The sequence below is a fragment of the Mycobacterium sp. E2699 genome (assembly GCF_001666745.1).
In the GTDB taxonomy this organism is placed as follows: Bacteria; Actinomycetota; Actinomycetes; order Mycobacteriales; family Mycobacteriaceae; genus Mycobacterium.
In genome coordinates this window covers 1-56053 of record NZ_LZJH01000025.1, presented here as the reverse complement: position 1 = coordinate 56053, position 56053 = coordinate 1, and the positions used below count along the sequence as shown (strand labels likewise).

Below are 56053 nucleotides of genomic sequence, written 5' to 3'. Positions count from 1 at the left end.
CGCCGTCGCCGTGGCCTTGGCTTCTCCCTCCTGAGTGAGCTCGACGTTCCAGTGCTGATTGGTTCGGTTGGTGCGCACGGCCCGCAGTGCGAGGTCGAAGTCGCCGTCGGCGACGGGTGCCGCGTAGTTGACCGTCAACGCCAACGGCTCACCGATGCGGTCGGGATGCGTTTCGATGGCCCGCACCATGGCGGCCGCGGTAATGCCGCCGAACGGGCCCACCATGTTCGCCCACTCCGGATGGGTCCTGCCGCGCCTGACGCCGGCGTCGGTCAGGTCGAGATGGACCGCGTGGTCAAACGGGTGCGTGCCGGTCATGCCGATTCCTTGATCGCCATAGCATCGGGCGGTAATCGCACAGCGATGCGGGTCGACGGCAGATTACTTGCCGGCAAGCGTGGCCGCTAGATTGGGGGCCTCGGCCGAGCCGCGCGTAGGTGAGGAGGCGGGTCTCGCATGAGCGTTCCGGATCGCCAGCGAGCGATGGTGATGAACACTCCCGGCGAGCCCTTGGAGGTCGTCGACAGGCCGGTCGGTGAACCCGGTCCGGGGCAGGCGCTGGTCAGGGTGCGGGCCTCGAGCCTGAACTTTCACGACAACATCAACCTGATGGGGTTGCTCCCCGGCCCGTGGCCCCGCGTGCCGATGAGCGACGGCGCCGGGGAAGTGGTGGCGCTCGGACCCGGGGTCGACTGGCCGCAGGTGGGGGACCGGGTGATGGGGACGTTTCACCCCGAGTGGCTCGATGGGCCGCCGACACCGGAGTCCAAACGGGTGCTGCCCGGCGACACCGAGGACGGGTGGCTGCAGCAGTACCGCGTCGCCGACGCGTCGGGACTGGTGCGCACGCCCACACATCTCAGCGACCTCGAAGCCGCGACTGTGCCCTGCGCGGGCGTGACGGCGTGGAGTGCGCTGAGAGAAGCCCACATCGGCGAAGGCGACGTCGTGGTCACCCAGGGCACCGGTGGGGTCTCGCTGTTCACGGTCCAGCTCGCCAAGGAGCTGGGCGCCACCGTGATTCTGACGTCGTCGTCCGACGAGAAGCTGAAGGTCGGAAAGGAGCTGGGCGCAACGCATCTCGTCAACTATCGCGCTACCCCGAGCTGGGAGACCGAGGTCAAGCGGCTGACCGGTGGGAGAGGCGCCGACCTGATCGTCGAGCTCGGCGGGCCCGCCACCCTGGCGCAGTCGGTGCATTCGGCGAGGGTGGGTGGCACGGTCGCCGTGATCGGCGTGCTGACCGGATTCGACACCGCGCCCGTCTCGGTCGCGGAAGTGATGCTCAACAATCTGCGGATCGTCGGGATCACGGTGGGCAGCGTGCGCGGGCACCGGGAGTTGTGCGAGTTCATGTCGGATGCGGGCATCAAGCCGCATATCAGCCATGTCTTCGACTGGGAGAAGCTCGAAGACGCGCTGGCGGTGATGCGGGCCGGCCAGCACGTCGGCAAGATCGCGCTCACCATCCCCTGACCACCTGAGCGAAAGGAAAGGCGCTGACGGCGCTCATCCGCGCCGCGGTGCAGCCGAACGCGTCCTAGGGGAGACCTGTACAGTCATCAGGCGGTGCTGTACAGTCGCCCAGCACGAGCTCGAGGAGGCCATTGGCGATGACGCGCAGGCGAATTCGGGGCCGCCGGTGAGTGGCGAGTCGGTCCGGGAGTTCCGCGGCCGGGCCAGAGCCTGGTTGTCCGAGAACCTGCCGAGGCTGGACTCGGGGGACGCGATGATCCTCGAGCGCGACGAGCTGTCGTCCTGGCGGCGCGCCCGCGAACTGCAACGGAAGTTGTACGACGGGGGATTCGCCGGCATCTGCTTTCCGCGGGAGTACGGGGGGCTGGGGCTGGGCTACGAGTACAAGAAGGCGTTCGACGCGGAGGCCGTCGCCTATGAGACGCCGCTGTTGCTCAACGTCCCGTCCTTCGCCATCTGCTGCGCGACGATCCTCGACATGGGCAGCGAGGAGCAGAAGCGGGCCCACATCCGGGCGGCGCTGCGCGGCGACGAAGTGCTCGTCCAGCTGTTGTCGGAACCCAGCGGCGGCTCGGACCTCGCGGGTGTGATCACCCGCGCCGACCGCCGGGGCGGACGCTGGATCATCAACGGCGCCAAGACGTGGAGCACCTGGGCGTTCGCCGCTGACTATGGCCTGTGCCTGGCCCGAACCGATTGGGAGGCGCCCAAACACAACGGCCTGACGATGTTCCTGGTACCGCTCCGGCACGCCGGGGTGACGATCAACCGCATCCGCCAGGTCAACGGTTCGGTCGAATTCTGCGAAGAGTTCTTCGACGACGTCGACGTGGGCGACGACGCCGTGGTCGGGGAGCCGGGCAAGGGGTGGGACGTCGCCTCCCGACAGCTCTACCACGAGCGGCGCACCATGGGCGACGGATCGGAGTACACCAGCGGCCCCGGAATCGCTGAGGCCGAGGACATTTCGATCGACCTGATGTCGTTGGTCGAAGGGACGAACCAGGCCGACAGCGCACGGGCCCGGGAGATGGTCGGCCGGGCCCTGGTGCACCGGGCGGTGCAGAAGCAACTCAGCGAGCACGTCTTCCACGCCGTCGTCGCCGGGTCCCTGCCGCCCGCCGCGGGTTCGATCATCAGGCTGGGCATGGCCGCGGCCCACGACGTCGAGAACGACATCGCCCACGCCATCGCCGGCCCGGCGGCCGTGGTCGAGGACGACGCGGGGCTGCTCGACATCGGCACGCGTTACCTGGGCCGTCAGATCGCCAGCATCGGGGGCGGAACGACGGAGATGGCGCGCAACGTGATCGGCGAGCGGGTGTTGAACTTCCCCCGCGAGTACGCCGCCGATCGCGGTGTGCCGTTCAACCAGGTGCGCCGGGGCAAAACCGCAGAGGGAGGCCACAAGTGAGCGATCAACCGCGCGACATCCGCGAGCTGGCCGACGACACCGACGCCTATCGCGACGAATTGTTCCGGCGCTGGACCGGTCTGCTCAGCTACCGCTACATCGGCCGCAACCACTCGTCCATGAACGAGGGCGAAACCGACGACACCGTCACCATTCGCCGCGACATGCGCAACGAGGCCGGCGGTCTCATGGTGGCGCCGCTGGCGATCTCCTCGCCGGAGGGATGTCAGACCGACATGGTCGCGGTGCCCAACCCGGTCATCGCGTCGGTCCAGATCGTCGACCCCGGCTACGACGTCACCAGAATCGAGATCGTCGGGTCCGGCATAGTGCACCAGGGCCGGACCATGGGCTACGGGCGGTGCACGATCGTGGACGCCGACAATCGCGACCGCGTGATCGCCTTCAACGAGGGCCAGGGAGCGGTGATCGGTGTCCCCCCGGAAGGCCTTGGCAAGATGGATGTTTCGGGCACGGAGCTGGTGATCGAGGACTCTCCCGACCTGCCGCCGCTGTGGCAGGCTTTCGGCGCCGGCAAGCGCGGCGACGGACATTGGGTGCTGCCCGCCCTGAGCGCCGAGCTCGCGTCGCCGGACGCCGCGCTGCACATCGGGCCCCAGCACGTCGTGCTCGAAGCCGCGGCGACCGACCTCGCCGCCGAGGTCGCCGGAACCCGGAAGGTGCAGGTCATCAGCTGGCACGTCATGTTCATGTCCCGCGGCAAGGTGGGTCCCTTCCGCGTGGAAGGCACGGCGCACGGCGGGCACGGGCGCGTCGGCGTGCGCATGCTGCTGCACGATGAGGGGAACGCGGACAGGGCCATCACCTCCGCAGCGGCGATCTTCGACGTCGTCGGCTGACTTCCGTCAATCGCCTCCGCGACGCTGGCTGAAGTTCACCGAAATACAAAGCGAACGGTTAGTAAAAACTCGGGCGCGGTCAGGCCCAATGATCATTGCCATTAGATACCATTGATGCCTGAAACGATCGACAGTAAAAACTATGCGGGGTTTGAATTGCGCCTCGCTTGTCGACCCGAGTTGATGTGAAGCCTCGAAAGTGATGGGGGATAACGGATGAAGCACCGCGAGATGACGAAGAAAATTTCCGCGTGCACGTTCGGCGCGCTGCTGGCTGTCGTGCTGGTGCCGGCGGGTGCCGCACACGCCGACCAGACCGACCAGGATTTCACCAACTTCCTGCAGTCGCACGGCATCAACCTCGGTAGCCCGTCCCAGACCGTGAATATGGCGCACGTGATGTGCAAAGATCTCGACGCCGGCTACACCGAGAAGGACGAGGTGGACCAGTTCACCGGGGCGCATCGGCTGAACCAGGACCAAGCCCAGATGTTCGTGGGTGCGGCCACCGCGGACTACTGCCCGTCGCACCACCCCGCCAGTAATCCGGCCAAAAAGTAGCCGCAGCCGCACTCGGCCGCGCCCTGGCCATACGCCTGCATGCATATGTATGGTGCAATCCGACGCACCGACATGACAGGAGAAGACCAGTGGCAGAACGCTTGGCGGGAAAGGTCGCCCTGATCAGCGGCGGTGCGCGGGGGATGGGCGCCTCGCACGTGCGGACGCTGGTCGCCGAGGGCGCCAAGGTGGTATTCGGCGACATCCTCGACGACGAGGGCAAGGCCGTCGCGGCCGAGCTCGGTGACGCGGTTCGCTACGTACACCTGGACGTCACGAAACCCGAGCAATGGGACTCCGCCGTGGCCACCGCCTTGAGCGAGTTCGGCGGGATCGACGTGCTGGTGAACAACGCCGGCATCCTGAACATCGGCACCATCGAGGACTACGAACTCTCCGAGTGGCACAAGATTCTCGACGTCAACCTGACCGGCGTGTTCCTCGGGATCCGCGCCGTCGCGAAACCGATGAAGGACGCCGGCCGCGGGTCGATCATCAACATCTCCTCGATCGAGGGCATGGCAGGCACCATCGCCTGCCATGGTTACACCGCAACCAAATTCGCGGTCCGGGGGCTGACCAAATCGGTGGCACTCGAACTCGGGCCGAGCGGGATCAGGGTGAACTCGATTCACCCCGGGCTCATCAAGACGCCGATGACCGAGTGGGTCCCCGAGGACATCTTCCACACCGCGCTGGGCCGAATCGCCCAGCCCAGGGAGGTCTCCAACCTCGTGGTGTACCTGGCCAGCGACGAATCGAGTTATTCGACCGGCTCCGAGTTCGTCGTCGACGGCGGCACCACCGCCGGGCTGGCGCACAAGGACTTCTCCGCGGTCGATGCCAGCCAGCAGCCCGAGTGGGTCACGTAGGCCGGACCCACATCGAAACTGCGTCCAGCGCTACAAAATTGGGGTCAAGCACGCGCTGTGCGCAGGCTCGGCGCGTCGTCACCTAGGTCAGGGCGCCACCGCGAAAGATTCGCGCTCCTTGACCGGCGCGGGCCAGGGCGACGGCACCGGCCGCTGCCGCACCCGTTGTGGCCACCAGAACCACTTGCCCAGCAGCGCCGCGATCGACGGCGTCATCAGCGACCGGACGATCAGCGTGTCGAACAGCAGTCCCAGGCCGATGGTGGTGCCGACCTGGCCGATGACGGTGAGCTCGCTGACCGCCATCGTCATCATGGTGAACGCGAACACCAGTCCGGCCGAGGTGACCACGGATCCCGTCCCACCCATCGCCCGGATGATTCCGGTGTTCAGCCCCGCGTGGATCTCTTCCTTGAACCGCGACACCAGCAACAGGTTGTAGTCGGCACCGACGGCCAGCAGGATGATGACGGACATCGCCAGGACCATCCAGTGCAATTCGATGCCGATCAGGTGCTGCCAGATGAGCACCGACAGCCCGAAGGACGCCCCGAGGGAAAGCAGCACGGTGCCCACGATGACCGCCGAGGCCACGACGCTTCGCGTGATGATCAGCATGATGATGAAAATCAGGCACAGCGAGGCGATTCCGGCGATCAGCAGGTCATAGTTGCTGCCGTCCTGCATGTCCTTGTAGGTCGCCGCGGTTCCCCCGAGATAGATCGTGGAGCCCTCCAGCGGCGTGCCCTTGAGCGCTTCGTAGGTCGCCTTCTTGATCGCATCGATGTGCGAAATGCCCTCCGGCGTCATCGGATCGCCGTCATGGCTGATGATGAACCGCACCGCGTGGCCGTCGGGCGGCAGGAAGTTCTTCATGCCCTTCTTGAACTCGGCGTTGTTGAAGGTCTCCGGGGGCAGGTAGAAGGAGTCGTCGTTCTTCGACGCGTCGAACGCCTTGCCCATGGCGTTGGAGTTCTTCTGCGCCTCGTTTTGCTGATCCTGCAGACCCTTTTGGGTCGAATACATGGTCAGCATCGTCGTTTTCATGGCCCGCATGTTCTCGATCATGGCGGGCATCAGGGCCACCATCTGGGGCATCAGTGTGTCGAGATGGTCCATGACGGGCAGCAGGCTCTGGATGTCGTCGGTCATCGTGTCGATGCCGTCGAGGGCATCGAAGACCGAGCGCAGCGAAAAGCACACGGGGATGTCGTAGCAATGCTTTTCCCAGTAGAAGTAGCTGCGGATGGGCCGGAAGAAGTCCTCGAAATCTGCCATGTGCTGGCGTAATTCGTTGATATCAATGGTCATCTCGTGCATCTTGCGGACCATGATGTGCATGCTGTCGGCCATCTGCGCCGTGATGCTCTGCATCTTCTCCATGCTGTCGATGGTGGTTTGCATCATGTCGGCCTGGTGCAGCATGTCGGCCATCTGATCCGCTTGGTACTTCTGATTCATCTGCTGGGAGACACCCTGCATGCTGATCTGGAACGGGATCGAGGTGTGCTCGATCGGCGTGCCCTGCGGTCGGGTGATCGCCTGCACGCGTGAGATTCCGGGCACCCGGAAGATCGCCTTGGCGACCTTGTCGATCACCAGGAAGTCGGCGGAATTGCGCAGGTCGTGGTCACTTTCGATCATCAGCAGCTCGGGATTCATCCGCGCATTCGAGAAATGCCGGTCGGCTGCCGCGTAGCCGGCGTTCGCCGGTAGATCGGCGGGCAGGTATTTGCGGTCGTTGTAGTTGGTCCGGTACCCGGGCAGCGTCAGCAGGCCGACGAGCGCGATCGCGATGGTCACGATCAGAACCGGGCCCGGCCACCGGACGACGACGGCGCCGATCTTGCGCCAGCCGCGGATGCGCTGCGCCCGCCTGGGCTCGAGCGTCTGGCGGAAGCGCGAAGCCACCGAGATCACCGCGGGGCCCAGCGTCAGGGCCGCCGCGACCACCACGACCATGCCGATGGCCAACGGGATGCCCAGCGTCTGGAAGTAGGGCAGGTTGGTGAAGTGCAGGCAGAACGTCGCGCCCGCGATGGTCAGTCCCGATCCGGCCACCACGTGAGCGGTGCCGCCAAACATCGTGTAATACGCGTCTTCTCGCGATTCGCCGATTGACCTGGCTTCCTGATATCGCCCGATCAGGAAGATCGCATAGTCCGTTGCGGCCGCGATCGCCAGCGTTACCAACAGGTTCGTGGCGAAGGTGGAGAGCCCGATGATGTTGTAGTAGCCGAGGAAGGCCACCATTCCACGGGCGGCGGCGAGTTCGAGTACGACCATCACCAACGTGAGCAACACCGTCACGATGGACCGGTAGACCATCAGCAGCATCGCGATGATCACGACGAACGTGACGGTGGTGATCACCTGCAGGCTACGGTCGCCGGCGATGTGCTGATCCGCCTGCACGGCCGCGGGCCCGGTGACGTAGGCCTTGACCCCGTTGGGCGCGCGCACGCTCTTGACGATGTCCTGCACCGACTCGACCGACTCGTTGGCCAGGGCCTCGCCCTGGTTGCCGGCGAGATAGACCTGGACGTAGGCGGCCTTGCCGTCGTTGCTCTGGACGCCCGCACCACTGAGTGGATCGCTCCACATGTCCTGGACGTGTTCCACGTGTTTGGTGTCGGCGTCGAGCTTTTTGACCAGCTGGTCGTAGTAGGCATGAGCGTCCGCGCCCAACGGATTCTGGCCTTCGAGGACGATCATGACCGAGCTGTTGGACTTGTATTCGTGAAACACCTCGCCCATGTGCTTCGTCGCGATGACCGATTGCGCGTCGTCCGGGCTCATCGAGACCGAGCGCATCTTCCCGACCTCGTCCAGCTGCGGGACGACCGTGTTGAGCACCGCGATGACGGCGATCCAGCCCAGAACGATGGGTACGGCGAATCGTCGGATGATCCGCGGAATCGCCGGGCGCCCGGCGTGCCTGGCGATGGGCAAGGTGTCGGTCGGGTGTTCAGCGTTCGCGCTCATGCGGATTTCACCAAGCAAAAGGTCAGGGCGTGCACGCCGTCGGTTATGTTCTCGTCCTTGACTTCGTCGTCGATGGTGATGCGGCAGCCGAGGCGGTCACCATCGCTTTGTGCCGAGAGGTTGGGGAAGACCGAGGGGGCGGTCGTGCTGAGGACCAGCGTCCAGGGGAGCGGCGCATCGTCGACGCGCTTGGGGTCGGCCGACAGGTCCAGGTAGTTCACGTTGGCGTGACTGGCCGAGCCGAAGATCTCGTATTTGACGACCTTGGGCTTGAAGGGCTTGGAATCATCTTGCCGCGGGCTCGTCAACGGTCCTGCGTTCTCGGCCACGAAGAACGACTTGACCCGCATCACGGCGAAGCCGCCGATCACCACCACCGCCACGATCAACAGCGGCAGCCACGCGTTGCGCATCACCTTCGATAGCTGCACCTACGTGGATTCCTTTCCTCGTCGCCCAACCGTGCGGTCGCCGTCGAGCGGACACCGGATCCAATGCCCCGGCTGGGGTCCCCGCAATCTCCTTGCGCCCCAATGCGTTCGGAGATTGTCGTGATCCACGCGGGTGCAGACGTCGGGCGCTGGGATGCCTGCCGGCGCGTCGCCGAGCCCCCGTCCCGTCCCACCAGAGCATGATACACCGGCTGCACAGATTGCAGTCAATGCAAAAAGGTGATCTAGCTAACTGTTTAGGCTGTCTAGTTGCTAAAGATGCTGTTGACCAGCGCGGCGGCGCTGTCGACGTACGGCATCGGCGTGTCTTCGGCATCCTTCGGCTCGCCACCCGCCCAGCGCTCGATGCCGGAGCGCACCGCCGTCAACGCCAGTGCCGCGATCAACGCGGGGATCTCGTCGTCGGGGCGCATGGCCTGGCGGCGCGCGACGATGTCGGTCAGCTGGTTCTGGAACCGTTCCAGCTCGGCAAGGAACGCCGCCAGGACCGCGGGGCTGCTTTTGGCGAGCTCCAGGCAGCCGGCCGCCTGTTCGCGCCGCGGGGGCGTGTCGCGCAGGTGGTGCGCCGCGAGGGTGATCAGCTCCGACAGCACCACGCGATACGGGGCGGGGCCGGCGGCGACGAAATCCTCGGCCAGCTCGGCCGGTAGGTCCGAGGGACCGTAGGCGATAGCGGACTCCTTGGTGGGGAAGTAGTTGAAGAACGTGCGCGTCGAAATCCCCGCCTCGACGCAGATGGCATCGATGGTCACCTTGTCGAAGCCGCGTTCCAGCGCCAGGCGCACCGCGGCGTCACGGATGTCCGCGCTGGTCTGGCGGTGACGCCGCTCGCGGAGACCCATCTGTTTCATCATGACACCCATAGTTGCACAAAACGCAAACTTTGCAGTCGACATCCTACGGCTCCGCTCGCCGACGCGGGATGCGCCGTGGTCGCGGCGCCCTACCGGTCGGCCCGAAAAGCGTTACCTGCCAAAGTATCTCACCGACCCGGTGGGGCCAGGGCGTCGCGCAGGTGATCGCATTGACTGGCGAAGAATTTCACCGAAACCGGTGCCTTGTCCGCGATTTGGTCGAAGGCGTGAAACGCGCCCGGGACGATCTCCTGGTGCACGGGAACGCCCGCCTCCCGTAGCCGTCGCGCGTAGTCGAGGCACTCCCGGTAGAACAGGTCCAACGTCCCGACCCCGATCCAGGCCGGTGCGAGGCCGGAGAGATCTTCGCGCCGCGCCGGCGCCGCCTCGGCGGGGTCCGCGCCGTTCAGGTACCACCGCCACGCCTGCTGGTTGTCGGTTTCGGTCCACATGAGCCGCTTGTGTCCGCCGCTATCTGCGCCGGTGCGGTCGTCGAGCATCGGGTACACCAGCATCTGAAAGGCAAGGTTGACGTCGTCGCGATCGTGAGCGCGCTGCGCCACGGCCGCCGCGAAATGTCCGCCGGCGCTGGCCCCGCCGACCGCGCCGCGGTCGGCGTCGACCCAGGATTGCCGCGCCAGCCACCGCAGCGCCGCGTAGCAATCCTCGACCGGGATCGGGTAGGGGTGCTCGGGGGCCAGCCGATGCTCCACCGCGGCCACCGCCACGCCGGTGACATGCGACAGCTTCCGCAGGAACTTGTCGTCCTGTGCGGCGTGGCCCATGACCGTGCCGCCGCCGTGGATCCACAGCATCGCCGGCGCCCTCGCGGGAAGGCCGGCCGGACGATGCAGCCGGACCGTGACGTGCTCGTCGACCGCGGCCACCGGGACGTTACGGATCCGGCCCGCGTTGCCCATCAGGTTCATGAGCCTGCGCTGGACTTTGTAGCCGCGATGCAGGGCATAACCGCGGGGCAGGAACCGGGCCGCCTTGCGCAGACCGGGATCCAACGCCTGCCGTGACGTGAACTCGTTCCCGGCGAATGTGCTTGCCATTGCGTGCTTCCTGGTCCCGTGGCCGGCCCCCGCTGACCATACATGACGCGGAAACTGTCGATGGGTATTCGCCGGATTGCCTTCGACGCGCAGAGGGTAAACCGAAACGTGGCTTCGACCCTGACCAAGATCATCAGCGTCCTGGACCCGCGCACCGGCGACACCGTGACGCAGGTCCCCATCGCGGAGCCGGCCGACTGCGATGACGCGATCCGGCGCGCCGCGGAGGCCGCCCCCGCCTGGGCGCGCAGCCCTGCGGCCGAACGGGCCGCCGCGATCGCCGCGGCGGCGGCCGACGTCCGCGCCGCCGCCCGCGAACTCGCGGAACTCAACGAGCGTGAGACCGGCAAACTGCGCGACGACGCCCTCGGCGGCGTGGACGCCGGGGTCGGCGCTCTCATGCAGTACGCCCAGCTCGGGCCGTTGCACCGCGGGCGCAGCCTGCAGGGCGGGTGGTCGGCGACCGATCTGATGGTTCCCCAGCCGCGCGGCGTGGTCGCGGTGCTGACGCCGTGGAACGATCCGGTGGCCGTGGCCGCCGGGCTGCTCGGGGCGGCGCTGGTGACCGGGAACACCGTCGTCCACAAGCCCAGCGAGCGCTGCCCGCAGACGGGTCGGCGATTCGCCGAGCTGCTGGCCGCCCAGCTGCCCGACGGGGTGCTGCAGATCGTGGACGGCGACGGAACGGTCGGTGCCCGACTGGCGGAGTCGGAGCGCGTCGACGTGGTAGCGCACGTGGGTAGCAGCGCGACCGGCCGAGCGATCGCCCGCGCCTGCGCCGAACGCGGCGCCAAGGCGCTGCTGGAGAACGGCGGCAACGACGCCTTGATCGTCGATGCCGGCGTCGACCCCGGCTGGGCGGCCGGCCAGGCCGCACTGGGCGCCTTCGCCAACGCCGGTCAGATCTGCGTGTCGGTGGAACGCATCTATGCCGTCGAATCGATCGCCGACGCGTTCGTCGGCGCATTGGCCGACGAGGCGGCGTCGTGGGCCGAGCGGATCGGGCCGCTGGTCGACGAGCGTCATCGCGACCAGGTGCACGCGCACGTCGAGGAGGCGGTCCGGCGCGGCGCCCACGTCTTGGCCGGCGGCGAACCGCGGCCGGGGCCGGGCGCCTTCTATCCGCCCACCGTGCTGACCGACTGCACGCCCGACATGCTGGTGATGAGCGAGGAGACGTTCGGTCCGGTCGCACCGGTGCGAATGGTGTCCGATTTCGCCGCCGCCCTGGCCGAGGCGGCCGACGATCGCTACGGGCTGGCCGCGACCGTGCTGACCGGCGATATGGCGCACGCGAAGGAGGCGTGGCACAGCCTGCCGGTGGGCACCGTCAAGATCAACAACGTGTTCGGTGGCGCCCCCGGGGGCGCGTCCCAGCCGCGCCGGGCCAGCGGCACCGGGTTCGGCTTCGGTCCCGAGCTGCTGGACGAGATGACCACGATGAAGGTGGTGCACTGGTCGCCTGCGGCCGGCGCACCTACGTGAGAAACACTTTGCCGGTTGCCCTTTCGGCGCGCTCGTCGATCTGGACCGGGTAGCCGGCACGCAGGATCTCCACCGTGGAGGGCGGGGTGAGCGCCGTCGCGGCGCCGGCTCTAGGGCGTGCCGGGATATCCGCATAGATGTTCGCGCGCCGGTCCCAGATCGCGAGGTGGTCGCCGACGACGACCGCCGGTCCCCGCTCGGTCATGACGAAGACTCCGTCGGGCAGGCTGCCCCAGGCGGCGCGATGATGGGTCACGCCGATCCGCTCGCGATGCAGCTGCGTATCCATGTCCTTGGCGTAAGGGATTGCGCCGCCGTGGGTTTCGGCCCAGAGCGTCCGGTACTGGCTGTATGAACTATGTCGGCATTCTGCGCACGGGCGGTGACCGGCGGCCAGCGCGACGGCCTCGTCCAGGAAGAACAGCGGCGTATACCGATTCGGCTCCCACTGCGCGACGCGACGGCCTCGGAAGGACAGGGCGCAGGTGATCCAGGTCTTGTGCTGATGATTGCGCAGGATTTCGCGGGCGCCGCGACCCTCGTGCAAGCGACCGCGGTTGCCCATCCACGCGCCACGGCCCGGCGCGGAAATGATGTCACCCATGGGCGAGACCCGGTTGCGAGCCGGCCCGCCCGTCGTCATCGGCTCCGCTCGAGATCCAGCAGGACACGCTTGGCGGCGGTACCCCCGCGATAGGCGCCGATCGTTCCGTCGGAACGGACCACCCGGTGGCACGGCACGAAAATGGGAATCGGGTTGGTCGCGCACGCCGTGCCGACCGCGCGCACGGCCCTGGGGGAGCCCGACAGTCCGGCCAGGGTGCCATAGCTGGCGGTCTGCCCGTAGCCGACGTCGACGCTGAGGTGTTCGAGAACCGTGCGCCGGAAACCTTGGGACAGCGACCAGTCCAGCGCGATGTCGAAGCGGCGGCGACGCCCGCTGAGGTATTCGTCGAGTTGTCGCGCAACGGGATCCAGCCGGGTGGGCGACTCGAGCACCCGCGGGCTGATGCGCTGCGCTAGGTCCTGCAGCACGCCGGCGCGGTCCTCGTTGGCGAACGCCACCCGCAGCAGCCCTCGGGGGGTTGCCGCCAACAGCAGCGGCCCCACGGCGGAATCCACTGTACGGTAAGCGATGTCGAGGAGGTCGCCAGCCTGGGCGTCGCATTCCAGCCGCGCGTGCAGGCGCCGAAGGTGGTCGCGGTCGACGGGGTAGTGCTTGGTCAGATCGGGTGTGCTCATTCGCGGTTCCTTGTGGTGTCGAGGCGGGGATAGGTGCGTCGGAGAGTGGCGATCCCGTCGGCTGCGGCCCGCCGGGCGGCGGCGACACTGCCGCCGAGAATGGCGGCGATGTCGGAATAGGGGAGACCGGCCAGGTAGTGGTAGGCCACCGCCTGCCGCTGCTTGGGGGGCAGCGCACCCACCGCGGCGTCAAGGTCGAGATCGTGGGTGTCGGCCGGTTCGCGGGCGGGGGACTCGGGGGGATCGGCGAGCGGGACGGCCCGCCGCGACGTCGCACGGGCCACGTCGATGGCTTTGCGGTGCGCGATCGTCACAAGCCACGCCTCGATGTTGGCGTCGCCCGGCAGCTGCGGATAGGCCTTCAAGGCGGCCAGGAACGTGTCCGACCAGGCGTCGTCGGCGTCGGCGTGACCGACCACCGCCCGAACGACCCGCAACACCGTGGCACCGTGGCGGACCACCACGGCCTCGAACGGCGGTTTGACGTGCCGAGGGACATTCACCGTTCGTGGTTCCTCCCTGACATTCGGCGACTCTTACTGGGAAGACGCCGGCGCGTTGTCGAATGTGAGAAGCGGATGCAACGAATCTAGAGCTCACGTTTCACGGGTGCTCATCGTTTACCGTGAAAGGAGGTTGGACGATGCGAACACGACACACGAAGATCGATAGCCCAGTCGGCGAGCTGACTTTGGTCGCCGGCGATGGCGCTCTGACGGGTGTGTATTTCCGGCACCACTGGCATCCGCCTACGGCGGAGGCGCTGGGGCGGTACGTCGGGCCCGGCGCCGACACCCTGGTCGATGAGACGGCCGAGCAGCTGCGCGAGTACCTGAGCGGCAAGCGCATTCGGTTCGATCTGCCCGTCGACCTGGCCGGGGACCCGCGTCAACGGCGAATCTGGGCACTGCTGCTCGACATTGGATACGGCGAGACGAGCACCTATGGCGCGCTGGCCGCGAAACTGTCCGACGGCACCACCGCCTACGAAGTCGGCCAAGCGGTGGGCCGCAACCCGCTGAGCATCGTGGTCCCGTGCCATCGGGTGGTCGGAAAGAACGGCGCACTCACCGGTTATGCGGGCGGTCTGAAGCGCAAGCGATTCCTGCTCGACCTGGAGGCACCGATACCCGCGGCGGCGGGCAGATTGTTCTGATGCCGTCGAAGTGGGACCGGCGAGTGGACGCCGCGGACTGGGCGGCGGTCGCCGCCGATATGAATGACGTTGGCGGCGCGCTGCTTCCGCAGCTGATGACCCCTAACGAGTGCGCGGCGATGCTTGCTCTCTACCGCGACGACGGGCTGTTTCGCGCCACCGTCGACATGACGCGCCACCGCTACGGGCAGGGTGAATACCGCTATTTCAAGCGGCCCTACCCGCGCCCCGTCGAAGAGCTCAAGCAGGCGCTCTACCCCCGGCTCTTGCCCATCGCCCGCGACTGGTGGACCAAGCTGCGCCGCGAGCCACCCTGGCCCGACACCCTCGACGAGTGGCTGGACATATGCCATCGCGCCGGCCAAACCAAACCCACGGCCCTGCTGCTCAAGTACGGGCCGGGTGACTGGAACGCGCTGCATCGAGACCTCTACGGGGACCTCATCTTTCCGCTGCAGGTCGTCATCAATCTGAACGAGCCGGGTGTGGCGCACACCGGCGGTGAGTTCCTGCTCGTCGAGCAGCGGCCGCGCGCGCAGTCCCGCGGCACCGCGGTCACGTTGCCGCAGGGGCACGGCTACGTCTTCACGACCAGGGAGCGGCCGGTCCGCTCGACCCGTGGATGGTCGGCCGCCCCGGTGCGCCATGGGGTTTCGGTGGTCCGTTCCGGTGAGCGCTGCACGCTCGGCTTGATCTTCCACGACGCCGCCTGAGGGTCTGCGGCACGATGGTGCTCATGGAGCTCTACGACGTCATGCGATCCACGCCCGCCGTACGCGAATTCACCGACGACCCGCTTCCCGATGACGTGCTCGCGCGCATACTCGACAACGCCCGGTTTGCGCCAACCGGCGGCAATCGGCAGGGCGTGCGCGTCATCGTGCTTCGCGACGAAAGGATCCGGGCGGCCCTGGCCGACCTCGGGCTGCCCGCCGCCCGCCGCTACACCGCGCAGCTCGCGCACGGTGAGTCGCCGTGGAATCCGTTGCAGCCGAGCCGCGTCGACGCGTCGACGATCGATGCGACGGAGCCGCCCGCGCAGATGTCGACCCCGATTCGCAAGGCGCCGGTGGTGCTGGTGATCTGCCTGGACCTTGCCGTCGTCGCCGCCACCGATCAGGACCTCGATCGCGTCGGCGTGGTGGGCGGGGCCTCGGTGTATCCGTTCGTGTGGAACGTGTTGCTGGCAGCGCGCAATGAGGGCTACGGCGGGGTGTTGACCACGATGGCCGTGGCCGAGGAGCCACGCGTCAAGGAGCTGCTCGGAGTGCCCGAACCGTACGCCATCGCCGCGGTCGTGCCGCTGGGCAAGCCGGTGCGGCAGGTGACGAAGCTGCGGCGGCGGCCGGTTGGGGAACTCGCGACGCGCGAGCGCTTCGACGGGGCACCGTTCAGCGGCTGAATCGGTCCTGGGTCACGAGAAGGGGCAGCCAGGATTTGCGGCATCCTCGGCCAGGGGTTTTCCCGACGGGAGGACGTAGATGATCTCCAAGATCACCGGCGTTGCGCCGAGATTGCGGCCAAGATGCACGTGTTCGGGCCCCGCGGGTTCGTTGATCGTGTCCCCCGGGTTGTAGACCCCGTCGACCGAGCAGTTGGCCGCGTAGTGGGTGAGTGTCCCCTGCTTGATCGCGCCGACCAAGCTGCCGTCGTGGAAATGCCAGCCTGTGCTACCGCCCGGGGCGATGGTGGTTTCGCGGATGACGAAATCTCTGCCATCCTCCGAGGACTGGTTCAGCGTGAGCGAACTCACTCCACTATCGGGTGTCGCGACGCATTCGCCGGGCGGTGTGATGACCGAAAGTGCGACGACAAGTGGGAAAACACCTACGGTGCGTGCGCGCATCACCACGGTCTCTTCTCTTCGGACACCGCCGCCTGCGGGTTTCGTCCCATCAGAGCAATGAACCGTCGTGGTGTCCAGTGCTGGCCTGCACCCGGAAACGGCTGGATAAACCCCTGACCACCTGCGATATCAGCGTTGACCCTCCTGATCTGTCGGGCGCGCGCGAACGGCTCGTCGCGGTACTGCTATGCTGAGCAGAACGTTGGCTGTCTCATTCGATGGCCAGCACGTCGTGAAACGCTTCTTCATCCTTCCGGCGCCCGCCCCGATCCAGTGGCTGACGCACTGAATCCGGCGCAGTTCGTATCGCGGCGATCGATTTTGCCCACCGGCAATCTCGCCACCCTGTGCTGACAGTCGCGCGCATCTCCCTGCCGACGCGGCACACCCGATGCTGAAAGACATCCAATTGACTACTGGCAATACGTTTGCCGATCTCGGCGTGGCCGAAGCACTCATCGAAGTGCTCACCGCGCGGGGGATCACCCATCCGTTCCCCATCCAAACCGAAACGCTTCCCGACACACTCGCCGGCCGTGACGTCCTCGGCCGCGGCAAGACGGGCAGCGGCAAGACGCTCGCCTTCTCGCTCCCCATGGTCAGCAGGCTGGTCGGTCATCCGCGCCGCCCGTCCCGGCCATCGGGTCTGGTGCTGGCCCCGACGCGGGAGCTTGCCAGCCAGATAACCGCCACGCTGGAACCGTTGGCCGCCGCCAACAACCTCCGGGTGACAACCATCTTCGGTGGCGTACCGCAAGGCAGGCAGGTAGCGGCGCTGAAATCCGGCGTCGACATCGTCGTTGCGTGCCCCGGTCGGCTCGAGGACCTGATGAAGCAACGCTTGATCAGCCTCGACTCGATCGAGGTCACGGTGATCGACGAAGCCGATCACATGGCCGATCTCGGCTTCCTTCCCGGCGTCACTCGGATCCTGGCGGCCACACCCAGCGGTGGTCAGCGGCTGCTGTTTTCCGCCACCCTCGACAACGGCGTCGACAAGCTCGTCAACCGGTTCCTGCACGACGCCGTGCTGCACTCCGTGGACGGCTCCAATTCGCCGGTGTCCGAGATGACCCATCACGTGTTCCACGTCTCGGGCGTTCAGGCCAAGAAGGAACTGGTACACCGGCTCGCCTCCGGCAATGGCCGCCGAATCCTGTTCATGCGCACCAAACATCAGGCGCGCAAGCTCGCCAAGCAGCTCACCGAATCGGGTGTCCCGGCAGTCGACCTGCACGGCAACCTGTCTCAACCGGCACGCGACCGCAACCTCGCCGCCTTCAGCACGGGTAGGGCTCGGGTGTTGGTCGCCACCGACATCGCCGCGCGCGGCGTGCACGTCGACGGAATCGAATTGGTGGTGCACATCGATCCGCCCGCCGAGCACAAGGCTTACCTGCACCGCTCAGGACGGACTGCGCGCGCCGGAAACGCCGGCGACGTCGTCACCGTGGTGCTGCCCGAGCAGCGCAAGGAGACCCACGCGCTGATGCGGCGCGCCGGCATCCGGGTCACTCCGCAGGAGGTCACCGTCGACTCGGCCGCCGTGCACGCGGTGGCCGGCGAAATAGCGCCCTACCGGGCGCCGGCACCGCCGAGGCCGGTAGCGTCACATCCGTCGCAGCCTCGCCGTCCGGGTACCGGCGGTCGCCGACGTGGTCGGCGTTCCACCCGCGCGCAGGGCTGATTTTGTTAGCAGCACAACGGGTTTCGCTAATGAGCCGGGTCGTGCTAATTTGATCGTGTGGATGTTTTTGGTACATCCCGCATTTAGATGAGAGAAGAAAGTAAATGGCACAGGGAACTGTGAAGTGGTTCAACGGTGATAAGGGCTTCGGCTTCATCACCCCTGACGACGGCGCGAAGGACCTCTTCGTGCACTACTCCGAGATTCAGGGCTCCGGCTACCGCTCGCTCGAGGAGAACCAGCGTGTTCAATTCGAGGTTGGGCAAGGGGCCAAGGGGCCTCAGGCAACTGGAGTCTCTGCCGTCTAGGAACCTCACACTCGTGACAGTGGGCTGGTGCGTTGCTTCGCACCAGCCCACTGGCGTTTCTTGATTACGCTGCGTCGGGGATGGGAGAGCGGCACAGCGCGAAGGAAGATGCGGCCCGCTTCTTCACCCGACATCTGAAGTGAGGCCGTTCGGACACGTTGCACGGCGTGGCGGTTGGATTCCAAGACCCTGCCGCGGCAACCTATTTCGTCACAGTCATGAATTAGGGCACTGCGGCGCCCCGCGGCTGTCTTCGCCGGCGGGAGCGTGTCGGTGCCATTAGAACGCTTGCGTCGACGCGACGCGCGTACTCGGGGAGGGGGCGGCGTCGGAAACGACGGACAACGCCAAGTCGTGCCGTGATCTAACCCTAGCGATCGCAATGGCGCCTTGGCGCGTGGTACCGATGAGCGAGGTCGTCGGCTCGGATTGCAGGCGAGCGGCAAGCGTTCAATGACCGTGCGCGGCAGCGCAATTCGTCACAGTGACGTATTGTGCGGTATGGGGGTGCGGTGGAAGAAGGGCCCGCCAAGCGCGCGCGGTCGCCATTGCCGACGGACGCATCTCCGCTCCGTCGGCGGCCGCGAGTGTTCGATCGAACGGGGCAGACTGTGCGTATACACGACCCTGGGCGTTCGGTCGCCGGGGAAGCCAAGAGCCAATCGTTGTCTGAGGTCAGCCGCCTGCGGCGAAGTCGCTTTACCAGGCTTTACCGATAAGCGACATTATGTCAAGTAAACTACTGCACGTGCGTTTGATGAATCATCGTCAGTTCCCGTGCCGACCACCGCTCCTCCCCGCGGTTTTCAGTTGCCGCGCAGAGCCTTCGTCAACCACTCGTGGGTGCGGATCAAGACCGATGTTCCCGGGGCGTCGGGTATGGTGGGTGGCGTAAATCGGGGCCGCCGTGCGGCGAATATCCGCTGGTGAGTCGGTTGTGCTGTCCGGGAGTGAGCTTGCGCGCGCCGGGTTGCCTTACGGGGAGGTGGCGTGCGCGGGAGCGGCTGTACCTGTTGGACGGAGTTCGTCCAGATCCGCGAGTACTTCGGCGATGTGTGAGCGTGCCGGCGCAGGTGCGGCCTGGGATAGATCACCCTCACCGATCGGTGACAAATTGCTGCCTGATTTCTTCACAGATCGCCGCGAGCTTTGGGACGCACTGCGCAAGCGCGGGCCGGTCGTGTTTATCGAGGACAGCGCGTTTATGAATGGCTATTGCCTCACACGGGCCGATGACGTGCTCGCAGCGCTGCATAACCCGGAAGTGTTTTCGCTCAACCCCGTTTTGGATCGGCCGGAGCATGCGCGCTGGCGCGCAATCTTGCAGCCGCTATTGAATTCCCGCGCGGTGAAACAGATGCAACCCGCGTTGCAAGATCAGGCCGCGGCGGTGGTCGAAGCGGTGGCCGCGCAGGGTAGTTGTGAGGTGATCGCCGATGTTGCGGAGCCATTCGCGGCCCGGGTTCTTCTCACAGTGTTGGGGTTGCCGCCGCAAGACTGGGATAGGTTGCTGCGCTGGGAGAAAGCGCTTTGGGCGATCCAGCGGGCGCCTCTGGCCGCGGTCACAGGTGTCCGTTTCCAGGATTTGGTGCAAAAATTCGAGATGCTCGCCTATTTGGCGGAGGCTTTCGCGCAGCGCCGCGCCAGCCCTGATATTGCGGGTGTTATGTCGCGGTTGGTTGCCGGTGACGATGGGTTCGACGAAGCTGACGCGTGCGCGGTAGTTGAGATGCTGATCGCTGCAAGCATCACGCCGTTTAGGAGCGCGGTGGGTTTCGTGTTTCTTGACCTTGCCCGCGACCCGCGGCTATGCGCTTCGCTCCGCGAAAACCCCCCAGGGATTGAGGGGTTCGTCGAAGACGTGCTGCGCCGCGAGCCGCCGGCCCCGGTGATTATCCGCAGGGCCGCTCAGAACGTCACCGTGGCGGGTGTCGAGATACCGGCAGGGGCCCGGGTCGGGCTGTGCGTAGGGGCGGCCATCCAAGAAGACATGGCGGACGGCCACGGGTCGCGGGCGGACTACTGGGCGTTCGGCGGGGGCCCGCACCGCTGTGTGGCCGTCAGTCTGGCGAAAACGGCGTTGACTGTGTTGGTCAGCGAATGGTTACGCACTATCCCCGCGTTCCGGTTAGACGCTGAGTCCGTGCCGCCGGTTATCCTCGAGGACGCGGTCCGGCTATCGAGTTTGCCGCTGCGCTGGCATTAAGTCAGACCGCGCGGGTAATTGCCGTAGATGCCGCGCTCGTCGCCAGTTTCAGCTCAGCACCGCGCGACACACAGTCCGGTTACGGCCGCCGCGCCCGCGGCCGTGAGCGCGGCACCAGCGGACCGTAGTGAAGCCTTCCGTTTCGCCGCGCCGCTTGAGCGCGAGGAACATCGCTTCGTCCTTGGGAACCCTGCCAGGTTCAGGGGGACCTGTTGCGATCAGGAGCCCGGTCGTGCGCCTCGTCGACCTCCGTTGGTCGGACAGAACTTAACGCGGTAGGCGATGCGCTGGGCCGAATTGTCCACTCTCCGGACATCGGTTTGTCGCCCCCGCCGCAACGGTCCTAGCGTTCCATCGTGATGAACGGCAATGAAATGGTGGAGCTCTGGGAGCGGCATACCCGCTACGAATTCGACGTCAGGAACGCAGATCTCGCGGTGTCGACGATGGTCCCCGAGGCGCGGGTCATGCACCTGCCGACGATGAGCGGCGCATCCGGACGCGACGCTCTGCGCGCCTATTACGCCGACGTCTTCATCCCAGGGCAGCCGCCGGACACGGAGCTTGACCTCATTGACCGCTCGATTGGTGAAGACGTCTTGGTCGATGAGTGCATCATCCGGCTCACCCACGACCGCGTGGTGCCGCATCTTCTTCCCGGCGTGGCCCCGACGGGTGTGCTGCTCGAGATCGCCTTCGTCGTGATCGTCAAGTTCCGGGACGGCTTGATGCTGAGCGAGACGCTCTACTGGGATCATGCTCAAGTGCTGCGCCAAGCCGGTCTGCTGTCTGCGGCCGGACTCCCGCTGCCCGACACGTCCGACATCACCGGCTACTTGCGCGACTCGAGGATCCGTTGATGCAGCGCGTGGCGCGAGTGGGACCACGGGCCAGTGTCACCGGAGCCAGAAGGTACGCTGTCGCATGGCCTTTACTGCTGGAAAGCCCGAACCAGTCGGCCCAGCCCGAGGCGTCATCCAGAGTGCGTTCGCACTTCTTGAGTTGGTCTCCGAGTTGCAGCCGGTGCGGCTGGTGGATCTCAGCGCAGCAGCACGGCTCCCCCATCCGACGGTGCATCGACTCCTTCGCCAGCTGGTAGATGTGGGAGCAGTTCGGCGGGACGGGACGCGTTACTGCTTGGGCGCAACTGTGCTCCGTCTCGGTGCGACGGTCACGCCGGTGGCCCGACTGCGCGTCGCGTCGCGGCGGCCCATGGCCGAACTCGCGGCGCTTACCGGGGCAGCCGTATGCCTGTCGGTCGACTTGGGCGACGGCCCCGTATACCTCGACACGCTCGACGCCCGAACACCCGTCCGCTACATCGCGAAGACGGGTGACGCCGTCCCGCCGGAAACGGCGCAAGCCCGCGCGCACCATAGCTGCGCAACTAGGGTTCCGCTTGTTGACGCCGGGCAGGTGGCAGCCGACTACAGCTGCGCCGCGATGGCGATTCCGCTTGGATCATCGGGCGTCGCTGTCGTGTCCACGTTGCTACCGACGGGCCGTCCCCCGGCCGGGATGATCGAAGCCACTCGCCGGACAGCAGAACGCATCACCACTTCACTGCGGCCGTCCGTCCCAGATCGATCGACCAGCCCGACATGATCGCCTGACCGCACACGAACAAGCGGTCCCCTAAGCCCTTGAGGGCCCGGTGTTGAGCCGTCGCCGTCGCGATAGCAGCCGGTCTAGGGAGTATCTGTTATCAGCGCGGAACGCAATGACCGCGGCGAGAAAGATCGTGTGAACGAGCTGATCGCCGATCAGGTCGAAACGTTCAATCGACGTCGCGCCGAAGATCAGGATCATCATGACGCAGCTGGCCGCCACCGCGGCCGTGCGTGTCATGGCGCCGGCCACCAACAGCAGTCCGCTCAGCAACTCCACAAACGGCAAGACATAGCCGCACCCGGAGACCAGCGCCGGAGGCAGAAGCGATGTGTGAAACTCGCTCATCAAGCCAGCGTGAAAGACACCCAGCTTCGGCAGCCGAACCACACCATGCCCAACCAGACTGACCCCAATGGCGAGGCGCACGACGAGATAGGCCAGAGTGCGATCTTCTGCGGCTGGCATCCTGTTCTCCCCCACAACATCCGAGTGCGCACATAAGTGGACCGTCTATCGTCGCGAAGAAGGTTGTAGCCGCTGTTCATCGTGTTCCACTGCGGCCCAGTCCTTTCCGCTTGCTGAGGCTGCGGCACGGCCTCAACGAACTCTGCCACCTCCGCAACCGGGACCGCCTCGGCGCCGACGATGCGGCGCAGTACCGGATCAACACTCGTCGGTGACCCGGACGCGGTTTACCTCGGCGTAGTCGACCGGCTCCCCACAGGCATCGCAAGTGTGACCGACCGACAACTCGTGGTCGCGATGACGCATCGAGATCGGCGGCTGCTCGACCGCCCACCGGTTACCCCATTGGCGCAGCACCTGCAGCACCGGAATCAGGCCACGACCTGCCTCGCTGAGGTAATAGCCCCAGCGCGGCGGCGCCTCTTGGTACGTCGCGCGCTCGAGGACGCCAGCGGCGACGAGTTCCTTGAGCCGGGCGGTCAGGCGGTCGCGTGGGGCGCCGGTGTTCCGCGCGATCTCGCCGAAGCGGTGGTGCCCGAGATGGACCTCGCGAATGATCAGCAGGGACCACCGGTCCCCCACGATCTCCAAGGCGGCGGCGATCGCGCAGGGCCTCCCCCGGACCGTCGGGGTCTGCAACGGTCCCGGCGGTTGGGCGGCGCTTACGGACATAAGCTCTAGGTTTGCATATCAAACCGTGGTATCGCTAGTCTGCTGCCTGTGACGGTCTGGAAATCAAACCGCGCTACGGCGCGGTGGATCATGTCCACCGTGGTCGTGGCGGCGGTGTTCATGTCGAACCTGGACCTCTGGATTGTCAATGTCGCCCTTGTAGACATCGGGCGCGGCTTCGGCAGCTCACTGTCCGCCGCCTCCTGGGTGCTCAACGCGTACGCCATCGCGCTGGCCGCGCTGCTGATACCGGCGGGGCGCCTCGGTGACCGGTTCGGCCAGCGAAGGGTTTTTCTCCTTGGCATCGCGGTGTTCACTGTCGCCTCGCTGGCCTGCGCCGTTGCTCCCAATCTCGCCGTCCTGGTGGCCGCGCGGGTCCTGCAATCGGTCGGCGCCGCCGCGCAACTGCCGACATCCCTGGCCTTGCTGATGGCCTCGGTGGAACCGCATCGCCGTACCAACGTGGCCCGCGGCTGGGCCGCCGTTGGCGGGCTTGCCGCGGTCTGCGGGCCAGTGCTCGGAGGGGTCCTGGTCACCTTCAGCTGGCGGTGGGTATTCATGGTGAACCTGCCTGTCGGCCTCGCGGCGTGGCTCCTCGGCCGCCGTGTCCTGCCGTTCGAACCGGCCCGCCGCGACGACCGATTGCCCGACCTCGTCGGCAGTGCCTTGTTGATCGTCGCGGTGGCCGCTCTGACCGGTGCGCTGGTGCAGGCGCCCATCTGGGGATGGGTCTCGGCGGGCACGGTCGCGTTGGCGGCGCTCGCCATGCTGGGTACCGCTGGGTTCCTGTGGCGGACGGCGCGGCACCCGCACCCGCTGCTCGAACTGCCGCTGCTGAAGATCCGTAACTTCGCCATTGCCAACGTTGCGTTCTTCTGCTTCGGCGCCGCCTTCGCCATCATGCTTCTGTCGAACTCGCTTTGGTGTCAGGATATTTGGCACTACAGCGTGTTGCGCACCGGTCTCGCGATGGCGCCCAGCCCGGCCCTGGTGCCGGTCGTCACCATCGGGTCCGCCCGGCTCGTTCACCGCATCGGTCCCGGCCGCGTGGCCGCGATCGGAAGCACGCTGTTCGCCGCCTCGCTAGTTTGGCGAATCGTCTTCGCCAGGGCCGCGCCACATTACGTGACCGATCTGCTCCCCAGCATGCTGCTCAGCGGAATCGGGGTCGGACTGACGCTGAGCACTCTCATGGCCGCCGGCGCCACCGCCCTGCCGCCGGCACGCGCCGCCACGGGTTCGGCGCTGGTCAACTCCGGTCGCCAGGTGGCCTCGGCGCTTGGCGTGGCCATCCTGGTGACCGCCCTGGGGCCCACCGCCTCGGTGCGCGACTTCGACGTCGGCTGGTGGCTAGCGCTCGCCTTCATCGCCGCGACCGTGGTTATCAGTCTCACCCTGCCGCACGTCCGCTCCGAGGTGTCTGCCTCCGTGGCGGTTCCGAGGCGCTCGCTGACCGGTCCAGTCGTCGAAATGTCCTGACGAACAGGCGAGACACCGCCTCCCCCGGTGACACCTAAACGCGAACGCTCATGTTTTTAATCGCTAGACTGACCGCATGCCGAAGGTGTCCGACGAGTACCGCGCCAGTCGGCGCGCCCACATATTGGCGGCGGCGCGCCGCTGCTTCGTGCGCGACGGATTCCACGGCACCTCAATGCAGGACCTGGTGAACGAGGCCGGGATCTCCTCTGGCGCGGTCTACCGCTACTTCCCCAGCAAGGACGCGGTCATCGAGGCGATCGCCGCCGAAAACCTCGAGCAGGTGGTCTCGGTGATCCGTCAATCCGTCGAGGACGGCCTGCCCGCCGAGGCGGCCATCGCGGCCGTCCTCGAGTTCGTCACCGAACGCCACGCCCAGGACGGCTTCGCGGCGATCGCCTTGCTCGTATGGACGGAGGCGTTGCGGAACCCGGCCCTGGCCGAACTCCTGCGCAACGCCAATGCCGCTGCGGGGCAACTGTTGAGCTCGGGACGGGCGAAGAGCCGCAGCCGTGGCCCCGCGGTGAACGATGTGCTGCTGTGTGTGCTGCCGGGCTACCTGATGCAGTTGGCCCTCGGCGGTCAGGCGTCGGTGGATCGCGTGCCGCACACCGTGAAGGGAATCTCTGCCGACCCGCCCGTCGGCGCGCGTCGCAGGCCGTAGCGGCAAGTCGTCTAAAAAAACATGAACGTTCGCGTTTGACATCGCTGCGCGACCGGTGTCATGCTTGGAACGTGAGTACTCATTCACCTTAGGGGCCGCGTCGCCCCACGCACGAGCACATCGCCGTCGCCAGCGGAGGAGTTGAAAACGTGAGTGACGCAACACCATTCGGTACTTTTGGTCGTTTCGCGGAGACACCGGTAGCCGCGATGCCACCTGACATGAAGGACGCGTACGACTACACCCGGAAGCTGCGCGGGCTGGTGCCGGGTCCGCACAGAATCTGGCTGGCCAACCCGACATTGTCCCGGACGATCGTCCCCACGGGCGCCTACTACCAGAGCGACTCGACGCTGACCAAAGCGGAGATCGAGATCGCGACCAATCTGGTCTGCGGCCATTGGGGCAGCGCGTACGCCAGCTACGAACACGAGATCATCGGCGAGCGGGACGGCCGGCTGCAGCCGGACCGCGTCGAGGCCCTGATCGCCGGCGCGCCGACGTCCTTCGACGACCCGCGCGAACAGGTCGTCTACGAGTTGTCCTCGGCGTTGCTCGCCGCGCGTGTGGTCCCCGTGGGCCTGTATCGGCGGGCAAAGGCGCTGCTGGGGGATGCCGGCATCGTCGACGTCACGGTGTTGCTGGGCTGGTTCACGATGGTCTGCATGACCCTCGGTGCGTACGACGTGCCGGCGAACGCGACGGGTCTGGACCAGTGAGTGCCACTTACGGTTTGGGCGGCCGCCTGGCGCTGGCTGATCCCGAAGCGCTGACCGGCTCCCAGCGGGAATTGTTGGAGCGCATCGCTTCCACCGCGGTGCCCTGGGCCCAAGCGAGCGGCTTCGCGGCGACCACCATCGACGGCCGGCTCATCGGCCCGTTCAACCCGAGCCTGCTGAACCCCGCCCTCGCCACCGCGTTCTTGACATTGCAGGCCGCAGAACAGGAACACACGTCACTCGACGAGCAAGTCCGGCAAGTGGTCATTCTCACCGTCGGTGCAGTCCGGCAAGCACCCTACGAGCTCTACGCCCATACCGCGGTCGCCCGGGACGCGGGGCTCTCCGGCACCGTCGTCGCCGAGCTGGCCGACGGCGGTGAGCCTGGCGCACTCACCGACGCGCAGCGGGCCGCCCACCGTCTCGCCCGGGCACTGTCGACCGGCGGCCCCGTCAGCGACGACGTGTATGACGATGCGGAGCAGATCCTGGGCAGCACTGGCGTTTTCGACATCGCCATGCTCTCCGGCATCTACCAGACGGTCTGCAACGTTCTGACGGCCTTCGCCATCCCCGCCCCCGAGGACCCGCACCAGCGCTGAAAGGATCATTATGCCCCTTCCGCCGCTCCCCGCCGTCACGTTGACGCCCGTGGCCCTATTTCCGGAGAAGTACTTCCTGGAAAACCTCGCCGTTCGCGCCGACGGCTCTGTCCTGATCACCGCCGTCCTGCAGAAGGAACTCTGGTACGTCGCACCCGCCGCGCCCGGCGCGATGGTCGAACCCGTACTGGTGCACACCTTCGACCAGCTGGTGACCGGCATCGTCGAGGTCCTCCCCGAGGTCTTCGTCGTCAACCTCACCCTCGCCTACACCACCGGCGAATCATCCTTGGTACGAATAGATCTCACCCGGTGGCGACCCGGCGACCCGGTGGTGCCGGAGACCATCTACCGCTTCGACGACCGCGCCCGCGGACTCAACGGCAGCTGCCTGCTTGGACCGGGAGTGCTGGCCGTTGCGGACTGCTTTGCCGGTCTGATCTGGCGGGTGGACCTCACCGACGATGCGCACACGGCCACCGCGCGGGTGTGGTCGATGCATGACACCATGGCGTTCGACCCGGACAGCGACCTGCCGCCGCCCCCGCAACCGGGAGTCAACGGCGTCCGCTACTGTCCGCAGACCGGCTACCTGTACTACACCTCGACCGCGCAGAAAGTGTTCATGCGTGTCGCCGTCGACCCCGAAACACGTGATCCAGCAGCGTCACCCGAGTTCGTGGCCGCGATCGACAACGCCGACGACTTCTGTGTCGACCCCGACGCCGGGTTCGCCTACGTGACCCGCCACCGGGCCAATACCCTCGACCGGGTGCCCCTGGCGCCGCGCCACGGCAGCGAAGTGCGCCACATCGCCGGCGACCCCTTCGACGAAACCCTCGTCGGGCCGTCCAGTGCCGCGTGGGGCCGCGGTCCAGGGGACCCGGGCCGGGTGCTCTACGTCACCACCGACGGCGGCACCACCGCTCCCCCGCACGGAATTCTGCGCAACGCCGCGCTGCTGCGCGTCGAGCTCGACTACTCCGCTACGGAGCGGTCATGACGCGTCGCAGCGAAATGGTCGCGGCCGGCTCGGCTTTGATCGAGACATACGTCGACGGAGACGGCCCGTCCATCGTGATTATCCCGTCCTACGGACGCGACGGAGGTGCGGACTTCGATCCCCTCACGGCTGCGCTCGTCGGAGCCGGCTACCGCGTGCTGCGGCCGCAGCCGCGCGGCATCGCCCGCTCGGTGGGTGCGATGAACGCCGTGACGTTCGAGGACATGGCGGACGACATCGCCGCCGTGATCGACAATCTCGCCGAGGGGCCCGCGGTCGTGCTCGGACACGCCTTCGGAAACTTCGTCGCCCGGGCCACCGCAGCGCATCACCCCGACAAGGTCGCGGCAGTCGTCCTGGCCGCTGCATCCGGTAAAACCGTTGCCGCGGAGGTAAATTCGGCACCCATGCGCGCCGGTGACCCGTCGCTGCCGGAAACCGAGCGACTGGCCGCGCTGCGTCTGGCTTTCTTCGCCCCCGGCCATGACGCGTCGATCTGGTTGACCGGCTGGTACCCGCATACCCTGGCCATGCAGGTCGACTGCGCCCGCCGCGCCGACGTAACCCGCTACTGGGGCGCAGGCAGCGCGCCGGTGTTCGAGCTCGTCGCCGCACTCGACCCATTCCACCACCGGGACGAATGGGGCGACCTTCACGCATGCTACGGCGACCGCATCACCACTGTTGTCATCGACGATGCCAGCCACGCACTTTTCCCCGAGCAACCTGACCTGGTCGCCGATGCGATCTTGGGTTATTTGCGGTCCAATTTTTCGCCATGGCCAAAGATGGAGGCGAAGCGGCCGCGGTCGCCGAGCCCGTGACACACGGGGTTTGCGCGGCATTCCGCATCCAGGCTAGTCAGCGACGGTGAGGTGTTGCGCTGCCTCGAAATAACGGTCGCTAGAAGCGGGTTGGGGGACAATATGAGAGCGATCGGATACGACGAGTTCGGCGGTCGCGAGGCCTTGCATCTCATGGAGTTGACGGAGCCCCACGCGGGCCCCGGACAGGTTCGAGTCCGGGTGCGGGCCACCGCGGTCAACCCCTCCGACGCTGCCGCGCGGTCGGGATGGATGATCTTCGTAGCGAGAGAGGACCAATGATGCCAGCGGACAGATTTCGGCAGCGCGTAGCGACGGCATGGACTGCGGATGATTGAATTCACCCTTACCCGGAGTTCGACGGCGCCGATCGAGAACGTGTTCGACGCTATGACCGACCATCGCGGGATCGCGAACTACGTGTGGGCATGTCGGCGCAGCACGCTCGACCGCGAGGGAGTCCCCGCACCGAACGGCGTCGGCGCGATCAGACGTCTGGTGGTCGTGGGGCCGCCGTTCGTCGAAGAGATCATCGAGTACGAGCGACCCACCCGCTATGCCTACCGAATGCTTTCCGGCGCACCGACCCGAAATCACGTCGGCACGATCCAGCTGAGAGAGGGGAATACAGGGACCGAGGTCAGCTGGCACCTGCGGTCAACGCTCAAGATTCCCGGTGTTGACCGGCTGATGCTGCCGGTGTTCAAGAAGGTCATCGACGAATTCCTCAAAGGCGGCATCGTCGCCGCCGAACGCCGCGCCTGAGCAGTTGTGGTGGTTGAACGGAAAGGGTTTGCCTGCACGCCCGGACTGGGCACTCCACCGGCGGCCCTGAGGTGGCCCGCTACGTGGTAGGTCCGGCCCTGGTTGCCGCCTGCGGCGCCAACCGTGGTGGCGAGTTTCGCGGGGTAGCCCCGGTCCTCGGGGCGCGCTCCCAGCTGCAAGTGCCAACGGGCCCAGGCATCAAACGTCTGTGGCACGAATCCCGAGTCCCTGGCCCCGCGAAAGGTGAACAGGTAGTTAGTCATTGACTCCCCTTTCCGGTCGGCGCGTGCGTTTACGTCCATTGCCCCGGCTGGTAATCGCCGGCGGGCTGGCGGGTGAGGGTATTGATTCGGTTGTAGGCGTTGATCAACGCGATCAGCGACACCAACGCCGCGAGTTGGTCGTCGTCGTGGTACTTGCGCGCGTTGTCCCATACCTCATCGCTCACACCGCGGGCGGCGTCGGCCAGTCGAGTGCCGGTTCGGCGAGCTCCAGCGCCGCGCGCTCGGCGTCGGTAAAGATCTTGGCCTCTCGCCAGGCGGCAACAAGGTTGAGGCGCAATGGCGTTTCGACCGCGTGTGCCGCGTCTTTGGTATGCATCTCGGTGCACAGGCTGCAGCCATTGATCTGGCTTGCGCGGATCTTCACCAAGTCCTGTGTCGCGCGCGGCAGCGTCGAGTCGGATATGACCTTGCCGGCCGAGTTGATGGGCTTGGCGAACTTGGAGCCGATGGTGCTGTCGTAGAAACTCAGACGTGCGTCCACGGACGTCTCCTCTGTCGTTGTTCGGGTGATCGCTCTACCGGGTCGACACATGTGCGCCGCGGAATGTGACCGCACCCGGTCGTCGGAGCCGAAGGCGACGAGTGGACCCGCATTTGAACCGTTCTTCGGGCAGGCTTCTTCGACTCCTCACTTAGACACGCCTATGGGCGTGCCGCACACTTGTGCAATGGAGTTATGTGATCTCAGCGCCATCGCCCTGACCGCGGCGCCCGTTTCCCCGCCGTCCGCCTCCCGGTCGTCCCAGGCGCCGACGTATGAGTGGGTGGCATGAGCGCGCCCGCCGGCGGCCCTCAGCCGCGCGTACTGAACGGACTGTCGGACATCCGCGCGTTCTTCCATACGAACAAGACGCCGCTGTACTTCATCTCGCCTACCCCGTTCAACCTGCTCGGCGTCGACCGCTGGATACGAAACTTCTTCTACCTGACCTACTTCGACTCGTTCGAGGGCACGCATTCGCGCGTGTTCGTGCCCCGGCGACGCGACCGCCGTGATTTCGACTCCATGGACGAGGTGTGCAGCCACCTGCTGTCCGACCCCGAGACGCTCGAGTTCATCGCCGGTAAGGGTCCCGGCGGCAAGTGCTGCTTTGTGATGATGAACGAAGAAATCCAGGCCCTGGCCCGTTCGGCAGGTCTCGAGGTCATGCATCCGCCGATCGAGCTGCGCAATCGCCTGGGTTCCAAGATCGTGATGACGCGCCTGGCCGACGAGGCGGGCGTGCCCAGCGTGCCCAACACGATCGGACGGGCCGGCTCCTACGACGAATTGCTGGCGCTCGCACAAGACGCCGGCCTGGGAGATGACCTCGTCATCTCGATCGCCTACGGCAACGCCGGCAGCGGGACGTTCTTTGTGCACGGTCAACGCGACTGGGACCAGCACGCCGGTGACCTGCTAGGGCAGGACCTCAAGGTGATGAAGCGGATCCGCAACGTCGAGGTTTGCCTCGAGGGCGCCGTGACCCGCCACGGCACCGTCGTCGGCCCGGCGATGACGAGTCTCGTCGGTTATTCGGAGCTGACGCCGAGCCGGGGCAGCTGGTGTGGCAATGACATCTGGCACGAGGTGCTGCCGCCCGCCCAGACGCACGCCGCGCGAGAAATGGTGACAAAGCTGGGCGACGTCATGCGCCGCGAGGGCTACCTCGGCTACTTCGAGGTGGACCTGCTGCACGACCTCGACTCCGACGAGCTCTACCTCGGCGAGGTGAATCCGCGGCTGTCCGGCGCCAGCCCGATGACGAACCTGACCACCGAGGCCTACGCCGACATGCCGCTGTTCCTCTTTCACCTGCTCGAGTACATGGACGTGGAGTACGAGCTCGACATCGACGAGATCAATGAGCGCTGGGAGCGCGGCTACGGCGAGGACGAGGTCTGGGGCCAGGTGATACTCACTGAGACGTCGCCGAATATCGAGATCTTCACCGCGACGCCACGCACCGGGGTATGGCGCATCGACGACGACGGTCGGGTCTCCTTTTCGCGGACCGCCAACGACTGGGCCACGCTGCTCGACGGGTCCGAGGCCTTTTACATGCGGGTCGCCGCGCCCGGCGACTTACGCTCCGAGGGCGCCCAACTCGGCGTGCTCGTCACCCGTTCACACCTGCAGACCGACGACTATCAGCTCAGCGAGCGCTGCCAGCGCTGGATCAAGGGCATGAAGGCGAAATTCACCTCAACCCCCCTGACGCCGGCCGCGCCGATCGTCTCGCGACTCGTCGCGCGCGCGTGAGCGTCCCGGCCGGCATCTCCCTGGCCAACTGGCTGTCTTCGCCCTACGCGCGCTGGTCATTCCAGCACGTCGACGACATGGTGCCGACCGCGGTGATCTCGCGCGGAGGCGGGCCGCGCGCGGCGTTGCCCGCGGCCAGTGCTCCGATCGCCGGGATCCCGGTGACCAATACCAACGGGACGGCGACCACGGTCGGCGCGGTGATGGCCGCGACGGCCACCGACGGGTGGGCCGTCGCCCACCGCGGGTCGTTGGTCGCCGAGGAGTACCTCCACGGCATGGGACCCAACACCCGGCACCTGCTGTTCTCCGTGAGCAAGTCGCTGGTGGGCACCGTCGCCGGCGCGCTGCACGAATCGGGTGCGATCGAGCTGGACGCGCCGGTCACGAAATACGTTCCCGCCCTGGCGAACTGCGGCTACGCCGGCGCGACGGTGCGCCACCTGCTGGACATGAGGTCGGGCATCGCCTTCACGGAAAACTACGATGACCCGGCCGCACAGATACACCTCCTCGACCAGGCGATGGGCTGGGCTCCCCGGAGCCGTCCGGACGCACCTGCCACGCTGCGCGAGTTCTTGCTGACATTGCGGCAGGAGTCGCCACACGGCGGCCCCTTCGCATATCGCTCGTGTGAAACCGACGTGCTCGGCTGGATCTGCGAAGTCGCCGGCGCCCAGCGGATGCCCGAGCTGATGTCGGAATTGCTGTGGAGCCGCATCGGCGCCCAGAGCGACGCCACCATCGGCGTCGACAGCGAAGGCACGGGGATGTTCAACGGCGGCATCAGCGCCTGCCTCACCGACATGATCCGGTTCGGGTCGCTGTTCTTGCGCGACGGCGCATCGCTGACCGGCCGGCAGGTGGTACCGACGGCTTGGATCGCCGACACCCTCGACGGCGGTCCCGATTCGCGTCAGGCCTTCGCCGCAAGCCCCGACGACACCGAATTGCCCGGCGGGATGTACCGCAACCAGATGTGGTTTCCCTACCCCGGCAGCAACGTTGTGTTGTGCCTGGGCATGTGCGGCCAGATGATCTACCTCAACCGTGCCGCGGAGATGGTCGCCGCCAAGGTGTCCACCCAGCCGCACTCTCAGGAGCCGCACATGCTGGACACGCTGCGCGCATTCGAGGCGGTGGCACACGAATTGGCCGGAATCGCCAGTTAGTGGGAGTCGGGCCGCCTTGTGACGCTGCGGTAGCGTGACGGCCGTGAAGTCTCCCCGGGTGTTCTCCTCCGCCGCTTTCGTCGCCTGCGTCGCGGGCGGCATTCTGCCGCTCGCCGTATCCGGCACGGCGACCGCGGCAGGCTCCTGCCCCACCGCGGCACCACAGAACGGGGCGACGCCCGACTGGACGCTCGCCGGAACCACGGGCAGCGTCGCGGTCACCGGGTCCACGGATACGACGGCTCCACGCGTGAACGTCACGGCACCCTTCAGCGTGACCCAGACCCAGGTGCACACCCTGCGCCCCGGCGACGGACCGGTGGTTCCCGCGACCGCAAAGGTTTCCGTCTGCTACATGGGAGTCAACGGACGGGACGGCTCCGTGTTCGACAGCAGCTACGACAGGGGCGCCCCGGTGGACTTCCCCCTCACCGGAGTCGTGCCCGGGTTCCAAAAGGCCATCACGGGACAGAAGGTCGGGTCCACGGTCGCCGTCGCGATGACGTCCGCGGATGGCTACCCCGACGGTCAGCCCAGCGCCGGCATCCGGCCGGGCGACTCGCTCGTCTTCGCGATCAAGATCCTGAGCGCGTCGGGCTGACGCCCGTTCCGGTCGTCCGATGACTTTGGTGCCTGGCGCAGGTCTACACCGATGTCATCTCGGCCGTGCAATGGAGGCTCACATGTTCCAAGGCGCCAACCGCGACACTCTCTGGTCGGCGGTCCATGCCGAGCGCGCCGCGCTCGCAGAGGATCTCGCCGGCCTCGACGCCGCGCAGTGGACGCAGGAATCATTGTGCGCGCGGTGGGTTGTCGAGGAGGTGGTCGCCCACCTGACGGCGGCCGCGAGCACCGGTCCCCTGCGCTGGCTCACCAGTGCCCTGGGCGCGCGGTTCGACTTCGACTTGCATAACGACCGGCGCCTGGCCGAACACCGAGGCGATAACCCTGCCGAGACGCTCGAGCGATTCCGGCGGGTCATCACCAGCACCACCGCGCCACTGGGACCGACCACCGCCTGGCTGGGTGAGGTGATAGTGCACGCCCAAGACATCCGGCGGCCACTCGGGGTCCTCCGCACACCTCCGGTGGACGTCGTCACACCGGTAGCGGAATTCTTTGCTCGTCGGGACTTCACGGTTGCCGGCCGCAGTGCGATCGATGGTCTGCGCTTGGAGGCGACGGACAGTTCCTTCGCGACCGGCACCGGGCCGCTCGTCAGCGGTACCACTCTGGCGCTCACGATGGCGATGGCCGGGCGCGGCGCCTACTGCGACGATCTCGCGGGCCCCGGCGTCCCCACGCTGCGCGCCCGATGCTGCGCCCACTGAGCGGCGGTGCTGGCGCCGTCACAATCTTTGTCGGATGAACGCGGCGCGCTCCGGCTTGCCTCGCTGCATCCCTTGCGCTTCATGTCGCTGCCGCGCCCACCAGGCTCGCAACGCTTGGGCGTCAATCGGCGTGGTCGGGTCGTCAAAAGGCGATGGTGCGGTGTACATGGCGCCTTCGTTCTGCGGATTATAGACGAGTACGTTCACTATTGGCTATGAGCTTACTATGCATGGCGAAGGTACGCCAGCGTCTACTAAGCGATCTTGTGAAGGCCACCGCCGGGTTAGCTCGCCGGCGGTACCAGCGGCGGACGGCACACGTTGGCGCCCGGATCCCACCACCAGCCGTTGTCGCATGCCAGCGGTTGCGGCCCGACACCCAGCGGCCGGCATACATTGGCCGTCGGGTCCCACCACTGCCCCGGGTCGCATGCCAGGGGTTGCGGCCCGACACCGAGCGGTCGGCAGACCTTGCCCGTCGGGTCCCACCACTCGCCGTCCGCGCAGTCGGCCCTGCTCACCGCCGGCGTCGCAACGGTCACGGCGGCCATCGACGCCAGCGCGGCCAAGACAGCGGGAACGAGACGGCGGACGAACGTCCTCATTGCAAGCCTCCCCCCTCGTGGCATATGGATCATCGAACCGAGCCCGGCCGGACAGGTCAAGAGGCCCGGCGCGGCTACCGTCGGATCTGTGACGACTGAAACGGACCCCGCGGCCGACGAAGCCGAGATTCGACGGCGAATCGACGAGCTGGCGAGCGCGCTTCGGGCCCACGACCTTGACATGGTGATGTCGATCTACACGCCGGGCCCTGACCAGGCATTGGCAGTGCATGGCAGTCTCCGGGCTGGCCGTGGCAGCGGCCGCTGAGCTTCGATTCGGGTAGGGGTCGGTACGAAGCTCAAGGAGGGACAACCGTCATGGCACAGCTCGCGCTACGGCAGGCCACCATCGAATACCAGGAATTCGGGCCGAAGGATTCGCCGCACGCGCCGGTGCTGTTCGTCCACGGCATCCTGGTCGACGGACGACTGTGGCGCGACGTCGCCGAACGCCTGGCGCGGCGCGGGTTCCGCTGCATCGTGCCGACCCTGCCGCTGGGCTCACACACCACCCCGGTCGACGACGCCGCCGTGCTGTCCCTGCCCGGGGTCGCCGAGCTGATCAACGACGCGATCGTCGCCCTCGACCTTTCCGATGTGACGCTGGTCGGTAGCGACACCGGGGGCGGGCTGTGCCAACTGGTGGTCGACGCCCACCCGGACCGGATCGGCCGCCTGCTGCTCACCAATTGCGACGCCTTCGACAAGTGCCCGCCCTTCCCCTTCGACGTCGTGTTCGGGCTGGCTCGCGGGCCCGCCTCGATCAAGGCGCTGATCCGACCACTGCGGTGGCGGACGCTGCGGCACTCGGTGCTGGGCTACGGCCTGCTCATCAAGCGGCCCGATCCGGAGCTCACCGCCGCCTGGCTGCAGCCCTGCCTCCACGACTCCCGCATCTGCCGCGACCTGGCGGCGTTGCTGCGACAGGTCGCCACTTTCGACCTCACCGACGTGGCCACCCGCCTTCCCCGTTTCACCAAGCCGGTCACGCTGGTGTGGGGCCAAGCGGACCGCTGCTTCACCCCCGGTCTGGGCCGGCGCCTGGCCAAGTTGTTCAGCAACGGGAAACTGATCGAGGTGCCCGACGCGAAAACCTTTGTCTCCCTTGATCACCCCGAGGCGGTGATCGACGCGATCGCGGCATTTAACGCCGTGAGGGCGTAGCACGCTCAACGGCTCACCCGGAACCGCTTGAGCCGCGACGTCGTTCCCGATACCAATTCGACGCTGCTTCTCGGCAAGCGCAGGTGTTCAGCCAGCACGCGGGTGACCGCGTCGTTGGCCTTGCCGTCGACCGCTCGCTCCCTGACGTAGATCGTCAGCTCGCCGTCGGGACCGACCTCGACGAGGGGTCCCTTGCGGCTGCCGGGCTTGACCCTGACGACGACGGAGTCAGTCATGGCGCGTAAGGCTACCGCCGGCTGGACGGTCGCACCGGTGAATTTCGCGCGCGCCGGGAGTCAGACCTGCTACGAAGAAATCGATCGCAAAGGTGGATCCCGTGAACGTGGAAAAAGCAGCGCTGCCCCCCATTACCGACCACGCGACCTGGCGCGCCGCGCTCGACGAACTACGCAAGCGTGAGAAGGCCGCCACCCGCGAGCTGGACGCGATCGCCGCGCAGCGCCGGCGCCTGCCGATGGTCGAGCTGCCCGACTACACGCTGATCGGCCCCGACGGGCCGGTAGCTCTGGCGGAGGTGTTCGCCGGCCGTTCGCAGCTCATCGTCTACCACCACATGTGGTCGGACGGCGCGGGGTGGCAGTGCGGTGGCTGCACGGGCTTCACGTCGCAATTCACCCGGTTGGAGTTCCTTGACAATTACGACGCCCGGTTCGTCATCGTCACCAACGGACCGATCGAGGAAGCCCTCGCCTACAAGCGCAAGGTCGGCAACCGGATGGAGTGGTACTCGTCCTCGGAGAGCACGTTCGGCGCGGATATGGACGCGCCGCCCGGTGGGGGCTTCGGGGTCAATGTGTTCCTGCGCGACGGCGACACCGTGTACCGCACGTGGCACACGAACGGGCGAGGCACCGAGCAGCTCAGCCACTCGTTCGGGCTGATCGACATCCTGCCGTGGGGCCGGCAGGAGGAATGGCTCGATTCCCCCGAAGGCTGGCCGTCACGCCCGACATACTCGGGGTGGCTCGACTCCCCCGCCATCGCCCGCGCCTACGGACCCCGGGACCAGACATGACCGCCACCGTCGAACGTTACGTCGCCACCCGCGCCATCGCCGCGACGCCGGCGGACATCTTCGCCGTCCTCGCCGACCCGGCCCGCCACTGCAACACCGAACCCACCGACTGGGTCCGCGGCGCCGTGGACATCGCACCGATCACGGGTGCCGGGCAAATGTTCGCGATGAACATGTTCCTCACCCAGGCCGGTGGTGACTACGTTGTGTACAACCTGGTGAACGTGTACGAGCAGGACCGCGCGATCGGCTGGATGCCGGGCCAGCTCGATGACGCGGGCAACCACCGTCCCGGCGGCTGGTTCTGGCGCTACGACCTGGCCGCGGGCCGCGACCACACCAACGTGACTCTCACCTACGACTGGAGCGCCACGCCACAAGATATTCGCGAGCGGGTGGGCGCGATCCCTCCTTTCGGTCCGGATTACCTGGCCGAATCGCTGGCAAGCCTGGAGCGGTCGGTCACGCGCTGAATCCACTAGACAGTGAATGCGGCCCGTCAATTATTGGCTCCACCGTAAATACATCCGCGGCATCAGACTTGCATTCCAATTTGTCCATCCGAAGCATCCTTTGGGTCGAATAAATGCGTTCGTCTGAATCGTCGTGCGATCCGGATTAGTTTGGTAAATCTCGACGGCCCGGACGAGTTCGGAAGGCAAGCAATGCGGTGGTTGGCGGCGTGGTGGCGGCAACCCGACCACTTCGACTGGCTGACCGGTTACCTGCAAGCCCACGGGCTGAGCGCCAACACCCGCCGGGTCTTGGCAGGGGTCTCCGCGTCGCTGGCGCTGTGGCCGATCAACGTGCTGTGGGGGCAAACACCGTTCTACCCGCGTCTTGCCCTGACCGTCTCCGTGGTGGCCGGCGTGGCCGGGCTGGGCATGGCGGTGTTGTGGTTGTCCCGGTGGCCCACCCGGCGGCAATCGATTGCTTTCGCCATGATCGGCAGCGCGAGCGTGGCCGCCGGCTGCCTCTGGCAGACCCAGCCGATCGTCGCCCTGATGGCATGTTCGGCTTTAGCCGTTTCGGGTGGCTATGTCGCGTTCTTTCACACCGCGCGATATGTGGCTCTGAACTTGTCCCTTGCCGGCGCGGTCGCGGCGGTCGAAGTGGTGCGCCTGGTCGCCGCCGGCGAGGCGACACTGGCCCTCACCGGTTATTTTCTGGTGCTCGAACTCAACGTGATCGTGCCATTCGCCATCCACATTGTTGTCCGGGCGCTGGGCGTGGATTTATTGCGCGCCAATCGCGACCCACTGACCGGCCTGTTGAATCGGCGGGCCTGCGACCGCGCCATCATCGGGCGGATGCTTGCCGGCGGCGAGCACATGTTTTTGGCGGTGGCCATGATCGACCTCGACCGCTTCAAGGCGGTCAACGACAGCCAGGGGCACGCGGCCGGCGACAAGGCGCTCGCCGCGGTGGCCCGGGCGATGACGACGGTCTGCGGGGACACGTCGGTTATCGGCCGCGTCGGCGGGGAGGAGTTCCTCGTCGCAGATGTCGTGTCGACCCAACCGCCGCACGGGTGGGGTAACGCATTGTGCAAGGCAGTCGCGGCGCTCCCCGCTCCGGTGACGGCCAGCGTGGGAACCGCCACCCTGCCGTTGCGCAGCGTGGGTTGCGACGACGCCGAACGGGCGTATCGCGAGCTGGTTGCCGAAGCCGACGCCGCGATGTACGAAGCCAAGAGATGCGGCGGAAACCAGGCGCGGCATCACCGGTCTCGTACGACGGCATCAACGTCCTGAAGGTCAGTCAGCTGCTGCCGCGATCGGCGCGCCGTGTCGCTCGCCACGTTGACGATCTCCTTGAGCGTCGCGATCAGCCGGTCGGGCCTGTCCCGCACCGCTCCCGCCGCGGCCCGCGCGATCATGGGAATGGTGAACAGCCGCGAAGGGCGAAATTCGTGGTTGAGCACGAGCAACAGCTTCATTGCCGCTGAGGGATCGGCGGCGACTTCCCGCATGAGGCGTGTGTTGAACGGCGTCGTCGGGCCGGGAGCACCGAAATCCTTTGCAAACCAGTACATTTCGTAAGCATCTTCGTCGCGCCACTGCCACCACCGCCGCATGGCGTCGTCGGGACCGGCTTTGCCCAGCCCGTCCTCGATGGAATCGGCCAAGCGCTCGGCCTGGCGGAGCGCATCGCTGATGCCTTGCCCCGGTGCCGGATCCTTGAAGTGTCCCGCGTCGCCGACGAGGACCCATCCGGGACCGGCGGCCTCTCGGAAATACCCGTGCCAGTTCGACACGACCCGGATCGGGCCGACGCGTCGCCCGTCGCCGATGACGTCGGCGAGTTCGGGCCAGCTCCGCAGGCCGGCAACGAAGTTGACGTCGCGATTGGCGTGGAACTCGGCCTGTTTGGCCATGTCGATGGCGATCGCGGCCATGTAGAGCTCACCGTCGGTGGGACCGGCGAGAAAGCCCACATCTCCGCGGCGGCCCAGTCGCGCGTGCCCCTCCCGGTCGCGCACATGCTCGAAATACGCCCAGGCGAACATCTTCCCCGGCGACGCGACATGGTATTCGCGGGCCCCGACGGCCGCGGCGACTGTCGAGTGGCGCCCGTCGGCGCCGACCACCAGCCGCCCCTCGATGGGACCGGCGGCCGTGTCGACTCCGGTAACGCGTCCGTCCTCGGTGTGAAGGCCTGTGACGCGCACGCCCGTGCGAACATCCGCACCCGCCGAGGCCGCGGCGTCGACCAGCAACGCGTCGAGCGTCACCCGCCGAACGCACAGGGACGGGTGGGTAAAACGTCCGGGATCGACGGTCGCGTGGATCCGAACCGCGTCATCGATCACCATCGTCATGCGATCCAGCGGCACCGCGCCGGCGGCCGACACCCCCTCGAGCACTCCGAGCCGATCGAGCAACTCGACGCCGGACGGCTGGATGATGTGCGTCGACGGGGTCTCCGACGGAAACCGGGCTCGGTCGACGAGGCAAACGCTCATGCCCCGCCGCGCCAGCGTCGCCGCCAGCGGCGACCCGGCGCACCTCGCACCTACAACGACGACATCGAATCGCTTCATACCGCTCCCGCAATCGTTCAGCAGTCCTGCCCGCGACCCTACCCGAATAATAAGAAAATAGTAAGAGGGATCTTAGATATCGTTCAGGTTGTGCCTGGCTACCCGCCCGCACGCGCGGCGGGACGCGCGGCCCGCGTCCAGCGAAACCCGTTTGATCGCAGGAGGATTCACCTCAACGCCGGTCTGACGGCGATGGGCAGGATGCGGGGCGGCAGGGCGCTCCGGGTCCCACGCCGCTTCTTAGAGAGTCCGCTTGATTTGCCATGATCAACCGCGACATCGCCGCGGCCCTGTTCATCAGCCCTAAGACGGTAGAGGTCAACCTGAGCCGCATCTACCGAAAACTCAACATCCGGTCGCGCGCCGAGCTGTACCAAGCGCTGCAAGCCCGGAAATCGGAAAACGATATGAGTAGGTGAACCCCTGATGAATGCAGTCGCCCACGGCAATAGCCTGGCAAGGGTGGCGATCGTCGACGGGGGAACAGAATCGTTCCTTGTCGAGCGGTACGGCCCGGTACAACGCGCAGTTCCTTACCGGGGGGCGCCGGCGGCTCGTTGTTCGGCGAAGACGGGCTGGCGGGTCAGCCGTAGCCCCAGAATGGGTCAGGCCTGCGGGCCCTCCGACGGCGGCCAGTGCGAACCCGGCGACGCATCCCCGGGCTCGGCGTGCTCGCCGCGGGCCAGCGGCACCCACTGCTCGGTCGGCGCGGGCTGCTTCGACGACGGGAAGTCCCGCAGATTGCCCGACGGCTTGGCGTCCCACTTGGCGAACGTCAACGGAGTCTGCAGCCAGCAGTGCAACAGGTTGTAGGCGGCCTCCAGCGACTCGATGTGGGTCCGTTCCCAGCCGTGGCTGCCGTCGACCCCGAAGCCGACCAGCGCGGCCCTGGTCTCCGCGCCCGCCTCGATCGCTGCGGCGGCGTCGGAGCGGTAGTAGCGGAACACGTCCCGCACGAAAGGAATGTCGTGCTCCTCGGCGAGCCGGCAGAGCTTGCGGGTCAGGTGGTAGTCGAAGGGGCCGTGCATGTCGGCCATCGGGATGGTCACGCCGTCCTCCACGGAATGCTGGCCGGGTGCGCACACCGCGTTGTCCACCGAGACCAGTTCCGCGACATCCGCGGGCAGGCCGTGGCTGGCGCCGTGACCCACCTCCTCGGTGATCGTGATCATGATCGTGGTGCGGTGCGGCAGCACCACCTTGTTCTCCGAGATGTTCTTGGCGAGCGTGAGTGCGATTGCGACACCGGCCTTTCCGTCGAGGTGACGGGAGACGATGAAGCCGTCGGCGGTGAGTTCGGGGCTGGCGATCAGCGCGACGAAGTCACCGACGTTCAGGCCGAGGCGCACCAGGTCCTCCCGCGACGACACCTTGCGGTCGACGCGGACCTCGACGTGTTTCCAGTCGGTGGGTTGGGTGTCGATCTCGTCGCCGAACGCGTGCCCGCTGGACTTGAGCGGCAAGACGGTGCCGGTGATGAACTCGTCGGGGTCGTCGCTGAAGATCCGCACCCGGGCGCCCGTGGCGAACCGGGCCGAGAAGGTGCCGACCGGAATCAGCTCCAGGCGGCCGTTGTCCTTGAGGCTGCGCACCATGCAGCCGATGGTGTCCGCGTGAACGGCCAGCGCCCGGTCGGTGGTCGCGGACTCCCCCGGCAGTTCGGCGGTCAGCGCACCCCGGCGGGTCAGGGTGAACGGCACGCCAAAGTCGTCGAAGATGTCGCCGATCAGCTGCATCACCGCATCCGTGCGCCCCGAGGGGCTCGGGGTCTGCAGCAGCGCGAGCAGAGTGTCGATCATCCACGCGCGGTCGGCCTCAGCCATGGCCGCGGTTTGGTGCACCGTGTCTCCTTTCGGGTTCGTCGGGATTCGCGTTCAACCTACCGGGTGACGGGACTTGACCGCCCGGCAGGCGCATGGCGACCAATCACCTTTTTCTTCTTCATTGCAGCCGATCCAAGTTAGGCTCCTCGATGTCCGGCTTACATCGCGCATGAGGAGCCCGCTATGAAAGTGGATGCGGAAGGACACCAGGAGGAAGACGTCCGCCGGCTGCGGCAGTTCGATGCGTTCGACAAGTTCTCGGATGATGAGCTGCACCGTCTCGTCGGAGCGGCGCACCGCATTGCGCGGTCCAAGCCGTGGCCGCTCATTTTGGAGCAGACTCCGTCGGACGCCTGCTACATCATGCTCAGCGGGGAGGCCGGGGTGTACGTCGGCCAGGACCGCATTGCCGTGTTGGGCCCGGGCGAGGTGATCGGCGAATCCGTGCTCCGCCGGGGGCAACTCCGTTCCGCGACGGTGACGACGACCGGGCCGTCGGAGGTGCTTCGCATCGAACGCGACGAGCTTGCCCGCCTGCTCGAGGAGATGCCCGTCCTGCGCGAGACGATGGACGCGACCGTCGCCCGACATGAGCCGGTGGTCCGTGCGCAGGGTAAGCCAAAACCAGAGCGCTGCAAGGTAAATGCGTCGGTCCCGGCCGACCTGGTCGAGCGGTTCGAGGAGGCCGCCACCACCGCGGGTATGAGTGTCACCACGGCACTCGAGGACGCGCTCACGCAGTGGATCGCCGCCCGCTAGGACGCGTATTCCCTCTGCGAGATGAGTTCGGCGAGCGCGAGGATGCGCTGGGCGTCGCGCACGTGCAGGCTTTCGATCATCCGGCCGTCAACGGTGATGACGCTGTTCCCCGCGGCCTCGGCCTGCTCGTAGGCCGAGACGATCTTGCGGGCGTCGGCCAGCTCCTGTTGCGACGGGCCGAACAGCTCGTTGGCCGGGGCGATCTGGGATGGATGAATGAGGGTCTTGCCGTCGAACCCCAGCTCGCGACCTTGCCGCGCCTCGGCACGAAAGCCGCCCTCGTCGGTGATGTCGTTGAAAACCCCGTCCAGTACGGTCTTTCCGGCCGCCCTCGCGCCCAACACGGCCAACGACAAGGCCGTCAGCACCGGCGCGCGTCCGGGTACGTGCAGACCGTGTAGCTCGTTCACGAGGTCGTTGGTGCCCACCACCAACGCGGCCAACCGATCGCTGGCCGACGCGACCTCCTCCGCTCTCAGGAAGGCGCGGGGCGTTTCGATCATCACCCACAGCCTCATGGCCGCGGGCGCGCCGAGCTCGTCGAGCACCGCGGCCAGCGCTTGGACCTGCCGGCCCGTCTCGACCTTCGGCACGAGCACACCATCGGCCGGCGAGCCGGCCACCGCGGCCAAATCATCGTCGTGCCAGTCGGTGTCCAGGCCGTTGACGCGCACCACGACCTCGCGCGGGTGGTAGCTCTTCCCCTTGATCGCGTCGCACACCCTGGCCCGCGAGTCGGCCTTGGCGCCGGGTCCCACGGCATCTTCCAGGTCGAAGATCAACACGTCGGCCGGCAGCGTCTTGCCCTTCTCCAGCGCCCGGGAGTTGTTGCCGGGCAAGTAAAGGGCAGATCTGCGCGGGCGCAGCGCCGCCGACTCGCGGTGTTCAACGTCCACGCGGCAAGGTTATGCGGTGCCAGCGGGCGCGGCCCAGCCGGAGTGCCGGCGGGCGGAGGCCCGGCTAGAAAATCAGCGGCGGCAGGTTCCCGAACAGCGGAATGACGCCGAACTGCGTCCCCTGGAAGAAGAACTCCAAACCCAAGGTGGTCAACGACCCTCCGGTTATTCCGCCCGGCAACGCTCCGTTCACCGACAGTGCCGCGTAACCAATCGGCGTGAGTCCACCGAGGGATGCCCCGAACACGCCGTTGGGTGAGATGAACTCGCTCCCGGTGGCCGAGAACCATGTGACGGGACCGAGTGCGGTATTAGCGGTGCCGGTACCGTTCACCGCCAACCCGACGCCGCCGGTCGCGGGAAAGGACGGGATGCCGTTCAGCGACAACGACCCCAGCTGTCCCAACGGACCGTTCAGCGTGACGAGCTCACTTACGCCTCCCGGGGTCGCGCTTATCGCGAACTGGAACGGACCGAAGCTCTGGGTGATCGTTTGCGCCGCGACGGCGGCGGCCGCACCCCCGCTCGGCTGGCCGGGGCCGATCAACGGGTGGCCCAGCAGCGCCTCCGCTGGCGTATTCAACGCATTCACCAACGTTTGCTCGGCATTGGCGACTTCGGTACTCAGGTATTGCGCGGCGCCGCCGCTCAAGAGCTTCACAAACTCGTCGTGAAAGACCGCCGCCTTGGCGCTGATGGCCTGGAATTCTTGACCGTGGACACCTAAAAGCGCCGTGATGGCCGACGAGACTTCATCGGCGGCCGGCGCGGCTATTGCGGTTGTTTGACCCGCCGCCATGCTGGTGGCGCTGCGCAGCGCGGATCCCAGGTTCTCCAAGTTGCCACTGGCCGCCGATACGGCGTCCGGCGCGATGCTCAGCAATGACATGATTCCGCCCTCCCTCGAACAGTCCGCTCACGAAACGCCTCGACATTTGGCGATCGGCGAATCGTAACAGTCGGGGATGGATTACCGGGCCGAATCGCTATCAATCGTTCTCGGGTTAATGGTAAACGTGGCAATACTAGAAGTTTGCTGCGACCTGCTTTTTCGGCCACTGGGGCGGGAGTTTTGCGACAACCGATCACTGCCGGTCGTGTAGGGAGTCGATCGCGCGGTAGATACGCTGCTCGCTGACCGGCCGCGGGGTGCCGAGCTGCTGGGCCCACAGGCTCACCCGCAGCTCCTCGATCTGCCCGCCGATGTCGCGGACATCGGCGGCTGCCGCACGTGCGGGCGGCAGCGCGCGCACGAGTTCGTCGTAGGCGTCCTGCACCGCGCGCACCCGCCGCATCCGCCCGCGGTCGGCGTCGATCCCGTGCGGCAACCGGTCGAGGCGCCGGCGAATCGCCGTCAGGTACCGTGCGAGGTCTGCGAGGTGCGCGCGTCCGGTGGCGGTGACGAAACCGGGCGGCAACAGCCGCTGCAGCTGGGACCGGACGTCGGCGACCGCGTCGGCCTGGGCCGGTGGCGGTTGCGCCGGCAATGCGAGTTGCGCTTCGTGCCAGGCCGACAGCACCTTTTCGACGCGGCCCATTACGTCGACGGTCGTCGGCAGCAGGGCCTCCGCCACCCGATCGCGCAGCGCGCCGAACTCGTCGCGCGTCCACACCGGCCGGGCCATTAGCGCGTCAACCGCGGCGTCGGCGCAGTCGTCGAGCAACGCGGACAGGGAGCCGTCCGGGTTCGAACCGAGCGCCAGGCGCGTCCTCGGATCCAGTTGGCGCTCCACCGGTTTGACGGGCGACGCCACGCTCAGCCGCAGCAGGCGTCGTGTGCCGGGCCCCATCGCCTCGTCCTGCTCGACCGACGTGGCGAACACGCGCAGGTCCACCGCCGCGCCGGCGTCGACGAACGCGGGAAAGCCGCGCACGATGCGGCCCTCGACGGTGCGCTCGACGGAGCGCGGCAGTTCGTCCAGGTCGTCGGGCCAGCCGCGCAACCCCTGTCGTTCCAGCCGGCCGGCGACCGCGCGCACGACGGCGTGCCGGGCGGGCGCGGCCAGCCGCTCCTGCAGATCCTGCAGGTCCTTGCCGCGGGCGACCTCGACGCCGTCCGCGGACTCGACCGCAAACGTCACCCGCAGGTGCGCGGGCAGCTTGTCCAGATCGAAGGCGTCGATCGGTACGAAAACACCGCTGCGACGGCGCAACTCGCGCTGCAACGCCGGCAGCAGCGGCTCGCTGCTCGGGTCGATCCCGGCCAGCACCGCGCGGGCGGCGTCCGGGGCGGGAACGAAGTTGCGCCGCAGGTCTTTTGGCAGCGAGCGGATGAGCGCGGTGATCAGGTCCTCGCGCAGCGCCGGCACCTGCCAGGCGAACTCGTCGCCACCCAATCGCGCCAGCACGTCCATCGGAATATGGACGGTGACACCGTCGTCGGCGGCGCTGGGCTCAAACCGGTAGGTCAATGGCAGCGCGACGTCGCCCGACTGCCAGCTGTCGGGTCGGTCGGCGTCGGCGGTCTCCCCGGCGCGCAGCAGGTCGTCGCGGCTGAACGTCAGCAGGTCAGGTGTCTTGTGCCGCTGCTTTTTCCACCACGTGTCGAAGTGCCGCGCCGAGACAACCTCGGCCGGGATGCGCGCGTCGTAGAGCGCGTACACCTCGTCGTCGCCGACGAGCAGGTCGCGGCGGCGTGCCCGCTCCTCCAGTTCCTCGAGCTCGGCCCGCAGCCGCGCGTTGTCGCGGAAGAAGTGATGGCGGGTCTGCCAGTCGCCCTCGACCAGCGCGTGCCGGATGAACAGCTCCCGCGCGACCGCGGGCTCGACGCGCGCGTACCCGACGCGACGGCGCGCGACCAGCGGCAGGCCGTACAGCGTCACCCGCTCGAAAGCCATCACCTCCCCGCGGCGTGCGTCCCAGTGCGGTTCGCTGTAGGTGCGCTGCACCAGGTCACCGGCCACGCGCTCCACCAGCTCGGGCTGAATGCGCGCGGCCGTGCGCCCATACAGACGGCTGGTCTCCACCAGTTCGGCCACCACGACCCAGCGCGGCGGCCGTTTGGCGAGCACCGAGCCGGGCGCCAGGACGAATCGCGAATTGCGCGCGCCCTGGTACTCGCGCCCGTCCTCGCGGCGCATGCCGACGTGTGACAGCAAGCCGGCGAGCAGCGCCGCGTGCACGCTCGCCGCGTCGGCCGGCTCGTCAGATTCAACAATGCCCAGATCGCGGGCGATGCTGCGCAGCTGCCCGACCAGGTCCTGCCACTCGCGGATGCGCAGGTAGTGCAGGAACTCGTCGCGGCACATCCGCCGAAAAGCGTTGCGCGACAATGTGGCTCGCTGCTCGCGCAGGTAGGCCCAGAGGTTGAGGTAGGAAACGAAGTCGGACGCGTCGTCGGCGAAGCGGGCATGCTTCTGGCGGGCGGCCTCCTCCCGGTCGGTGGGCCGCTCCCGCGGGTCGGGGATCGTCAGCGCCGCGGCCAGCACCAGCATCTCGCGCACGCAGCCCTCGGCGTCGGCCTGCAGGATCATCCGGCCCAGCCGCGGGTCGACGGGCAGCCGCGCCAGGCGGCGGCCGAGGTCGGTGATCGCGCCGCCCGCGTCGAACGCCCCGAGCTCCTGCAGCAGCTGAACGCCGTCGCGAACGCTGCGCCGGTCCGGCGGGTCGAGGAACGGGAAATCCTCGATATCGCCGAGCCGCAGCGCCGCCATCTGCAGGATCACCGCGGCGAGGTTGGTCCGCAGGATCTCGGGGTCGGTGTAGCGCGGTCGGCCGGCGAAGTCCTCCTCGGAGTACAGGCGGATGCACACGCCTGGCGCGGTCCGGCCCGAGCGTCCGGCCCGCTGCGCCGCCGAGGCCTGCGAGATCGGCTCGATGGGCAACCGTTGCACCTTCAACCGGCGGCTGTACCGCGAGATCCGGGCATTGCCCGGGTCGACGACGTAGCGGATCCCCGGCACGGTCAGCGAGGTCTCGGCCACGTTGGTCGCCAGCACGACGCGCCGCCCGGTGTGCGGCGCGAACACCTTCTGCTGCTCGGCGGTGGGCAGCCGAGCGTACAGCGGAAGCACCTCGGTGTGCTTCAACCCGCCCAAAGCCTCTGCGGTGTCGCGGATTTCGCGCTCGCCGGACAGGAACACCAGGATGTCCCCCGGTGGCTCGGCCTCCAGCTCATGGATCGCGTCGACGATCGCCTCGATCTCGTCGCGGATCTCGGTCCGGACGATCTCGTCGTCGGGGTCGTCGGGGTCATCCGTGACGTCCGACGACACCGGGACTTCCAGCGGCCGGTACCGGATCTCCACCGGATACGTCCGCCCGGACACCTCGACGATCGGCGCCCGGCCGAAGTGTGCCGCGAACCGTTGCGGCTCGATGGTCGCCGAGGTGACGATCACCTTCAAGTCCGGCCGGTGCGGTAACAGCTCGCGCAGGTAGCCCAGCAGGAAGTCGATGTTCAGGCTGCGCTCGTGGGCCTCGTCGAGGATCAGGGTGTCGTAGCGCAGCAGGCGGCGGTCGCGCTGGATCTCGGCGAGCAGGATGCCGTCGGTCATCAGTTTGATCAGGGTGCGGTCGCTGACCCGGTCGGTGAACCGGACGGTGTAGCCGACGGCCTCGCCGAGCGGGGTCTGCAGTTCGTCGGCGATGCGCTGGGCGACGGTGCGGGCGGCCAGCCGCCGGGGCTGGGTGTGCCCGATCGTTCCGCGGACGCCGCGGCCCGCTTCGAGGCAGATCTTGGGGAGCTGGGTGGTCTTGCCCGACCCGGTCTCGCCCGCGACCACGATGACCTGGTGCCCGCTGATCGCCGCGGCGATGTCGTCTCGCCGCGCGCTGACCGGCAGGTCGGGATAGCTGACAGCCGGGACGGCGGCGTGCCGGGCGGCGACGAGCGCCTCCGCCTCCGCGATCTGGCCGGCGAGTTGTCGAAGCTTTTCCGGTGGGGCGTCGCGGAGGTGCTTCAGGCGCCGCCCGAGGCGTGCCGCGTCGCGGGTGGTCAGGCCGTCGAGGCGATGGCGCAGATCTCCGACGGACACTCCGGCCAGGATAGGTGGCTAATCGGCGTAAGGAGTGGGAACCCTGGGTGGGAGCAGGGAGGAGGAGCTCATGCAGCGACAGGAAATCCGGTCACTCGCCGACCTCGCCGGCGAAGGCACCCGGGTGCTCACGAGCCTGGTGCGCGACACGCACGACGGCATCGCGCGCCGGGTCTTCCACTCCATCGGCCCGGTGTCGAAACCCGTACAGGTCGTTCACGACACGACCGCCGCGGCCACCTACTACGCCGTCGACCGTGCGCTGCGGGCCGCGTTGCGCGGTGCCGGTGAACTGGCCGCCGAGGCGCGCGGCGACGACGACGAAACCGTCGAGGCGGACCCGAGGGTCGCCGGTTTCATCGCCGCGCTCAACGGGATCTACGGCGATGAGCTGACCGACCGCGGGAACGGCTTCGCGCTCACCATGGGGGTGCGCCGGCGCGGCAAGCCCGTCGCGCTGGAGGCCGACGAGATCGCGGCGGCGTTCCCGGAGCCCACCGGCCGGATCGCGGTGTTCGTGCACGGCTGGTGCATGACCGAACGGTCGTGGTGGCGGCGGCCGCGCGACGGCGAGGAGGTGACGCCGTACGGCGCCAGGCTGCGCGGCGACCTCGGGTTCACTCCGGTCTACCTGCGCTACAACACCGGCCTGCACATCTCCGACAACGGGAAATCCCTGGCCGCCGTGATCGAGCGGCTGCGGGCGCTGTGGCCGGTCCCGGTCGAGGAGATCGCGCTGGTCGGTCACTCGATGGGCGGCCTGGTGGCGCGCAGCGCGTGCCACTACGGAACGCACCACCGGCACGGCTGGCCCGACGCCGTCCGCCACGTCGTCTGCCTCGGTTCCCCGCACCTGGGCGCCGACCTGGAGAAGGGCGTCAACGCCGCGTCCTGGGCGCTGGCCCGGCTGCCCGAAACCGCGGGCCTGGCGGCCTTCCTCAACGCACGCAGTTCGGGCACCAAGGACCTGCGGTATGGCGCCCTGCTCGACGAGGACTGGACCGACTGCGACCCGGACGAGTTCCTGCGCGACCGGTGCAACGAGGTCCCGTTCCTGCCCGGCGCCGCCCACCATTTCGTCGCCACCACCGCCGCCCCGGGGGCGGTCGGGGCCGTTCTCGGCGACCGGCTGGTGCGCCACAACAGCGCATCCGGGAACGGCAAGTCCCGCCAGATTCCGTTCGAGCCGGACCACGGGCTCACGCTTACCGGCCTGCACCACTTCGACCTGCTCAACCACGCCGAGATCTACGCGAAACTGCGCGACTGGCTGAGTCAGCCGCCCAGGAAGTCCATTGGCTAGCTCTTGTTTTCCCGCCATTCCCGCTCGAACGGCAACCGCCAGGCGTTGGGCGCGATCAACTGGTGAATCGCGTTGGGACCCCACGTGCCGGGCTGATACACCTTGGCGGCGGGCGGGTCGTTGAGCAGATCCTCCGAACGCTCCCACAATGATTCGATGCCCTCGGCGGTGTTGAACAGCGTGTGGTCGCCGCGCATCGCGTCGAGGATGAGCCGCTCGTAGGCCTCCAGCACATCGACGACGGTGTCGATCTCCTGCGAGGAGAACTGCATGGACAGCTTGTCCAGCTTCATGCCGGGACCGGGCCGCTTGCCGTAGAAGGACAGCGAGACCTTCGAGTTGTCGGCGAGGTCGAACGTGAGATGGTCCGGGCCTTGGGTCCCCACGCCCGACCCCGGCGGAAACATCGTCCGCGGAGCCTCTTTGAAGGCGATCGAGATGATGCGGATGCCCTCGGCCATCTTCTTGCCGGTGCGCAGATAGATCGGCACGCCCGCCCAGCGCCAGTTGTCGATGCCGACCTTGAGCGCGATGAACGTCTCGGTGTCGGAGTCCTTCGCCACCCCGTTCTCGTCGCGGTAGCCGCTGTACTGGCCGCGCACCACCTCGGTGGGCTTGATGGGGAGCATCGACCGGAACACCTTGTTCTTTTCCTCGCTGATGGCGAACGGCTCGAGCGCGGTCGGCGGCTCCATCACCACGAACGCCATCACCTGGAAGAGGTGGGTCACCACCATGTCCTTATAGGCGCCGGTTTCTTCGTAGAAGTTCGCCCGCTGATCCAGCCCGAGGGCCTCGGGGATGTCGATCTGAATGTGGTCGATGAAGTTGCGGTTCCAGATCGGCTCGAAGAGCCCGTTGGCGAAGCGGAACGCCAGGATGTTCTGGGCGGCCTCTTTGCCCAGGAAGTGGTCGATGCGGAAAATCTGTGATTCGTCGAATGTTTCGTGCACGAAGTCGTTGAGCGCGACGGCGCTGGCCAGGTCCGTGCCGAACGGTTTTTCCATGACCACCCGGGAGCGCTCGACGAGCTTCGCGTCGCGCAGCATGGTGATGACGGCGCGCGCGGCTTTCGGGGGGACCGAAAGATAGTGCAACCGCTTGACGTTGCGGTCCAGTTTGTTTTCGGCCTCGGCTACCGCGTCGGCCAGCGAATCGGGTCCGGCACTTTGCGGAACGTAAGTGATGATTTTCGCGAAGTTGTCCCACTGCTCGGGCGTGAGCTTGTGCGCGCCGAACGAGTCGATCGCGTTCTTGGCCAGCTCACGGAACTCGTCGTCGGTGAGGTCCTCGAGCGACGTCGCGACGATTTGGATATCCGGGGCAAGCTCGGACTGGTCCAGGTAGGCCAGGCCGGGGATCAGCTTGCGCTTGGCCAGATCCCCCGTCGCGCCGAACAGGACGATGACGTGGGGATCGAGCGGTTCGGCGTCGTGGCGGCGCGGGCGTTTTTCCGGCGCCGGGTACGAGATCGTTTGCGGTTTCTTGGTAGCCACCCTTGCGATACTTCCATCGTCGCGCCGTGTGTGCAGCCCTGCGTCGCGTCGGTAATTCCGGATGAGGTTACGAATCGCGCGTCGGGGTATGGAATAGCGACGGGTACCGTGGCCCGACCGTGAACGTCAATGGAAAGCGACATGACAGACCCCGACAGAGACCCAGTGAGTCACGCTCAGCACCTGGAGGACATCGTCGACGAACTCGGCGAGAAGGTCGCCAACGAGCGGGAAGCGGAAGATGTTGCCGGCAAGCCCAGCGAGCGGGAACACGCCCCCACCCGCGGCTCGATGGAGGAGCCGCCGGACTAGCCTGCCCGTCGGCTCATCGACCGCGCCAGGCGAGCATCCTCTCCAGCTCGGAGAAGTCGTAGCCGTCGCCATCCGGGTGGATCTCGGTGGTGAACAGGGTGACGCCCTCGTCGACGAAGGAGTCGGCGGTCTTCGCGTCGGTCCAGCCCATCCCCCGTTCGATCGCGGCCTCATCGCGCCCGGCCTCCGCCGCGAGGCGTTTGAGCAGTTCGTTCTTGCGACGGAATTCGTCGATGGGTTCGAAGCTGTGCCAGATGTCGGCGTGGCGCGCCGCGGTCGGAATCGTCCGCCGCTCCCCACCGCCGCCGATGAGGATCGGGATGCGTCGCACCGGGCCCGGCGTCAGGTGAGCGAGCCGATGTTCGATGCGCGCGAGGCCTTCGTCGAATTGGTCCATCCTCGACCGCACGCTGCCGTAGTCGTAGCCGTAGACCGTGAAGTCCTTCCAATACCAGCCCGCCCCGAGGCCGAGGATCAGCCGGCCCCCGCTGATGTGGTCGACCGTGCGGGCCATGTCCGCGACGAGGTCGGGGTTGCGGTACGGCATGCCGGTGACGAGCAGACCGATCTCGGCGCGCGTGGTGATCTCGCCCCAGGAAGCCAGCGCCGTCCACCCTTCGAAGTTGTTGACCTCCGGCTGTTCATCGTGCAGCTGCGGGACACCGCCGACGATGTCGACGAAGGGCTTGTGAAAGTGGTCGTAGCCGAAGATGGCGTCGGCGCCGAGCTCTTCGGCGTCCAGCACCGCCTGCCGCCAGGTGCGGTAGTCCGGCGTCCCCCCGGGCCACAACTGGACGCCGATCCGCACGTGGTGGGGCCTGGTGTCGCTGGCTGAGTCGGTCATCTTTGCCTCTCGTCCTGGTGTCGACGCCGATCTTGGCCGTCGGGCCGGGCGCTTGCACTAAAAACTGAGCGAATGCGCAGTTCCTTCCCGCCGGCGTGAGGTGTCCACGCTGGTCGATGAGCTCCGCGGTTTTTCAGCGGCCCGACGCTGAGGGATCGTAGAACCGTGGATCAGCCCCTGCGCGCCGAGTTGAGCCGGGTCGTGGGTGATGGCGGTCCGGGCGCCGATGATGCCGCGATCGCTCTGGGCGACGGGCCGCTGAGGCAACGACTGAAATGTGCGCTGCGCGCGTTGGCTCACCATCGCGGACCGGGCAGCAGCACCTGCCCGTCGGATGCCGCGCGGGCCGTCGGGGGTCAGGGATGGCGCGAATTGATGGCCGACACCCGAGAGGTCGCGCGGGAGCTGGCGAGATCTGGTCAGTTGGAGATCACACAGCGCGGGAAAGTGCTGGATCCCGACGGCAACTGGCACGGACCCGTCCGCATCCGGACTCCGCGCTGACCGGGCCGGCGCCGGCATGTCCGCTAGGCGGCGGCTGGCGGCCCGACCCACGTCGTGAGGGCGTCGGCAAGTCCGACCTGGGTCCGCTCCCCCACCCAGGCGACGTATCCGTCGGGCCGGATCAGCACGGCGGTTGGCGCGGTCACCGTGCCCAGCGCCGGGAGATCCCAGGCCCCAAGGTATTTGGCGTCAACCGATTTGACCCGACCCTCGCGGGCGCCGAGATCGCAAGCCTGCTCGCCGAGATTGAGCAGCACGGGTCGCGCGTCGCGCAGCAGGGTGAACACCCGCGTCGCGCCGTCGGGGGTGACCACCTCCAGGTCGGGCATGCGGCGCCCCAGCAGTGGGTGCCCCTCGCCCAGGTCGTAGTGGATGTCCAGGCCCGACATCATCGCACCGAATCGCCGCCGCGGCTCGTCCATGCCGAGGAGCTCGGACATGCTGTCGCGCAACGCCGTCAGGCGCTCGTCGGGACGGAGGAGGCTCATCTGCGCCATCGCGTTGCGCAGCACGCGAGCCCCGACCGGGTGCCGTTCGGCGTGGTAGCTGTCGAGCAACCCGTCGGGCGAGGTTCCCTTGACCACCTGGCCCAGCTTCCACCCAAGATTCACCGCATCCTGTACACCGGTGTTGAGGCCCTGCCCGCCTATCGGGTGATGCACGTGGGCGGCGTCGCCGGCCACCAGGACCCGCCCCGCGCGATATGCCGCCGCCTGCCGCGCCGCGTCGGTGAACCGCGAGATCCAAGTGGGGCTGTGTATCCCGTAGTCGGTCCCGTATACGGCGACGAGCGCCTCGCTCAGCTCGCGGAGGGTCGGATCGCCGGTGCCGCCCACCGTCCGCTCGGTCACCATGACCCGCACCGGCCCCCCGTCCTCCGGCCTGCTGAGCGAATGGACGCCGAGGCCGTCGTGCCGGATGCCCCATTCCGGCTCGCCGTCGCCCGCCATCTCGACCTCGGCGAGCAGGTAGCTCGTCGTCGGATCCCATCCCGGGAAGTCGATGCCGACGGCCTTACGGACCGCGCTGCGTCCGCCGTCGCACCCGACTACGTACCGGGCGCGCAGGAACCGGCCGTCGGACAGCGCCACGTCGACGCCGGTGTCGTCCTGGGCGACGGAGGTCACCTCGCATCCGCGATAGATCGGCACCGTAAGCTCGTCGACCCAACCGGCCAGGATCCGCTCGATGTGGGTCTGCCAGAGCGCGAGCCCGTAGGGGTGCCGGGTGGGAAAGTCGCTGATGTCCAATCGAATCTGGGCGTACCCCGCGACCTGCGCCACCTGACCCTCGGCGAGGAACCGGTCGGCGATCCCGCGCTGATCGAGGACCTCGATGGTGCGCGAATGCAATCCGCCCGCCCGCGCGCCGATCAACTCCTGGCTCGCGCGGCGTTCGACAATGGCGGCGTCGACCCCCGCCAGCGCCAACTCGCCGGCCAACATCAACCCGGTCGGGCCTCCCCCGGCAATCACCACCGCGTGGCTTTCCTCCACCGCTGACAACGCACTCATTTCGCAACCCCCGATTCGCTCCGATTCCGCTTCGACCAGCGATTTTGCGGCATGACCCCGGTCTTGCCGCAAGCCCCCGGGTGCGTAATATGTTGAAGTGGGACGGATTAAAACCGTCCCCTCCTTTTGCGGACATCGCTCGACCCATCCATTACGGTTCAGATAATCGGGGGCGCGCTCCCATATCGGCGATGAAACAATTGGCAGCGCCTCCGCATAGCCGCAGCTGATCAGAGAGAGACGGGATGGGTCTTCGCCTCGCAGGCCCTTTCGGCCGTCGGGTCACTGGCCGACAGCAATTGCGGCTGCGCGCCGATTCGGGAAGCGGCTTTTACGGCAAACACCAGGTCCGGCTGCTCCGGATCTACCTGAGCGCCACCACTTTTCTCTACGCATACGGCGTCTTGTTCTCGCTTTTCCCGATCCACCGGGGCCTGACGTACGGCAGTCCGGCCGGGGGCATCGTGGCGATCGCCCTCGGGGCGGCGGCGCTGGGGTGGCTGGGCGTCCGGCCCGACAAACCCGCGCCGGCGACGGCCGCCGCGATCGCGGCGACGCCGATCGTGATGGCTTTCCACATCGCGATCACCGCCGAATTCGCCTGCCTGATCGCGCCGATGTTCCTGGCGATGTACCTGCGCGCCTTCTACTCGCCACGCCGGGGGACGCTTCTGGTCGGCGTGCTGGCCGTGGCGTCGATTGTCGGCTTGGCGGTCTCGCATACGGCCAGGTTTTATCTCGACTACGTCATCTTCGTGGTCGCGATCGTCGGGGCCGCCGAGTCCTTCGGGTTGGTGACGCGCAGTCTGGTCGCCGCCGCTTGCACCGATCCGCTCACCGGCCTGCTGAACCGGGCCGGCTGGGAGATCGCCACCACCGACCTGCTGGCGCGAGCCCGTTCGTCGGCGGCCACCGTCACCGTCATCGCGCTCGACATCGACAACTTCAAAAGGATCAACGACACCGACGGACACGTCGCCGGGGACGAGCACTTGGTCAGCCGCGCCAGCGTGTGGCGAAAAGTGGCTCCGGCCAACGCCGTTCTGGCCAGGCTCGGCGGCGACGAATTCGCCGTGTGCATCGCGGAGCGCGCGGGCCGGGCGCCGACGGCGGCCGAGCGGTTCGTCGCCGGGGTGCGGCTGCACACACCCGGCACCAGCGTCGGCGCGGCATCGGCGCCGGGTGAAAGCGCCGACGTCGCCCAGCTGTACGCGGTCGCGGACGACCGTCTCTACGCCGCCAAGCAGAAGAGATCTCCGGAGGCCCGGGATCCCGATCTGCGCCGCGCACTGTAGAGCCGACTCGGCTCGAAACGGTAGTGCGAGCGAGTTTGGTTGTGCCGCAATCTGTTTGGGCTTTGATGTGGTGCCGTTCGCGAATCTAGTTGGTGGATGGTGGTGGTTGGGGTTGGAAGGGGTCGTACCACCACCAGTCGGCGCGTTCGCCGGTGGGTCCGGGGTAGGGCGCCACGGTGGGTGGGGGC

At 67.2% G+C, this 56053-nt stretch carries 57 protein-coding genes and 2 pseudogenes (1 of these 59 cut by a window edge); 36 read left to right on the top strand and 23 right to left on the bottom strand.

What is annotated here, in order from left to right:
* Positions 1–318 carry the 5' end (the start) of an acyl-CoA thioesterase II gene (locus A5696_RS02055; protein WP_067872604.1) on the bottom strand. It extends 492 nt beyond the left edge of the window, so 318 of the gene's 810 nt are visible here — the first part of the coding sequence; it begins with the start codon at positions 316–318; the stop codon falls past the left edge of the window.
* A gap of 138 nt (positions 319–456) precedes the next feature.
* On the opposite strand from A5696_RS02055, the gene A5696_RS02050 reads away from it, so the two are divergent.
* From A5696_RS02050 to A5696_RS02030, 5 genes are all read left to right on the top strand, one after another.
* Positions 457–1476: an NAD(P)-dependent alcohol dehydrogenase gene (locus tag A5696_RS02050; protein ID WP_082968875.1), complete on the top strand. Its 1020-nt coding sequence runs from the start codon at positions 457–459 to the stop codon at positions 1474–1476.
* A gap of 166 nt (positions 1477–1642) precedes the next feature.
* Entirely contained in the window at positions 1643–2890 is a 1248-nt protein-coding gene (locus A5696_RS02045) for an acyl-CoA dehydrogenase family protein (protein WP_067872601.1), read from the top strand.
* The gene (locus A5696_RS02040) at positions 2887–3750 is read left to right on the top strand and encodes a hypothetical protein (RefSeq protein WP_067872598.1); all 864 of its coding nucleotides are present in this window, start codon (positions 2887–2889) and stop codon (positions 3748–3750) included. The genes A5696_RS02045 and A5696_RS02040 overlap by 4 nt, the downstream gene beginning before the upstream one ends.
* Positions 3751–3981: 231 nt before the next feature.
* Complete coding sequence (locus A5696_RS02035; RefSeq protein ID WP_082956243.1) at positions 3982–4311, top strand: DUF732 domain-containing protein; 330 nt, start codon at positions 3982–3984, stop codon at positions 4309–4311.
* Between the two features lie 89 nt (positions 4312–4400).
* On the top strand, positions 4401–5183 hold the full coding sequence (locus A5696_RS02030; RefSeq protein ID WP_067872591.1) for an SDR family oxidoreductase: 783 nt from the start codon (positions 4401–4403) through the stop codon (positions 5181–5183).
* Positions 5184–5270: 87 nt separating this feature from the next.
* Here A5696_RS02030 and A5696_RS02025 read toward each other — a convergent pair whose 3' ends face one another.
* The 4 genes from A5696_RS02025 to A5696_RS02010 all read right to left on the bottom strand — a co-directional run bounded on the left by A5696_RS02025 (position 5271) and on the right by A5696_RS02010 (position 10532).
* Complete coding sequence (locus A5696_RS02025; protein WP_067872588.1) at positions 5271–8168, bottom strand: RND family transporter; 2898 nt, start codon at positions 8166–8168, stop codon at positions 5271–5273.
* A complete protein-coding gene (locus tag A5696_RS02020; RefSeq protein ID WP_067872584.1) occupies positions 8165–8581 on the bottom strand; it encodes an MmpS family transport accessory protein in 417 nt (138 codons plus the stop codon). The genes A5696_RS02025 and A5696_RS02020 overlap by 4 nt, the downstream gene beginning before the upstream one ends.
* Positions 8582–8865: 284 nt before the next feature.
* On the bottom strand, positions 8866–9474 hold the full coding sequence (locus tag A5696_RS02015; RefSeq protein WP_067872898.1) for a TetR/AcrR family transcriptional regulator: 609 nt from the start codon (positions 9472–9474) through the stop codon (positions 8866–8868).
* A gap of 128 nt (positions 9475–9602) precedes the next feature.
* Positions 9603–10532, bottom strand: coding sequence for an alpha/beta hydrolase (locus A5696_RS02010; RefSeq protein WP_067872582.1), 930 nt, complete (start codon positions 10530–10532; stop codon positions 9603–9605).
* A 132-nt stretch (positions 10533–10664) separates the two neighbouring features.
* Here A5696_RS02010 and A5696_RS02005 point away from each other — a divergent pair, with 132 nt between their 5' ends.
* Positions 10665–12017 (top strand): aldehyde dehydrogenase, encoded by a 1353-nt coding sequence (locus A5696_RS02005; protein ID WP_067872895.1) that lies wholly within the window; start codon positions 10665–10667, stop codon positions 12015–12017.
* Here the strand turns inward: A5696_RS02005 and A5696_RS02000 are convergent.
* The 3 genes from A5696_RS02000 to A5696_RS01990 are packed head-to-tail and all read right to left on the bottom strand — an operon-like array spanning position 12010 to position 13762.
* Positions 12010–12621, bottom strand: a complete 612-nt coding sequence (locus A5696_RS02000) for a hypothetical protein (protein ID WP_231964200.1) — start codon at positions 12619–12621, stop codon at positions 12010–12012. The genes A5696_RS02005 and A5696_RS02000 overlap by 8 nt on opposite strands.
* Before the next feature lie 35 nt (positions 12622–12656).
* Positions 12657–13259 (bottom strand): methylated-DNA--[protein]-cysteine S-methyltransferase, encoded by a 603-nt coding sequence (locus tag A5696_RS01995; protein ID WP_067872567.1) that lies wholly within the window; start codon positions 13257–13259, stop codon positions 12657–12659.
* A complete protein-coding gene (locus A5696_RS01990; RefSeq protein WP_067872565.1) occupies positions 13256–13762 on the bottom strand; it encodes an RNA polymerase sigma factor in 507 nt (168 codons plus the stop codon). The genes A5696_RS01995 and A5696_RS01990 overlap by 4 nt, the downstream gene beginning before the upstream one ends.
* A 140-nt stretch (positions 13763–13902) precedes the next feature.
* On the opposite strand from A5696_RS01990, the gene A5696_RS01985 reads away from it, so the two are divergent.
* Genes A5696_RS01985 through A5696_RS01975 form a run of 3 tightly spaced genes read left to right on the top strand, consistent with a single transcriptional unit; the run spans position 13903 to position 15817 of the window.
* On the top strand, positions 13903–14415 hold the full coding sequence (locus tag A5696_RS01985; protein ID WP_067872562.1) for a methylated-DNA--[protein]-cysteine S-methyltransferase: 513 nt from the start codon (positions 13903–13905) through the stop codon (positions 14413–14415).
* Entirely contained in the window at positions 14415–15128 is a 714-nt protein-coding gene (locus A5696_RS01980) for a 2OG-Fe(II) oxygenase (protein WP_067872560.1), read from the top strand. Before A5696_RS01985 ends, A5696_RS01980 begins: the two co-directional genes overlap by 1 nt.
* A 23-nt stretch (positions 15129–15151) precedes the next feature.
* A complete protein-coding gene (locus A5696_RS01975; protein ID WP_067872892.1) occupies positions 15152–15817 on the top strand; it encodes a nitroreductase family protein in 666 nt (221 codons plus the stop codon).
* Positions 15818–15829: 12 nt separating this feature from the next.
* On the opposite strand, the gene A5696_RS01970 is transcribed toward A5696_RS01975, so the two are convergent.
* Positions 15830–16168, bottom strand: coding sequence for a cupin domain-containing protein (locus A5696_RS01970; RefSeq protein WP_231964199.1), 339 nt, complete (start codon positions 16166–16168; stop codon positions 15830–15832).
* 502 nt (positions 16169–16670) lie between these two features.
* On the opposite strand from A5696_RS01970, the gene A5696_RS01965 reads away from it, so the two are divergent.
* The 5 genes from A5696_RS01965 (at position 16671) to A5696_RS29025 (ending at position 22067) form a co-directional block, all read left to right on the top strand.
* A complete protein-coding gene (locus A5696_RS01965; RefSeq protein ID WP_067872889.1) occupies positions 16671–17948 on the top strand; it encodes a DEAD/DEAH box helicase in 1278 nt (425 codons plus the stop codon).
* Positions 17949–18052: 104 nt separating this feature from the next.
* Positions 18053–18256 carry a cold-shock protein gene (locus A5696_RS01960; RefSeq protein WP_067872553.1) on the top strand — a complete coding sequence of 68 codons (204 nt, stop codon included), beginning with the start codon at positions 18053–18055 and terminating at the stop codon, positions 18254–18256.
* Positions 18257–19307: 1051 nt separating this feature from the next.
* Positions 19308–20462, top strand: a complete 1155-nt coding sequence (locus tag A5696_RS01955; RefSeq protein ID WP_156763003.1) for a cytochrome P450 — start codon at positions 19308–19310, stop codon at positions 20460–20462.
* A gap of 356 nt (positions 20463–20818) precedes the next feature.
* Positions 20819–21322: a hypothetical protein gene (locus A5696_RS01950; protein WP_156738218.1), complete on the top strand. Its 504-nt coding sequence runs from the start codon at positions 20819–20821 to the stop codon at positions 21320–21322.
* A complete protein-coding gene (locus A5696_RS29025) occupies positions 21219–22067 on the top strand; it encodes a helix-turn-helix domain-containing protein (RefSeq protein ID WP_082956238.1) in 849 nt (282 codons plus the stop codon). The genes A5696_RS01950 and A5696_RS29025 overlap by 104 nt, the downstream gene beginning before the upstream one ends.
* A gap of 30 nt (positions 22068–22097) precedes the next feature.
* Here the strand turns inward: A5696_RS29025 and A5696_RS01945 are convergent, their stop codons facing one another.
* Together A5696_RS01945 and A5696_RS01940 are read right to left on the bottom strand one after the other, a co-directional pair.
* A complete protein-coding gene (locus A5696_RS01945) occupies positions 22098–22538 on the bottom strand; it encodes a DoxX family protein (protein ID WP_067872886.1) in 441 nt (146 codons plus the stop codon).
* A gap of 198 nt (positions 22539–22736) precedes the next feature.
* A complete protein-coding gene (locus A5696_RS01940; protein ID WP_067872545.1) occupies positions 22737–23210 on the bottom strand; it encodes a helix-turn-helix domain-containing protein in 474 nt (157 codons plus the stop codon).
* A 48-nt stretch (positions 23211–23258) separates the two neighbouring features.
* Between A5696_RS01940 and A5696_RS01935 the strand changes: the two genes are divergently transcribed.
* The 7 genes from A5696_RS01935 (at position 23259) to A5696_RS01900 (ending at position 29266) form a co-directional block, all read left to right on the top strand.
* Positions 23259–24689 carry a DHA2 family efflux MFS transporter permease subunit gene (locus tag A5696_RS01935; protein ID WP_156738217.1) on the top strand — a complete coding sequence of 477 codons (1431 nt, stop codon included), beginning with the start codon at positions 23259–23261 and terminating at the stop codon, positions 24687–24689.
* 76 nt (positions 24690–24765) lie between these two features.
* Positions 24766–25353, top strand: a complete 588-nt coding sequence (locus A5696_RS01930; RefSeq protein ID WP_067872539.1) for a TetR/AcrR family transcriptional regulator — start codon at positions 24766–24768, stop codon at positions 25351–25353.
* Positions 25354–25562: 209 nt separating this feature from the next.
* Positions 25563–26072, top strand: a complete 510-nt coding sequence (locus tag A5696_RS01925; RefSeq protein WP_231964198.1) for a carboxymuconolactone decarboxylase family protein — start codon at positions 25563–25565, stop codon at positions 26070–26072.
* Positions 26069–26674: a carboxymuconolactone decarboxylase family protein gene (locus A5696_RS01920; RefSeq protein ID WP_067872533.1), complete on the top strand. Its 606-nt coding sequence runs from the start codon at positions 26069–26071 to the stop codon at positions 26672–26674. Before A5696_RS01925 ends, A5696_RS01920 begins: the two co-directional genes overlap by 4 nt.
* Before the next feature lie 10 nt (positions 26675–26684).
* Positions 26685–27677, top strand: a complete 993-nt coding sequence (locus A5696_RS01915) for a hypothetical protein (protein ID WP_067872530.1) — start codon at positions 26685–26687, stop codon at positions 27675–27677.
* Positions 27674–28501 carry an alpha/beta fold hydrolase gene (locus A5696_RS01910; RefSeq protein ID WP_067872527.1) on the top strand — a complete coding sequence of 276 codons (828 nt, stop codon included), beginning with the start codon at positions 27674–27676 and terminating at the stop codon, positions 28499–28501. Before A5696_RS01915 ends, A5696_RS01910 begins: the two co-directional genes overlap by 4 nt.
* Before the next feature lie 330 nt (positions 28502–28831).
* Positions 28832–29266, top strand: a complete 435-nt coding sequence (locus A5696_RS01900; protein ID WP_067872519.1) for an SRPBCC family protein — start codon at positions 28832–28834, stop codon at positions 29264–29266.
* 292 nt (positions 29267–29558) lie between these two features.
* Here A5696_RS01900 and A5696_RS01895 read toward each other — a convergent pair.
* Positions 29559–30031 (bottom strand): annotated as a pseudogene (locus A5696_RS01895) (carboxymuconolactone decarboxylase family protein).
* Between the two features lie 288 nt (positions 30032–30319).
* On the opposite strand from A5696_RS01895, the gene A5696_RS01890 reads away from it, so the two are divergent.
* The 4 genes from A5696_RS01890 (at position 30320) to A5696_RS01875 (ending at position 34295) form a co-directional block, all read left to right on the top strand.
* Positions 30320–31792: a biotin carboxylase gene (locus A5696_RS01890; RefSeq protein ID WP_067872516.1), complete on the top strand. Its 1473-nt coding sequence runs from the start codon at positions 30320–30322 to the stop codon at positions 31790–31792.
* Positions 31789–32964 carry a serine hydrolase domain-containing protein gene (locus tag A5696_RS01885; RefSeq protein WP_067872513.1) on the top strand — a complete coding sequence of 392 codons (1176 nt, stop codon included), beginning with the start codon at positions 31789–31791 and terminating at the stop codon, positions 32962–32964. Before A5696_RS01890 ends, A5696_RS01885 begins: the two co-directional genes overlap by 4 nt.
* A gap of 43 nt (positions 32965–33007) precedes the next feature.
* A complete protein-coding gene (locus A5696_RS01880; protein WP_067872882.1) occupies positions 33008–33565 on the top strand; it encodes an FKBP-type peptidyl-prolyl cis-trans isomerase in 558 nt (185 codons plus the stop codon).
* 82 nt (positions 33566–33647) lie between these two features.
* A complete protein-coding gene (locus A5696_RS01875; RefSeq protein WP_067872877.1) occupies positions 33648–34295 on the top strand; it encodes a maleylpyruvate isomerase family mycothiol-dependent enzyme in 648 nt (215 codons plus the stop codon).
* 284 nt (positions 34296–34579) lie between these two features.
* Here the strand turns inward: A5696_RS01875 and A5696_RS01870 are convergent, their stop codons facing one another.
* A complete protein-coding gene (locus A5696_RS01870; protein WP_067872510.1) occupies positions 34580–34900 on the bottom strand; it encodes a hypothetical protein in 321 nt (106 codons plus the stop codon).
* 88 nt (positions 34901–34988) lie between these two features.
* On the opposite strand from A5696_RS01870, the gene A5696_RS01865 reads away from it, so the two are divergent.
* Both A5696_RS01865 and A5696_RS01860 read left to right on the top strand, forming a co-directional pair.
* Complete coding sequence (locus A5696_RS01865) at positions 34989–35168, top strand: hypothetical protein (RefSeq protein ID WP_067872507.1); 180 nt, start codon at positions 34989–34991, stop codon at positions 35166–35168.
* A gap of 50 nt (positions 35169–35218) precedes the next feature.
* Positions 35219–36064 carry an alpha/beta fold hydrolase gene (locus A5696_RS01860; RefSeq protein WP_067872504.1) on the top strand — a complete coding sequence of 282 codons (846 nt, stop codon included), beginning with the start codon at positions 35219–35221 and terminating at the stop codon, positions 36062–36064.
* A 5-nt stretch (positions 36065–36069) separates the two neighbouring features.
* Here A5696_RS01860 and A5696_RS01855 read toward each other — a convergent pair whose 3' ends face one another.
* Positions 36070–36300 (bottom strand): DUF167 domain-containing protein, encoded by a 231-nt coding sequence (locus tag A5696_RS01855; protein WP_067872501.1) that lies wholly within the window; start codon positions 36298–36300, stop codon positions 36070–36072.
* A gap of 101 nt (positions 36301–36401) precedes the next feature.
* Here A5696_RS01855 and A5696_RS01850 point away from each other — a divergent pair, with 101 nt between their 5' ends.
* The 3 genes from A5696_RS01850 to A5696_RS01840 all read left to right on the top strand — a co-directional run bounded on the left by A5696_RS01850 (position 36402) and on the right by A5696_RS01840 (position 38854).
* Positions 36402–37100, top strand: a complete 699-nt coding sequence (locus A5696_RS01850) for a DUF899 family protein (RefSeq protein WP_156738216.1) — start codon at positions 36402–36404, stop codon at positions 37098–37100.
* Positions 37097–37573 (top strand): ATPase, encoded by a 477-nt coding sequence (locus tag A5696_RS01845; protein WP_067872498.1) that lies wholly within the window; start codon positions 37097–37099, stop codon positions 37571–37573. The genes A5696_RS01850 and A5696_RS01845 overlap by 4 nt, the downstream gene beginning before the upstream one ends.
* A 192-nt stretch (positions 37574–37765) precedes the next feature.
* Positions 37766–38854, top strand: coding sequence for a diguanylate cyclase (locus tag A5696_RS01840; RefSeq protein ID WP_067872495.1), 1089 nt, complete (start codon positions 37766–37768; stop codon positions 38852–38854).
* Here A5696_RS01840 and A5696_RS01835 read toward each other — a convergent pair.
* Complete coding sequence (locus A5696_RS01835) at positions 38821–40143, bottom strand: NAD(P)/FAD-dependent oxidoreductase (RefSeq protein WP_067872491.1); 1323 nt, start codon at positions 40141–40143, stop codon at positions 38821–38823. The two genes, A5696_RS01840 and A5696_RS01835, sit on opposite strands and share 34 nt — an antisense overlap.
* Before the next feature lie 263 nt (positions 40144–40406).
* Here A5696_RS01835 and A5696_RS26835 point away from each other — a divergent pair.
* Positions 40407–40562: pseudogene (locus A5696_RS26835) on the top strand (helix-turn-helix transcriptional regulator); the annotation flags it as partial.
* 186 nt (positions 40563–40748) lie between these two features.
* Here A5696_RS26835 and A5696_RS01830 read toward each other — a convergent pair.
* Positions 40749–41984, bottom strand: a complete 1236-nt coding sequence (locus A5696_RS01830) for an osmoprotectant NAGGN system M42 family peptidase (RefSeq protein ID WP_067872488.1) — start codon at positions 41982–41984, stop codon at positions 40749–40751.
* Positions 41985–42149: 165 nt separating this feature from the next.
* Here A5696_RS01830 and A5696_RS01825 point away from each other — a divergent pair, with 165 nt between their 5' ends.
* Positions 42150–42725 (top strand): cyclic nucleotide-binding domain-containing protein, encoded by a 576-nt coding sequence (locus A5696_RS01825; protein WP_067872484.1) that lies wholly within the window; start codon positions 42150–42152, stop codon positions 42723–42725.
* On the opposite strand, the gene A5696_RS01820 is transcribed toward A5696_RS01825, so the two are convergent.
* The 3 genes from A5696_RS01820 to hrpA all read right to left on the bottom strand — a co-directional run bounded on the left by A5696_RS01820 (position 42722) and on the right by hrpA (position 48606).
* On the bottom strand, positions 42722–43621 hold the full coding sequence (locus tag A5696_RS01820) for a CoA ester lyase (RefSeq protein ID WP_231964195.1): 900 nt from the start codon (positions 43619–43621) through the stop codon (positions 42722–42724). The genes A5696_RS01825 and A5696_RS01820 overlap by 4 nt on opposite strands.
* A gap of 64 nt (positions 43622–43685) precedes the next feature.
* Entirely contained in the window at positions 43686–44510 is an 825-nt protein-coding gene (locus A5696_RS01815) for a PE family protein (protein WP_067872481.1), read from the bottom strand.
* Between the two features lie 196 nt (positions 44511–44706).
* Positions 44707–48606, bottom strand: coding sequence for an ATP-dependent RNA helicase HrpA (gene hrpA, locus A5696_RS01810; protein ID WP_067872476.1), 3900 nt, complete (start codon positions 48604–48606; stop codon positions 44707–44709).
* Between the two features lie 61 nt (positions 48607–48667).
* Here hrpA and A5696_RS01805 point away from each other — a divergent pair, with 61 nt between their 5' ends.
* Complete coding sequence (locus tag A5696_RS01805) at positions 48668–49900, top strand: triacylglycerol lipase (RefSeq protein ID WP_067872868.1); 1233 nt, start codon at positions 48668–48670, stop codon at positions 49898–49900.
* Here A5696_RS01805 and zwf read toward each other — a convergent pair.
* Positions 49897–51396, bottom strand: coding sequence for a glucose-6-phosphate dehydrogenase (gene zwf / locus A5696_RS01800; RefSeq protein WP_067872474.1), 1500 nt, complete (start codon positions 51394–51396; stop codon positions 49897–49899). The genes A5696_RS01805 and zwf overlap by 4 nt on opposite strands.
* 129 nt (positions 51397–51525) lie before the next feature.
* On the opposite strand from zwf, the gene A5696_RS01795 reads away from it, so the two are divergent.
* Positions 51526–51708 carry a hypothetical protein gene (locus tag A5696_RS01795; protein ID WP_067872471.1) on the top strand — a complete coding sequence of 61 codons (183 nt, stop codon included), beginning with the start codon at positions 51526–51528 and terminating at the stop codon, positions 51706–51708.
* A 13-nt stretch (positions 51709–51721) separates the two neighbouring features.
* Here the strand turns inward: A5696_RS01795 and A5696_RS01790 are convergent, their stop codons facing one another.
* The gene (locus A5696_RS01790; protein WP_067872468.1) at positions 51722–52552 is read right to left on the bottom strand and encodes an LLM class F420-dependent oxidoreductase; all 831 of its coding nucleotides are present in this window, start codon (positions 52550–52552) and stop codon (positions 51722–51724) included.
* Between the two features lie 165 nt (positions 52553–52717).
* Between A5696_RS01790 and A5696_RS01785 the strand changes: the two genes are divergently transcribed.
* Positions 52718–53056, top strand: a complete 339-nt coding sequence (locus A5696_RS01785) for a DUF3253 domain-containing protein (protein WP_156738215.1) — start codon at positions 52718–52720, stop codon at positions 53054–53056.
* Between the two features lie 23 nt (positions 53057–53079).
* Here A5696_RS01785 and A5696_RS01780 read toward each other — a convergent pair whose 3' ends face one another.
* A complete protein-coding gene (locus tag A5696_RS01780) occupies positions 53080–54570 on the bottom strand; it encodes an FAD-dependent monooxygenase (RefSeq protein WP_067872464.1) in 1491 nt (496 codons plus the stop codon).
* A gap of 299 nt (positions 54571–54869) precedes the next feature.
* Between A5696_RS01780 and A5696_RS01775 the strand changes: the two genes are divergently transcribed.
* Positions 54870–55865, top strand: a complete 996-nt coding sequence (locus A5696_RS01775; RefSeq protein WP_067872461.1) for a GGDEF domain-containing protein — start codon at positions 54870–54872, stop codon at positions 55863–55865.
* An 85-nt stretch (positions 55866–55950) separates the two neighbouring features.
* Here A5696_RS01775 and A5696_RS28170 read toward each other — a convergent pair.
* Positions 55951–56053, bottom strand: a 103-nt coding sequence (locus A5696_RS28170) for a hypothetical protein (protein ID WP_231964203.1), incomplete at its 5' end; no start/stop codon positions are given.

Bases quoted from the DNA above. Each gene is read 5' to 3' on its own strand.
- A5696_RS02050 (WP_082968875.1), top strand. From the start codon at position 457: ATGAGCGTTCCGGATCGCCAGCGAGCGATGGTGATGAACACTCCCGGC.
- A5696_RS02035 (WP_082956243.1), top strand. From the start codon at position 3,982: ATGACGAAGAAAATTTCCGCGTGCACGTTCGGCGCGCTGCTGGCTGTC.
- A5696_RS02025 (WP_067872588.1), bottom strand. From the start codon at position 8,168: ATGAGCGCGAACGCTGAACACCCGACCGACACCTTGCCCATCGCCAGG.
- A5696_RS02020 (WP_067872584.1), bottom strand. From the start codon at position 8,581: ATGCGCAACGCGTGGCTGCCGCTGTTGATCGTGGCGGTGGTGGTGATC.
- A5696_RS02015 (WP_067872898.1), bottom strand. From the start codon at position 9,474: ATGATGAAACAGATGGGTCTCCGCGAGCGGCGTCACCGCCAGACCAGC.
- A5696_RS02010 (WP_067872582.1), bottom strand. From the start codon at position 10,532: ATGGCAAGCACATTCGCCGGGAACGAGTTCACGTCACGGCAGGCGTTG.
- A5696_RS02000 (WP_231964200.1), bottom strand. From the start codon at position 12,621: ATGGGTGACATCATTTCCGCGCCGGGCCGTGGCGCGTGGATGGGCAAC.
- A5696_RS01995 (WP_067872567.1), bottom strand. From the start codon at position 13,259: ATGAGCACACCCGATCTGACCAAGCACTACCCCGTCGACCGCGACCAC.
- A5696_RS01985 (WP_067872562.1), top strand. From the start codon at position 13,903: ATGCGAACACGACACACGAAGATCGATAGCCCAGTCGGCGAGCTGACT.
- A5696_RS01980 (WP_067872560.1), top strand. From the start codon at position 14,415: ATGCCGTCGAAGTGGGACCGGCGAGTGGACGCCGCGGACTGGGCGGCG.
- A5696_RS01975 (WP_067872892.1), top strand. From the start codon at position 15,152: ATGGAGCTCTACGACGTCATGCGATCCACGCCCGCCGTACGCGAATTC.
- A5696_RS01960 (WP_067872553.1), top strand. From the start codon at position 18,053: ATGGCACAGGGAACTGTGAAGTGGTTCAACGGTGATAAGGGCTTCGGC.
- A5696_RS01955 (WP_156763003.1), top strand. From the start codon at position 19,308: ATGTGTGAGCGTGCCGGCGCAGGTGCGGCCTGGGATAGATCACCCTCA.
- A5696_RS29025 (WP_082956238.1), top strand. From the start codon at position 21,219: ATGCTCAAGTGCTGCGCCAAGCCGGTCTGCTGTCTGCGGCCGGACTCC.
- A5696_RS01945 (WP_067872886.1), bottom strand. From the start codon at position 22,538: ATGCCAGCCGCAGAAGATCGCACTCTGGCCTATCTCGTCGTGCGCCTC.
- A5696_RS01940 (WP_067872545.1), bottom strand. From the start codon at position 23,210: ATGTCCGTAAGCGCCGCCCAACCGCCGGGACCGTTGCAGACCCCGACG.
- A5696_RS01930 (WP_067872539.1), top strand. From the start codon at position 24,766: ATGCCGAAGGTGTCCGACGAGTACCGCGCCAGTCGGCGCGCCCACATA.
- A5696_RS01925 (WP_231964198.1), top strand. From the start codon at position 25,563: ATGCCACCTGACATGAAGGACGCGTACGACTACACCCGGAAGCTGCGC.
- A5696_RS01915 (WP_067872530.1), top strand. From the start codon at position 26,685: ATGCCCCTTCCGCCGCTCCCCGCCGTCACGTTGACGCCCGTGGCCCTA.
- A5696_RS01910 (WP_067872527.1), top strand. From the start codon at position 27,674: ATGACGCGTCGCAGCGAAATGGTCGCGGCCGGCTCGGCTTTGATCGAG.
- A5696_RS01900 (WP_067872519.1), top strand. From the start codon at position 28,832: ATGATTGAATTCACCCTTACCCGGAGTTCGACGGCGCCGATCGAGAAC.
- A5696_RS01890 (WP_067872516.1), top strand. From the start codon at position 30,320: ATGAGCGCGCCCGCCGGCGGCCCTCAGCCGCGCGTACTGAACGGACTG.
- A5696_RS01875 (WP_067872877.1), top strand. From the start codon at position 33,648: ATGTTCCAAGGCGCCAACCGCGACACTCTCTGGTCGGCGGTCCATGCC.
- A5696_RS01870 (WP_067872510.1), bottom strand. From the start codon at position 34,900: ATGAGGACGTTCGTCCGCCGTCTCGTTCCCGCTGTCTTGGCCGCGCTG.
- A5696_RS01860 (WP_067872504.1), top strand. From the start codon at position 35,219: ATGGCACAGCTCGCGCTACGGCAGGCCACCATCGAATACCAGGAATTC.
- A5696_RS01855 (WP_067872501.1), bottom strand. From the start codon at position 36,300: ATGACTGACTCCGTCGTCGTCAGGGTCAAGCCCGGCAGCCGCAAGGGA.
- A5696_RS01845 (WP_067872498.1), top strand. From the start codon at position 37,097: ATGACCGCCACCGTCGAACGTTACGTCGCCACCCGCGCCATCGCCGCG.
- A5696_RS01840 (WP_067872495.1), top strand. From the start codon at position 37,766: ATGCGGTGGTTGGCGGCGTGGTGGCGGCAACCCGACCACTTCGACTGG.
- A5696_RS01835 (WP_067872491.1), bottom strand. From the start codon at position 40,143: ATGAAGCGATTCGATGTCGTCGTTGTAGGTGCGAGGTGCGCCGGGTCG.
- A5696_RS01825 (WP_067872484.1), top strand. From the start codon at position 42,150: ATGAAAGTGGATGCGGAAGGACACCAGGAGGAAGACGTCCGCCGGCTG.
- A5696_RS01815 (WP_067872481.1), bottom strand. From the start codon at position 44,510: ATGTCATTGCTGAGCATCGCGCCGGACGCCGTATCGGCGGCCAGTGGC.
- A5696_RS01805 (WP_067872868.1), top strand. From the start codon at position 48,668: ATGCAGCGACAGGAAATCCGGTCACTCGCCGACCTCGCCGGCGAAGGC.
- A5696_RS01795 (WP_067872471.1), top strand. From the start codon at position 51,526: ATGGAAAGCGACATGACAGACCCCGACAGAGACCCAGTGAGTCACGCT.
- A5696_RS01790 (WP_067872468.1), bottom strand. From the start codon at position 52,552: ATGACCGACTCAGCCAGCGACACCAGGCCCCACCACGTGCGGATCGGC.
- A5696_RS01780 (WP_067872464.1), bottom strand. From the start codon at position 54,570: ATGAGTGCGTTGTCAGCGGTGGAGGAAAGCCACGCGGTGGTGATTGCC.